The sequence below is a fragment of the Geodermatophilus sp. SYSU D00965 genome (assembly GCF_054050075.1).
The window spans coordinates 170,678-227,130 of the sequence record NZ_JBJGYQ010000001.1 but is presented as its reverse complement, the minus strand read 5'-3'; the positions used below and the strand labels follow the sequence as shown (position 1 = coordinate 227,130).

The following is a 56,453-nucleotide window of genomic DNA, read 5'->3' as shown; positions in this document are numbered from 1 at the left end:
GAGCACCTCGGCGAACAGCCGCAGCTGGTAGCAGGTGCGGGTCAGCTCGCCGTTCAGCCGGGTCGTGCCCAGCGCGGTCTCCCGGTCGGCCACGGCCACGACGTCGTCCCGCCGGGCCTCCAGCGCGTCGGCCAGCGCCCGCAGCAGCGCCGCGCGGCCGGCCCGGCCCAGCTCCTCCAGGGCGGGCGCGGCGGCCAGCGCGGCGGTGCAGAGGCGGTCGACCTCCGCGGTCGGGGTCTCCGGTGCGACGGCCTCGACGGCCTCACCGGTGCGCGGGTCGACGCTGACGACGTCGGTCATGGGTTCGTCCTCCAGGAGTTGCGGGGTCAGCGGGCCGTGGCGACGTGCACGCGGTCCACGGTCCAGGCGCGGGCCTGGTCGCTGAGGGTGACGCCGAGGCCGGGCCGGTCGGAGATGTACATCCGGCCGTCCCGGGTCTCCAGGCGCTCGTTGAACAACGGGTACAGCCAGTCGAAGTGCTCGACCCACGGCTCGCGCGGGTAGGCGGCGGCCAGGTGGACGTGGATCTCCATGGCGAAGTGCGGCGCCAGCTGCAGGTTCGCGACGTCGGCCAGGGTGGCGAGCTTGAGGAACTGGGTGATGCCGCCGATCCGCGGGGCGTCGGGCTGGAGGATGTCCACCGAGCCGTGCCGGATGAGCTCGGCGTGCTCGGCGACGCTGGTCAGCATCTCGCCGGTGGCGATCGCGGTGTCCAGCGTGCGGGCGAGCTGCGCGTGGCCCTCGGCGTCGTAGGCGTCCAGCGGCTCCTCGATCCAGACCAGGTCGAACTCCTCCAGCCGGCGGCTGACCCGCATGGCGGTGGGCCGGTCCCACTGCTGGTTGGCGTCGACCATGAACGGGACGCCGTCGCCGACGTGCTCGCGGACGGCGCGCACCCGGCGCAGGTCCTCGGCCGAGTCGGGCAGCCCGACCTTGATCTTGATGCCGCCGACGCCGGACTCCAGGGTGCGGGTGGCGTTGTCCTCGACCTGCTCGATGGACTCGTGCAGGAAGCCGCCCGAGGTGTTGTAGCAGCGCACCGAGTCGCGGTGGGCGCCGAGCAGCTTGGCCAGCGGCAGGCCGGCGCGCTTGGCCTTGAGGTCCCAGAGGGCGACGTCGATGGCGGCGATGGCCTGCGTCGAGGCGCCGCTGCGGCCCACCGACGCGCCGGCCCACACCAGCTTGGTCCACAGCCGGGCGATGTCGCTGGGGTCCTCGCCGATCAGGTCGGGGGCGATCTCGCGGGCGTGCGCGAACTGCGCCGGGCCGCCGGCCCGCTTGGAGTAGCTGAAGCCGACCCCCTCGTGCCCGCCCTCGGTGCGGATCTCGGCGAACAGGAAGGCGACCTCGGTCATCGGCCGCTGCCGGCCGGTGAACACCTTGGCGTCGCTGATCGGGTTCGGCAGCGGCAGGGTGACCGAGGAGAGGGTCACCGACTCGATCCGGTCGAGGACCGCCGGCGCGGTGGAGAGGAACGGGGCGGGCACGGTCGTCGTCATCGCGGTCTCCAGGGGGGTCAGCGGACCAGGCAGGGACGCTTCGGGTCGAACTGCCAGCCGGGCACGAGGTACTGCATGGCGACGGCGTCGTCCCGGGCACCGAGGCCGTGCTCGAGGTAGAGCTCGTGGGCGGCCTTGAGGGCGTCGGGGTCGAGCTCGACCCCCAGACCCGCTGCCGTGGGCACCTCGATGGCGCCGTCGCGGATCTGCAGCGGCTCGCGGGTGAGCGCCTGCCCGTCCTGCCAGATCCAGTGCGTGTCCAGGGCGGTGATCTCCCCCGGGGCGGCCGCCCCGACCTGGGTGAACATCGCCAGGGAGACGTCGAAGTGGTTGTTCGAGTGCGAGCCCCAGGTCAGGCCGAAGTCGGAGCAGAGCTGGGCGACCCGGACCGAGCCGCGCATCGTCCAGAAGTGCGGGTCGGCGAGCGGGATGTCGACCGCGTTGGACCGGACGGCGTGCGCCATCTGCCGCCAGTCGGTGGCGACCATGTTCGTCGCCGTCGGCAGGCCGGTGGCCCGGCGGAACTCGGCCATGACCTCCCGGCCGGAGAAGCCGCCCTCCGCGCCGACCGGGTCCTCGGCGTAGGCGAGCACGCCGTGCAGGTCGCGGCAGAGCTCGACGGCGTCGGCGAGCAGCCAGCCGCCGTTGGGGTCGAGGGTGACCCGCGCGTCGGGGAAGCGCTGCGCCAGCGCCCGGACGGCGGCGACCTCCTGCTCGCCGGCCAGCACGCCGCCCTTGAGCTTGAAGTCGCTGAACCCGTACCGGGCCTGCGCCGCCTCGGCCAGGGCGACGACCGCCTCCGGGGTGAGCGCGGGCTCGCGGCGCAGCCGCTCCCAGTCGTCGGCCGGGTCGCTCTCGGCGAGGTAGGGCAGGTCGGTGGCCCGCCGGTCGCCGACGTAGAACAGGTAGCCGAGCATCGGGACGCTGTCGCGCTGCTGGCCGTCGCCGAGCAGCTCGGCCACCGGGACGCCGAGGTGCTGGCCGAGCAGGTCCAGCAGCGCCGACTCCAGCGCGGTGACCGCGTGGATCGTCGTCCGCAGGTCGAAGGTCTGCAGCCCGCGGCCCCCGGCGTCCCGGTCGGCGAAGCTGGCCGACACCGCCCGCAGCAGCCGGCCGTACTGGGCCACGGGCCGGCCGACGAGCAGCTCGGCGGCGTCGGAGATGGTGCGGCGGATCGCCTCCCCGCCGGGCACCTCCCCCACGCCGGTCCGGCCCTCGCTGTCGGTGAGGACGGCGATGTTGCGGGTGAAGAAGGGGCCGTGCGCGCCGCTGAGGTTCAGCAGCATGCTGTCGTGCCCGGCGACGGGGACCACCTCGACGCGGGCGACGGTGGGCGTGCGGCTCATGCCGTCCTCCAGGGGGTGCGGGGTGGTCAGGAGACCTTGCCGACCAGCGCGGTCAGCTCGTCGAGCTCGGCCTCGGTCAGGTCGGTCAGCGGCGGGCGCACGCGTCCCCCGTCGCGCCCGACCGCGGTCAGGCCGGCCTTGACGATGGAGACGGCGTACCCCTTCCGCCGGTCGCGGATGTCGGCGTAGGGGATGACGAAGTCGTTGAGCATCCCGTAGACCGCCGCGCGGTCCTGGGCGCGCACGGCCGCGTAGAAGCGCAGCGCGAACTCCGGCAGGAAGTTGTAGAGCGCCGAGGAGTAGGTGCTCACGCCCAGCTGCAGCAGCGGGAGGGCGAAGGTCTCGGCGGTGGGCAGGCCGCCGACGTAGATCAGCCGGTCGCCGACCCGGGCGTAGGTGCGGGTCATCTGCTCGATGTCGCCGATGCCGTCCTTGAGCCCGATGAGGTTCGGGTTGCGGTCGGCGACCTCGGCGACGGTGACGTCCCGGAGGACGGCGTTGGCCCGGCTGTAGACGATGACCCCGAGGTCGGTGGCCCGGCACACCGCGCTGATGTGCTCGACCAGGCCGGCCTGGCTGGCCTCGGTCAGGTAGGGCGGGAACAGCAGGATGCCGTCGGCGCCGGCGTCCTGCGCGGCGCGGGCCTGGGCGACCGACTGGGCGGTGCCGCCGGTCGCGGGGGCGAGCACCGGCACGCGGCCGGCCACCTCGTCCACGGCGACGCGCACGACGCGGTCGATCTCCTCGTGGGTGAGCGAGAAGCCCTCGCCCGTGCCGCCGGCGGCGAACAGGCCGGCGACGTCGAAGCCCGACTGCCACGCCAGGTGCTCGCGGTAGCGCGCCTCGTCGAACTGCAGGTCGGCGTCGAAGTGGGTCACCGGGAAGGAGAGCAGGCCGGACTTCAACCGGGTGGCGAGCTCGGCGGGCGGCAGCAGGGTCACGGGGTCGTCCTCGGGTCCGACGGGTCCGGATCGTCCGCCAGAGGGCGGGTCCGGAGTGGTCGGCGCCACCGTAAGAACGGCCGACGATGCGTGTCCAAGATTGGTTTCGCATCGCCCGATGCCGCCAGAGCATCGTCAGGACGTCGGGAAGGCCCGCCCCAGCACGTCGAGCACCCGCCAGAGGGCGGGGTTGCGCGACTGCCGCATCCAGAGCAGGTGCAGCTCCACCGGCTCGGCGACCGGCGTCGCCAGCGGCACGAACTCGACGCCGTCGATGTGCAGCCGGGTGGCCGACTCCGGGACGAAGGCGACCCCGCGACTGGCGGCCACCAGCCACAGCATGGTCAGCACCTGGCTGACGGTGTGGACGACGTTCTCGTGCGCGACCGGCACTAGGCCCACGACGAGGTCGTAGAAGTAGCGCGCCTTGGTCGGCGAGTGCATGACCACCGGCTCGCCGGCGAGGTCGTCGGCGACCACGGGCCGGCCCAGCCCGGCCAGCCGGTGCCCGGCGGGGACGGCGACCAGCATCGCCTCGCGGTGCAGCAGCCGGGAGCCGAAGGTCTCGGCGTCGAAGGGCGGCCGGGCCAGGCCCAGGTCGACCTCCTCGTTGAGCAGCGCGCCGACCTGCTCGCGGGTGACCATCTCGGCGAGGTCGACGTCGACGTCGGGCAGCTCGCGGGCGACCTCGTTGAGCAGCCGGCCGAGCGTGCCGTAGGTGGAGGCGGCGGTGAAGCCGATCCGCACCAGGCCGCTGGAGCCGGAGGATACCCGCCGGGCCACCTCCGGCGCGGCGTCGGCGAGGGCCAGCAGCCGGCGGGCCTCCACCAGGAACACCTCACCGGCGGCGGTGAGGGCGACCCGGCGGTTGTCCCGCTCCAGCAGTTGCGCCCCGACGCTGCGCTCGAGCTTCTGGATCTGTCGGCTCAGCGGGGGTTGGGTCATCTTCAGCCGCTCGGCCGCCCGGCCGAAGTGCAGCTCGTCGGCGACGGCGACGAAGCCCCTCAGCTGCTCCAGCGTGTAGGCCATGCCCTGACGGTATCAATCGATGCACGAGTGAACTTGGACAGGCATTGAGCGGCCTGCCTACGCTCCGCCGCGACCGCTTCCGGGTGACCGTGCTCACAGCCGCGGTCCCCCGAGACAACCCCCTTCGCACAGGAGCGCGACATGACCAGCACCTCCCGGATCCGCCGCGGCCTGACCGCCGGGCTCGGTCTCGCGACCGCCCTCTCGCTGGCCGCCTGCGGCGGCAACCTGGGCGGCGGGGACAGCGCGGACGTCGCCGCGTCCTTCCCCGACGGCCCCATCACCCTGCTGGTCGGCCAGGACGCCGGCGGCAGCACCGACCTCATCGCCCGGGCCCTGGCCGACCAGGCGTCGGAGGAGCTCGGCGTCCCGATCACCGTCGAGAACCGGCCCGGCGCCAACGGCGCGGTGGCCGCGCAGGAGCTGGCCGGCGCCGAGGCCGACGGCCAGACGCTGATGACCTTCGTCGGCAGCCTCGCCTACATCACCCCGCTGGCGGTGAGCGAGGACGAGGCGGTCGACATCAACGACTACACCGTCGTCACGGGCATCTCCCAGGACGACTACGTGCTCGTCACCAGCCCGCAGACCGGCTTCACGACCGTCGACGACATCGTCAACGCCGGCCGGCCGATCACCTTCGGGACGACCGGCGTGGGCACCGGCAGCCAGCTGTCGCAGGAGCTGCTGTTCGCCCAGACCGGCATCGAGGCCACCGCCGTCCCGTTCGACGGCGGCTCGCCCACCCTGACCGCGGTGCTCGGCGGCCAGGTCGACGTCGGCTCGGTGCAGCTGGGCGAGGCCGCCGCGCAGATCGAGGCCGGCGAGCTGGTGCCGATCGTGACCTTCGCCGAGGAGCGCCCGCAGTACCTGCCGGACACCCCGACCGCGGTCGAGGCCGGCTACGACGTGCCGGTGCAGCAGTCGCGGGCCATCGCCGCGCCCCAGGGCACCCCGGAGGAGGTCGTCACACAGCTGGAGGAGGCCTTCCAGGCCGCCTTCGCCAGCGAGGAGTACCAGACCTTCAACGAGGAGCGGCTGCTCACCCCCAACGAGGTCGGCGGCGAGGAGCTGCAGCAGCAGTGGACCGAGAACCTGGAGAACTACCGGTCCCTGGTCGAGGAGTACGCCATCGACCTCGGCGGCGGGCAGTGACCTCGGCCCAGGGCAGCGGCCCGGTGGTCCCCGGCGGCGCTGCCGCCGCCGGGGGCCCGCCCTCCCCCGGGCAGCACGGACCCGAGCGCCATGGACACGGGCACCACGGGCACGAGCACCACGGGGTGGCCGAGACCGTGCACGAGCTCGAGGACGCGCTGCACGAGATCGAGGACGAGGACCGGCCGCCGCCGGCCGGCCCGGTCACCAACCTCGTCGTCGCGGCGGCGGTGGTGGCCCTCGGGGCCGCGACCGTCGCCGGCGCGCTGGGCCTGGACGTCGGCAGCGCGGCGACCCCGGCGGCGGGGATGTGGCCCCTGCTGATCGGCGGAGTGCTCGTCGTCCTCGGCCTGGCGCTGGTGCCCCTCGCCCGCCGCACGCACGACGCCGAGCGCTTCACCCGCGCCAGCTGGCTCGTCCTCGCCGGGCTCGCCTCGATGCTGGTCTTCGTCGCGCTCATCGGCGTCATCGGCTTCGAGATCCCGGCCGCACTGCTGGTGTTCGTGTGGCTGCGCTTCCTCGGACACGAGAGCTGGCGCCTGTCCGTCATCACGAGTCTGGCCGTCGTCGTCGGGTTCTACCTGCTCTTCGTCGCCGCCCTCTCGGTCCCGATCCCGCACCTGTTCTAGGAGGCAGCCGTGGACCTCTCCCCCGTGCTCGACGGCTTCTCCGTCGTCCTCGAGCCCACCAACCTGCTGTACTGCCTGCTCGGCGTCGTCATCGGCATGCTCATCGGCGTGCTGCCCGGCCTCGGCCCGGCGGCGACCATCGCCATCCTGCTGCCGCTGACCTTCGGCATCGAGCCGGTCACCGCGATCATCATGCTGGCCGGCATCTTCTACGGCGCCCAGTACGGCGGGACGATCACCTCGGTGCTGCTCCGGCTGCCCGGCGAGGCCTCGTCGGTGGTGACCGTCTTCGACGGCCACGCGCTCGCCCGGCAGGGCAAAGCCGGCACCGCGCTCGGCATCGCCGCGATCGGCTCGTTCGTCGGCGGGACGGTGTCCATCGTCGCGCTGTCGATCGTCGCGCCGGTGGTCGCCGGGTTCGCCCTCGACTTCGGCCCGCCGGAGTACACGGCCCTGGCGCTGCTGGGCATCCTGCTGGTCTCGACGGTCAGCGGCGGCGACCGGCTCAAGGCGGTCATCGCCGCCGCGGTCGGGCTGCTCCTGGCCACCGTCGGCCGCGACGGCTTCACCGGCGCCGAGCGGTTCACCTTCGGCAGCCTCGACCTGGCCGACGGCCTGGACTTCGTGCCGATCGCCATGGGCCTGTTCGGGCTCGGCGAGATCCTCTACAACCTCGAGGAGCGGCACCGCGCCGTCCAGGCGCCGGCGAGGGTCGCCAACGTCTGGCCCTCGCGGAAGGACCTGCGCCAGTCCTCCGGTGCGATCGGCCGCGGCTCGGTGCTCGGCTTCCTGCTCGGCATCCTGCCCGGCGGTGGCGCGACGCTGTCCTCGCTGGCCGCCTACGCGCTGGAGAAGCGGCGCTCGAAGACGCCGGAGCGGTTCGGGCAGGGCGCGGTCGAGGGGGTCGCGGCCCCGGAGACGGCGAACAACGCGGCCGCGACGTCCTCGTTCATCCCGCTGCTGACGCTGGGCATCCCCGCCAACGCGACCATGGCGGTCATCTTCGGCGCCCTGCTGATCCAGGGCGTGACGCCCGGCCCGCAGCTGGTGAGCGAGGACCCCGACCTCTTCTGGGGCGTGGTCAACTCCATGTACATCGGCAACATCCTGTTGCTGATCATGAGCATCCCGCTGGTCGGCGTCTTCGTGCGGATCCTGCGGGTGCGGGCCACGGTCCTGGCCCCGATCACCGTGCTCATCACGCTGGTCGGCGTCTACACGGTCCGCAACAACGTCTTCGACATCGTGCTGGTCATCGCCTTCGGCGCGATCGGCTACCTGATGAAGAAGCTCGGCTTCGACCCCGGCCCGCTGGTGCTCGCCTTCGTCCTCGGCTCGCTGCTGGAGGAGTCGCTGCGGCGGTCGCTGCTGATCTTCGAAGGCGACCCGACCGGCTTCTTCACCCGGCCGATCTCGGGGACGCTGTTCGTCCTCTTCCTGCTGGTGGCCCTCCTCCCCGCCGTCCAGGCCCTCCGCCACCGCCGGCGCGCCGCCGACACCACCGACACCAAGGAGCTCGTGTGACCGTCCTCGTCGGATTCCTGCCGACCGCCGAAGGCCAGGCCGCCTTCGCCGCCGGCCTGGCCGAGGCCCGGCGCCGCGGCGAGGACCTGATCGTCCTCAACTCCCCCCGCAGCGGCGCCCCGGTGAGCGCCGACGTCGCCCCGCCCGAGCTGGTGGCCGACCTGACCGACCGGGCGCGGGCGGCCGGGGTCGCGCTCGACCTCCGCCAGGCCGCGCACGCGGGCGACCTGTCCGACGAGGTGGTCCGGGTCGCCGACGAGGCGGACGCGTCGGTCATCGTGATCGGCCTGCGCCGCCGCTCCCCCGTCGGGAAGCTGCTCATGGGCAGCACCGAGCAGCGGATCCTGCTCGACGCCGACCGGCCGGTGCTCGCGGTGAAGCCCTCCTGACAGCCCCCGCTGCCGACGACCGGGCCCGCGGCCCCCCTCATCAGGGGGCCGCGGGCCCGGTGTCGTACGGGGTCCCACCCACGGCCCTGGGACAAGATGACGGGGTGTCCACGCCTGCCCGCCCGGTCGGGGCCCCCGGGTCGCGACCGTCCACGCTGTACCTGGTCAAGCAGCTGGAGCAGGCGGTGCGCGCCCGGCTGGACGAGGTCCTCCGCCCGGCGGCCATCACCCCGCTGCAGTACACCGCGCTGACCGTGCTGGAGCGGCACGCGGACCTGAGCACCGCGGAGCTGGCGCGGAACTCGTTCGTCACCGACCAGAGCGCCGCGGACATGGTCGCCGTCCTGGAGGACCGCGGCCTGCTGTCGCGGATCCCCGACCCGGTCGACCGGCGGCGCCGGGTCCTCCGGCTCACCGAGCGGGGGCAGGAACTGCTCGACCGGTTCCGGGACGACGTGACCCGCGTCGAGTCGCGGATGGTCGCGCCACTGACCCCGGCCCAGGCCGAGGACCTGCGCCGCTACGTCGCGCTCTGCCGGGCCGCCCTGGACACCCAGCCGTCCCGCTGAGGAGCTGCCGGCCCGGGTCACCGGCCGGCACCTCCCGGACGGGGCCTACCGGTCCCGGCGCCCGGGCTCGCCGAGCCCGCCGACGAGCCGGGAGGGCTCGAACCGCGTGAACCGCGCGGCCGTGCCGAGGTCGAGCGCGTCGGCCGCGGCGTTCAGCCGGGCCGGCGTCGCCACGTCGCCCCAGCGGCCGGTGTCGAGCCGCTGCTCGAGGGCGTGCAGCGCGGCCACCTGCTCGGCCGGCTGGAACTCGCAGTGCCCGGGGCCGTCGACGTAGGCCTGGCGCAGCAACCGGTCGTCGCCGGCCCGGCGCACCTGGTCGGCGTACCAGTCCTCGTGCTCCACCGGCACGAGCTCGTCGGCGACGGTGTGGATGGCCAGCTCCGGGACCCCCAGCTCGCCGGTGACCATCGAGGAACCGGCCAGGTCGGCCACCGCCTCGGGGTCGGCCTCGACGTCCGCGTCGCTGGTCAGCGTCGCCAGGTCGGCGTCCAGGTCGAGCCCGGCCTCCCGGTAGAGCGCCCGGACCTGGCGGGCGTGCGGGCTGCTGTCGAGCAGCACGCGGTAGTCGACGCCGACGTTGGCGGCGCTGTTGCCGCCGGCCACCAGCTCGATCTGCTGCCGGCCGGTCACGTACCGCTCGAGACCGCCGCCGGCGACCAGGGCGTCGAACTGCTGCTCCTGCTGGGCCGCGTGGTCGCGCGGGGCCGGCGGGGTCTGCGCGGTGGACCAGGTCGCCATGTTCAGGTACGCCGACGCCAGCGCGATCCGCGCACGGCCCTCCGGCGTCTGCTGCGCCGCGGTGACCGCCGCGATGAGGTCCGCCGCCGCCCGGGCCGCCTGCTCCGGGCTCTCGTACCGGACCAGCGGGATGTCCGCCTCGGGAGCCAGCAGGCGGGACAGGGTGTAGACCCCGTCGAGCTGGTAGTCGTTGAGGTTGAGCGCACCGGCGACCAGCCCGCACGTGGTCAGGACGCCGTCGATCTGCCCTCGCGGGTCCTCGGCCTGCCGGGCGCTCACCAGGCCGCCCATCGACCGGCCGAAGGCGATCGTGCGCTCCGGCTCGACCCCGAGCAGGTCCTCGAAGGCGTCCAGGGCGGCGAACTGGTCGTCGACGGCGGACTCCAGCGCCCACATCGACGGCCCCGAGTACGACGAGCCCACCAGGGCGTACCCCTGCGCCAGCAGCTCGTCGCGGGTCGCGTCGTCCGGGGCGTCCTCGGCCACCAGGGGCCCGAAGCCGTGGGCGAACAGGACGACGGTCCCGTTCCACTGCGCCGGCACGTGGGCCAGCCAGTGGGCTCCACTGTCCAGGTCGCCGCGGTACTCCCCGGGCGGCGCGTCCGGCTGCTGCGCCGGCGCGGCGTCGGCCGCCGTGACCGACGCCCCGCCACCGACGAGCGCGACGGTCCCTGCGACCACCGCCAGTCGGGTCCCCCACCCGTGCACGTGCACCCCCACTCCTGCCGGGCGACGCCCGGCACCGGTCGTGTGATGCAGGCCACTCTCGCAGGTCCACAGGATTCCTGCCCATCGGAGGACCCGCGGGCGGCTGGGGGGTCGGGCGGCGACCCCGGCCGCCAGGCCCTACGCTGCCCGACGACCGTCCTCCTGCCGCAGCGGAGAACCGACATGCACCCAGCACCGATCCCCCCGGACGAGGCCGTCGTCCTCGTCGTCGACGTCCAGAACGACTACTGCCACCCGGAGGGGACGCTCGGGCGGCGCGGGGTCGACTGCGCGTCGGCGCTCGCCGCCGTGGAGCGGATCGGCGCGCTGCTGCCGGCGGCCCGCGCCGCCGGCGTCCCCGTCCTGCACGTGCACACCCAGCACTCGCGGTGGACCGACACCCCGGGGTGGCGCCGCCGGGGGCAGGGCGGCACGACCATCGAGCCCGAGACCGACCCCATCGTCGCCGCGGGGACCTGGGGCGCCGAGCCGTACGGGGACCTGGTCGCCGACGGGGACTTCACCTTCGTCAAGCACCGGTACTCCGCGTTCGCCTTCACCCCGCTGGACCTGGTCCTGAGCGCGCTGGCCCGCCCGACGCTGGTGCTGGCCGGGCTCACCTCGGACGTGTGCGTCCGGGCGACCGGCGTCGACGCGGTTTCCCGGGGGCACCGGGCGGTGCTCGTGGGCGACGCGACGGCGACCGTGGGGGTGGTGCCCCAGGCCACCGCCTGCGCCGAGTTCGCCGCCACCATCGGGCCGGTCGTGACCAGTGCCGACCTGCTCTCGTCGTGGGCCGTTCCGGCGGGGTCGGCCGCCGGCGCTCCCTAGACTCGGGCCGCGGCGTCCGACCCGCCGCTCGACGTGCCCCTCGCCATCGGACCCCAGGAGAGCGGATGCCCGCACAGCCGGCCGAGCACGCCGTCCCGCACGACCTCGAGTTCGGTCTGTTCGACTGGATCGACGCGCACCCCGGGATGACGGCCGCCGAGGTCTACGACGCCCGGCTGCGGGTGCTCACCGAGGCCGACCGGAGCGGGTTCTCCACGTACCACATCGCCGAGCACCACGGCACGCCACTGGGGCTCGCGCCGTCCCCGTCGGTGTTCATCGCCGCGGCCGCCCGGGTGACCGGGCGCATCCGGCTGGCGCCGACCACCTTCATCGTCCCCCTGTACGACCCGCTCCGGTTGGTGCAGGAGATCTGCATGCTCGACCAGCTCAGCCACGGCCGGCTGGACGTCGGGGTGGGCAAAGGCTCCTCCCCCATCGAGGCGGCCATGTACGGCCTGACCCCGCCGGACACCGCCGAGCGCTTCGAGGAGCTGTTCCCGGCCATCGTCGAGGCGATGGAGACCGGCCGGTTCCGGCGTCCGGGGGCCGAGGGACCGGCCGGCGAGGAGGTCCCGCTGCACGTGCCCGTGTTCCAGCGCCCGCACCCGCCGCTGTGGTACCCGACGTCGAACGCCGCCTCGATCCCCCGGCTGGGCGACGAGGGCTACAACGTCCTGTTCGGGTTCGGCTTCGCCTCCCCGCCGCTGGAGGTGGTGCGCGAGCAGAGCCGGGTGTTCTTCACGCACTTCCGGGAGTCCGCGGAGCGCGGCGGGGTCCGCTACAGCCTCCCGGGCCGGACGCCGCGCTTCGGCATGCTGCGGCACGTCTTCGTCGCCCCGACCGACGAGGAGGCCGCAGCCATCGCCCGGCCGGCGTTCGACGCCCACTACGAGAGCTTCACGCACCTGTGGCGGCTGCACGGCAGCGAGCGCTTCACGGGCCCGGTCGACTTCGACCGCCTGGTGGCCGAGCGCAAGCTGTTCGTCGGGTCGCCCCAGACCGTTGCCGCCCAGGTCACCGAGGCGGTGACGGTCGGGGAGATCAACTACCTCGCCGGCGCCTTCGCGTGGGGCTCCCTCGACGTCGAGACGGTGCTCTCCTCGGTGCGGCTGTTCCGCGACGAGGTCGTCCCCGCCGTCCGGGCCCGGACCTCCGGCCGGTCCACGCCCGCGGCTGCGGCCCCCGCCTGAACGCACCTGCCGTCACCGCGACGCCGTCCAGCGATCTCCTCATCGTCGAGAGGCCCTCCATGCCCCGCTTGCGCCTGACCGTCGTCCTGTCCTGCTCGGTGCTGCTGCTCGCCGCCTGCGGCGGGGGTGGGGACGGCGAGGAGGCAGGCGCCGGGTCGAGCGACGCGCCCCGACCCGTGACCGTCGGCGTCGTCCCCATCGCCGACGTCGCCCCGCTCTACCTCGGCGTCGAGGAGGGCTTCTTCTCCGAGCGCGGGCTCGACGTCGAGGTCGTGACCGGCCAGGGCGGCGCGGCGCTGGTCCCCGCCGTGGTGAGCGGGGAGCAGGACTTCGCCTTCAGCAACACCCTGTCGCTGCTGGTGGCGCAGGAGGCGGGCCTGCCGATCCAGGTCGTCGCACCGGGGAACTCCTCAACCGGGGACCCCGCCGACGACTTCGGCTGCGTGCTCGTGCCGGCGGGCAGCCCGCTGCAGTCCGTCGCCGAGCTGGCCGGGAAGCGGGTCAGCACGAACACCCTGAACAACATCAACGTCGCGGTCATCCGCGACGTGGTGGACCGCGCCGGCGCCGACTCCTCGACGATCCAGTTCCTGGAGATCGCGCACCCCGACGTCCCGCAGGCGGTGGCGAGCGGTCAGGTCGACGCCGCGACGGCGGTGGAGCCGTTCAAGACGATCGCGCTCCAGCAGGGCGCGCGCTGCCTGTCGAACGTCTTCGCCGAGGCGCAGGAGGACCCGCTGCTCATCGGCGCCTACTTCACGACGTCGGAGACCGCGCAGACCGACCCCGAGCTGGTGGACGCCTTCGTGGCGGGACTGCAGGAGTCCTTCGCGTACGCCACCGAGAACCCCGACGCGGCCCGCGGGATCCTGGGCAGCTTCACCGAGCTCAGCCCGGACCTGGCCGGCGCCATCACGCTGGCCGGCTGGCCGGAGGAGCTCGAGCGGGGGTCCTTCGAGTACATGTCCGAGGTCGGGGTCCGCTACGGGATCCTGGAGGGACCGGCGGACCTCGACACCCTGCTCCCGCAGGACTGAGAGCGACGGAGGCGAACGTGCAGGGGAACGGGCACGGCAGCGTCGAGCCGGGGACGGTCGTCCTCGTCACCGGCGCCGCGCACGGCATCGGCGAGGCCGTGAGCCGGCACCTGGCCGCCGAGGGGGCGCTCGTCGTCGCAGCCGACGTCGTCGACGCGGGGTGGGACGCCGAGAGGGTCACCCACGTGCACGCCGACGTGAGCGACGAGGGCTCCTGGGAGCGGCTCGTGGCGACGACGCTGGACCGGCACGGCCGGGTCGACGCGCTGGTCAACAACGCGGCGATCTACCAGGGGCTCGGGGCCAAGCGCCCGTTCACCGAGATCGGCGTCGACGAGTGGGACCGGGTGATGGCGGTCAACACCCGCGGCGTGTGGCTGGGCATGCGGGCGGTCCACCCCGCCATGAAGGAGCAGGGCCACGGCCGGGTGGTCAACATCGCCTCGTCCACGGTGCACATGGGCGTGCCGTACTTCGCGCACTACACCGCCTCGAAGGGCGCGGTCATCGCGCTCACCCGCAGCGTGGCCCGCGAGGTCGGCGCCGACGGCATCACCGTCAACGCGATCGCCCCGGGCCTGGTCGAGACCGAGGCCACGCGCTCGCTCAACGACGACGACTACCTGGCGGTCGCGGCCGGGCGGCGGGCGGTCCCCCGTCGCATGGAGGCCGACGACCTCTGCCCGGCCATCTCCTTCCTGTGCTCGCGCAGCAGCGGGTTCATCACCGGCCAGACCCTGGTCGTGGACGGCGGCACGGTCTTCAGCTGACCTCGGCGCGGGTGCGCAGCGCCCGGTCGGCGAGCGTGACGGCGAGCAGCACGGCGCCGGTCGCGGTGAAGACCCAGCCCAGCGCGTGCAGGCCGGCGTCCCCCACCCCGGAGGCGTAGGCGACGCCGGTGGCGCTCGTGGCCAGCATGGCGCCGGTGTACTGCGCGGTGCGGGAGAGCCCGGTGGCCGCACCCACCTGCTCCGCGGGCGCCAGCCGGTAGACCATGACCTGGTTGGCGACGAACCCCATGCCGTTGGGCAGCCCGTAGACCGCGGCCACGCCGGCCAGGACCGCGATCGGGGTGGCCGGGGTCAGACCGGTCACCGCGATGCTCCCGGCCAGCAGGCCCGCGGCGGCGACGAGCAGCGGCCACAGCGGGCGCGCCCCGCGCGCCGCGGCCAGGGACACGACCGCGCCGACCGCGGACATGCCGAGGAGCACGAGGCCGGCCGCACTGGCCGACAGCCCCCGGCGCTCCTGCAGCCACGGCGTCAGCCCGAAGAGCACCCCGTAGACGACCAGGAACGTCAGGACCACCCGCAGGTACGTCGCGAGCAGCGGCAGGTTGCGGCCCAGCACCCGGACGTCGAGGAACGGGACCCGGGACCGCCGCTCGGCCACCACGAACAGCGCCACGCAGGCCACGAGCGCCGCGACGAGGTACCAGCGGGGGTGCGGCACGCCGGTGAGCACGAGGAGCAGCAGCGTCACCGCGCCGCTGAACAGCAGCACGCCGGGGAGATCCAGCAACCGCCAGGCGGCGACCTCCCGCTCCCGCGGGCGGGACCGCGGCAGGAGCCGCAGCGCCAGCGCCGTCACGAGCAGCCCGAGGGGCACGTTGACGGCGAACACCGCCCGCCACCCCACCGTGTCGACCAGCACGCCGCCCAGCGGGGGGCCGACCGCGAGGGTCACCAGGCCGGTGGTGTTGAGCAGTCCGAGGGCCCGCGCCGGGACGGCCACTCCTGCCCGGTCGGCCTGCTCGCGGACCATGGCGACGGCGGCCGGGTAGAGGGCGCCGGTGCCGAGCCCGACGACGGCACGGGCGGCCACGATCCACCCGAAGGTCGGCCCGAGGGCACCGACCAGGCCGGCGACGGCGACCAGCACCCCGCCGGCGAGGAACACCCGCCGCGGGCCGAACTGGTCGGCGAGCCGGCCGGCGACCGGCTGCCCGATGGCGCTGGCCAGGTACATGGCCGAGACCAGCCAGGCCGTCGCCGCGGCCCCGACCGCGAACTCCCGCCCGATCGGCGACAGGGCGGTCGCGATCATGGTGGAGTTGACCGGGTTCAGCACCGCCCCGACGCAGAGCGGGACCAGCAGCCGCGGCCCCAGGTCCGGTGGCCGCTCCACGGCGACGTCCCTGCTGCCCACCCCCGGCACCCCCGTTGCGTTCCCGTCCCGTCGACGCGTCCGGGGGGTCACGCTGCCACGTGCCGCACCGCGGGCTGCGCCGACCGGCCGGGCACCGCCCGGTCACGACTCCGCCGCCCTCCACCGGATCGCCCGCCGGTCGGCCGGGGTGGTGCCGCCCCAGATGCCGAACCGCTCGTCGGCGGCGAGGGCGTAGTCGAGGCAGGGCCCGGCCGCCGGGCACCGCCGGCAGGCCTCGAGCGCTCCGCGCGCGGCGGGAGCGTTCGCCTCGCGGGCCTCCGGCCACCACGCGGCCGGGTCGCCGGTCTCGCAGGCCACGGTGCGGGCCACGGCGAGCGACCGGATGAGCACGCGCCACTCGGCCGCCGCCCTCGGCGGCACCCCCCACAAGCCGTAGGGGGGAGCCTCGTCCTGACTCATCGCGCCATTGCGTCACGGGGGATATGGCGAGCGGTGGAGGCGCGCGCGACTTTCTCGCCGGGACGGCGTCGAGCCGGGTCCGGTTGCCGTGTCCGTGCCGCCGGGCTCACGCTGCGTACCCGTCGCCGGGACGACCGCGCCGGACCCCCGACCCGGCTGTCGCCGTGCCACGCTCTCCGGCGTGAGCTTCGATCTCTACCGATCCGACGGTGAGGTCATCCGCTACGGCGATGACGCTCGCTTCAGCTTCACCGCCACCGGGCACCTCGTCGTCTACGACGGCATCCACAAGGTCGTGTTCAGCCACCACAGCTGGGACCGGGTGGAGGAACCCGCGCCGTCCCCGGGGCGCTGACCCCGCGGCGGCACCGTCACTCGGCGAAGACGGCGCCGAGCGCGCCGGCCACGTCGCGGTGGTCGCGGACCAGCCGCACCCGGCCGCGGCCCAGCCGGGCGAGGTCGCGGCCCATCTCGACGTCCTGCTCGCCGGAGACGTCCAGCAGCACGTCGAGACGAGGGAGGCGGGCGGCGGTCAGCCGGGGGTCGGGGCCCGCGTTGTGCACGCAGTCGCTGAGCAGCAGCACCCGGGCGTCGCGGGCGGGCACGCCGGCCAGCTGCCGGGCCGCGGTCTCCAGCGCGAAGGTCACGTTGGTCAGCCCCTGCGCGGGCACCCGGAGGAGCAGGTCCAGGACGGCGAGCGGGGCGACCTGCTCCCCCAGCCGGACCAGGACCGCGGCGTCGGACCAGAAGGCGACGACGGCGAGCCGGTCGCGGGCCAGCTCGCCGGCGAGGGCCCCCACCGCGGCCGCCGCGGTGCGCACGCGCTCGCCCCGCATCGAGCCCGAGACGTCGACGACGAGCACCACCGAGCGGCGCTGGCGCACCCGCTCGCGGACGACGACGTCCCCCTCCTCGGGGAACGGCCGGCCGACCAGCGCCTCGAGCGTCCGCTCCAGGTCGAGGTCGTCGGAGCCCCCGCTCCACGGCAGGCTGACCAGCTCCCCCACGCCGCGGCGGGGGCGGCGGTCCCGCGGCGGGCGCGGCACGGACAGCCGCCGGGCGATGGCGCGAGCGCGGCGGCGGGTCTCCTCGTCGGCGGTGCCGTCGGTGGCCAGGTCCGCCAGCGGGATGAGCTCGGCCGGCTCGTCGGTCGTCCCCGGGGCGCTGCCGCCGGGGCGCCGGGCCGCCGGACCGCGCCGGCGGTCCCCGGAGGTCAGCGCCAGGCCGGCGCCGCCGGGCGCCGGCCGGTAGAGCGAGGGCGCCTCGGTCAGCTGCTTGGGCTTGCGGCGCAGCGGCCGGAGGCCCCGCGGCGCGCCCGTCGCGTCCCGGCGGCGGGTGACCGGGGAGTCGGCGTCGACCGTCCTTCAACCCGGCCGGGCCGCCGCGGGCGCGAGCACGAAGTGGTCGGTCCAGATCTCGCGGAGCACCGCCTCCGGCGTCGTCTCCACCGTCTCGTCGAGGAAGACCCGCCCGGACAGCGCCAGCAGCAGCGCGTCCAGGACGACGCCGGTGTACGCCTCGGGCAGCCCGCGCGGCGGCTCGACCGAGGGCTCGTCGGGCAGCGGGACCTCCCGCATCGCGGCCAGCTGGGCGGCGACGAGGGCCAGGTCGATCGCCCCGCGGACGCTGCTGCCCTGGCGGACGTCGTCCCGCTCCCGGGTGGCGCGGGTGAGCGCCACGGCGTCGGCAACCAGCCGGGGCGACTCCACGCCGGTGCGGCGGCCGACGATGCCGCGCTCGGCCTCGGCGTCCTGGTAGCCGATCGCCAGGCGCACCAGCCGGTCGTGCACCGAGGTGGACAGCCGGGTCGTGCCGATGGTGTCGTAGGGGTTCATCGAGGCCACGACCCGGAAGGTGGGCAGCGCCTGCACCGTGCCGACCCGGGGAACGGCGATCCGGCGCTCGGCCATCGCGGTGAGCAGCGTGTTGAGGGTGTCCTCGGGGGCGCGGTTGAACTCCTCGACGTAGAGAAACCCGCCTGAGCGCATGGCCTCGACCAGCGGGCCGGCGACGAAGTTGTCCGGCGTGTAGTCCTCGCGCAGCACCCGCGCCGGGTCGTGGTGGCCGACCAGCCGGGTCGGCGTCAGGTCGGCGTTGCCCTCGACGAAGACCAGGGGCACGCCCCACTCGGCGGTGATCGAGCGCAGCAGCGTCGACTTCGACGTCCCCGGCGGCCCCTCCAGCAGCACGTCGCGCCCGGCGGCGACCGCGGCCAGCAGCAGGTCGATCTCGCGGTCGCGGCCGACCAGGTGGCGGGCCACCCGCCGGCGGACCTCCCGGACGGAGGCCCCCGGCTCGGAGGTCACCCGGGAGCCGGTGACGACCGCGTCGTCGACGGGCCGGGGATCGGGGTCGGCGGACGGTCTCAGGGCGGACTCCTCGGTCGGGGAGGGCGCGGGCCGGCCGGGACCGCCGCCGGCGCGCGGACTCACTTGACGGTGAACCCGGCGTCGACGGGGAGGGTCACGCCGGTGATGTAGCGCGCCTCGTCGGAGACCAGGAACAGGATGGCGTTGGAGATGTCGACCGGGTCCACCCACGGCACCGGGAGCGCGTTGGTCGACTCGAAGACCGGCGCCGCCGTCTCCCGGCTGGGGTTCGGCTGCTCGGGGTCGAACAGCCCCCAGGTCTTCGGGTTCTGGATCATGACGGTGTCGACCCCGGTGGGGTGGACGGTGTTGACCCGGATCCGGTGCGCGGCGAACTCGTTGGCCAGCGTGCGCATGATGCCCACGACGCCGTGCTTGGCCGCCGTGTAGTGGATGGTGTTCGGGACGCCCTTCAGCCCGGCGGTGGAGCTGGTGATGACGATGGCGCCGCCGTTCCCGCCGTCGACCAGGTGCGGCAGGGCGACCTTGCAGGTGTTCCAGACGCCGGTCAGGTTGATGTCGATCATCTCGTGCCAGGCGTCGTCGGTGATGTCGAGCGCCGGCTGGATCTCGAACACGCCGGCGTTGGCCAGCACGGCGTCCAGCCGCCCGAGCTGGGCCACCCCGTCGTCCAGCGCCGCCTTCAGCGCCCCGGGGTCGCGGACGTCGGCTCTCGTGGCGACGATCCGGCGGTCCAGCGCCTCGACCTGTCGGACGGTCTCGGCCAGGTCGTCCTCGGTGGCCGGCGGGTACATCGCGATGCTCTCGACCGGCCCGCAGAGGTCCACGGCGATGATGTCGGCGCCCTCCTGGGCCAGCCGGACCGCGTGGCTCCTCCCCTGGCTGCGAGCTGCTCCGGTGATGAAGGCGACCTTGCCCTCGACCCGTCCCGGCACGGCGGTTCTCCCCTCGGTGTGGACGCACCGCGCGGTCGATGAGACCCGCGGACGACGGCGGCGGGGGTGGGCTGCTCGGGGTCGGGCGCGGCCGCCCCCCGCGTGCGACCTGCGTCACACCCGGACGGTAATGACACCGAGTGACAGAGACAAGGCGGCCCTCGGCCCGCCGGTCAGGCCGCCGTCGGCTCGGGCGGGAGCAGCAGGTCGAGCATGCCGGCCAGGACGCGCCCCAGGTCCTCGTCCGGGGCGCTCACCCAGTGCTCGTGCGCGGCGAGCGTGGCGGCGAGGACGGCGTGCCCGACGGCCAGCGGGAAGAGGGGGTCCGGGGACCCGAGGGTGCGGGCGTGGTCGACGGCGAGTTGCCGCCACTGGGCCCAGACCCGCACGGCGTGCGCCTGCACCGCCGGGACCGTGGTGAACAACTGCGCCCGGTGCAGCGCCCACTCCCGTTCCCCCGCCGGGAAGCTCAGGGCGTCGACCACCGCCCGCCGGACCACCGCGCGGTAGGGCTCACCGGGAGCCGCTCCGGCCAGGCCGCGCCGCAGCCGGTCGATCTCCCGGGGGGTCTCGACGAACAGCACGTCGGCCTTCGTCGGGAAGTAGCGGAAGAAGGTCCGGCGGCTGATCCGGGCCTCCGCGGCGATGTCGTCGACGCTGGTCTCGTCGAAGCCCCGGGCCACGAACAGCCGCTGGGCAACCGCCGCGAGCTCGTGGGCGCTCGTGACCGGCGGCCGCCCGCCCCGGTCGCCCGACGGCACGCTGCCCCGCGAAGTCACCCCCGCAGCCTGCCCGACCCGTCCCGGAATCGCCCCTTCCCCTTGTGGCACTGGGTGCCATAACGTGCGACGCACGTCACAGCCGGCCACCGGGCCGGCGAGCGAGAGAGGGGACCACACATGGGACGGGTCGAGGGCAAGGTCGTCTTCATCACCGGGGCCGCGCGCGGCCAGGGCCGCAGCCACGCGGTACGGCTCGCCCAGGAGGGCGCCGACATCATCGCCGTCGACGTCTGCAAGCAGGTCGAGACGGTGCCCTACCCCACCGCCACCCCCGACGACCTGGCCGAGACCGTCCGTCAGGTCGAGGCCCTCGACCGGCGGATCGTCGCGACCGAGGTCGACGTCCGCGACCTCGCCGGGCTCACGAAGGCGGTCGAGGACGGAGTCGCACAGCTCGGCCGGCTCGACATCGTGCTGGCCAACGCCGGCATCTCCACGCCCGCTCCCACGCTGGAGATGGACGAGGAGACGTGGGAGACCATGATCGACGTCAACCTCACCGGCGTGTGGAAGACCGTCCGGGCCGCCGTGCCGCACGTCATCGCCGGTGGCCGCGGCGGATCGGTCGTCATCACCAGCTCGCTGGCCGCCATCTACGCCAATCCCGGCACCGCCCACTACTCGGCGGCCAAGGCCGGGCTGGTGATGCTGGCGAAGGTGATGGCCAAGGAGCTGGCGCCGCACGGCATCCGGGTCAACACCGTCCACCCGACGACGGTGGCCACGGACATGATCCTCAACGAGCCGACCTACCGGCTCTTCCGGCCCGACCTGGAGGCGCCGACCCGGACGGACTTCGAGGAGGCGGCGCTCACGCTCAACGCACTGCCGGTGCCGGCGCTCGAGGCGGTCGACATCTCCAACGCCGTCCTCTACCTGGTCTCCGACGACGGCCGCTACGTCACCGGCACCACCCACGTGGTGGACGCCGGCGGCCAGCTCTGAACAAGGACCCCCACCCCCATCACCCGCACGCTCGCGGCAGGACCCTGCAGGGGGGCCGCCGCACCGAGGAGGACACCACCATGGGCATGCTCGACGGCAAGGTCGCACTGATCACCGGCGGCGCGCGCGGACAGGGTCGCGCCCACGCCACCACCTGCGCCCGGGAGGGCGCCGACGTCGTCCTGGTCGACATCGCCGACCAGCTCGAGACGGTCCCCTACGAGATGGCCACCAAGGCCGACCTCGACGAGACGGTGCGCCAGGTCGAGGCGCTGGACCGCCGCGCACTGGCAGTCACCGCCGACGTCCGCTCCCAGGAACAGGTGGACGAGGCCGTCCGGCGCGGACTGGCGGAGTTCGGCCAGATCGACATCCTGATCGCGAACGCCGGCATCTGGACGCAGGGCGCCTTCTGGGAGCTCTCCGACCAGGCGTGGGACGAGATGATCGGCGTCAACCTCACCGGCGTCTGGAAGTCGGCCAAGGCGGTCGCCCCGCACATGATCGAGCGCCAGACCGGGTCGATCGTGATCACGTCGTCCATCAACGGCCTCGAGCCCGGGATGAACTACGCGCACTACGTGGCGGCCAAGCACGCCGTCGTCGGGCTGATGAAGAACATCGCGCTGGAACTGGCCCCGCACGGCGTCCGCTGCAACTCGATCCACCCGGGTGCCATCAAGACGCCGATGACCGACCACCAGGGCGCCTGGGACATGTTCGCCGGCCACGAGGGCGGCACCGAGGCCGACATGATCGAGGGCGGCTACTCCTTCCACGCCCTCAAGGGCACGACCTTCATGGACCCGCAGGTCATCGCAGACACCGCGCTGTACCTGAACTCCGGCCTCGCGGCCAAGGTCACCGGCGTGACCATCCCCGTGGACGCCGGTCACATGATCCTGCCCGGGATCAACACCGCCCCCGTCCGCTGACGACCGCGCTCTCCCGCTCCGCCGAGCACCGCGGAGCGGGAGAGCGCGAACCGGACCCCAGATCGTCCGCTCGACTCGCTTGAGCTGTTCCAGAGAACCGGCAAGACTCCTCTCGTGCCGACGAGTTCGGACTTCGAGCGCATGCTGCGCGGGGCCTCCCTGCGGGTGACCAGGCCCCGGATGGCGGTGCTGGCCGCGGTGCACGCCCATCCGCACGCCGACACCGACACGCTCATCGGCCTCGCGCGGCAGAGCTCGGGCGAGGTCTCCCACCAGGCGGTCTACGACGTCCTGGGCGCGCTGACCGACGCGGGGCTGGTGCGGCGCATCCAGCCGATGGGCTCCGTGGCCCGCTACGAGGCCCGGGTCGGGGACAACCACCACCACCTGGTCTGCCGGTCGTGCGGCGCGATCGTCGACGTCGACTGCGCCGTCGGCGACAGCCCCTGCCTGACCGCCTCCGACGGGGCGGGCTACGAGATCGACGAGGCCGAGGTCATCTGGTGGGGCCGCTGCCCCGCCTGTGCTGCGGCTGCCGGGTGATCGGCGCCCCTCGACGCCCCGCCCGGTGGCGCACCTGATCGCGGTCGGAGAGACGCCCGCCGTCCCGCCGACCGGCAGTCCGAGGAGAACAGAGGACGAGGAGGGCCCGACGTGACCGAACCGAGCAACCGCACCACGAGCGTGAGCGAGAGCGAGAACCCGGGGATGCCCTCCCCCGAGCCGGCGGCACACCGGCCGAGGACCAACCGGGACTGGTGGCCCAACCAGCTGGACCTGTCGGTGCTGCACCACCACTCGTCCCGGTCCAACCCGCTCGACGCCGGCTTCGACTACAAGCAGGCCTTCCAGGGCCTCGACGTCGAGGCGCTCAAGAGCGACCTGGTGGCGCTGATGACCGACTCGCAGGACTGGTGGCCGGCCGACCACGGCCACTACGGCGGGCTGTTCATCCGGATGAGCTGGCACGCCGCCGGCACCTACCGGATCGAGGACGGCCGCGGCGGCGGCGGGCAGGGCGCGCAGCGCTTCGCCCCGCTCAACAGCTGGCCGGACAACGCCAACCTCGACAAGGCCCGCCGCCTGCTGTGGCCGATCAAGCAGAAGTACGGCCAGAAGCTCTCCTGGGCCGACCTGCTGGTCTTCGCCGGCAACGTCGCCCTGGAGTCGATGGGCTTCACGACCTTCGGCTTCGGCTTCGGCCGGCCCGACATCTGGGAGCCCGAGGAGGTCTTCTGGGGCCCGGAGGACACCTGGCTCGGCGACGAGCGCTACAGCGGTGAGCGGGAGCTCTCCGGACCGCTCGGCGCCGTGCAGATGGGCCTGATCTACGTCAACCCGGAGGGGCCCAACGGCAACCCCGACCCGCTGGCCGCCGCCCGGGACATCCGCGAGACCTTCGGCCGGATGGCGATGGACGACGAGGAGACCTTCGCGCTCATCGCCGGCGGGCACACGTTCGGCAAGACCCACGGCGCCGCCCCCGCCGAGGAGTACGTCGGCCCCGAGCCGGAGGGTGCGCCGCTGGAGGCCCAGGGCCTCGGGTGGGAGAACCGCTTCGGCAGCGGCAAGGGGCGGGACACCATCACCAGCGGGCTCGAGGTCACCTGGAGCCAGACCCCCACCCGCTGGAGCAACTGGTTCCTCGCGAACCTGTTCGGCTACGAGTGGGAGCTCACCGAGAGCCCGGCCGGCGCCAAGCAGTGGGTCGCCACGAACGTCGGCAACGTCATCCCGGACCCGGAGACGGGGAAGGAGACGCGCAGGCCGACGATGCTGACGACGGACCTCGCGCTGCGGTTCGACCCGGTCTACGAGCAGATCGGACGGCGGTTCCTGGAGAACCCCGACGAGTTCGCCGACGCCTTCGCGCGGGCCTGGTACAAGCTGCTGCACCGCGACATGGGACCGATCTCCCGGTACCTCGGCCCGTGGGTGCCCGAGCCGCAGCTGTGGCAGGACCCGGTCCCGGCCGTCGACCACGACCTGGTCGGCGAGGCGGAGATCGCCGACCTCAAGGCCAGGGTCCTCGACTCGGGCCTGTCGGTCTCCGACCTGGTCTCGGTCGCGTGGTCGTCGGCAGCGAGCTACCGCAGCACCGACATGCGGGGCGGGGCCAACGGGGCGCGGATCCGCCTGGAACCGCAGCGGAACTGGGAGGCCAACGACCCGGCCCTGCTGGCCCGGGTCCTGCCGGTCCTCGAGCGGGTCCAGCAGGAGTTCGACTCCGCGCAGAGCGGCAACACCCGGATCTCGCTGGCCGACCTGATCGTCCTGGCCGGCTCGGCGGCCGTGGAGAAGGCGGCGGCGGACGCCGGGGTCGCCGTCTCGGTGCCGTTCTCGCCGGGACGGACCGACGCCACGCAGGAGCAGACCGACGTGGACTCGTTCCGGGTGCTCGAGCGGACCGCCGACGGGTTCCGCAACTACGCGCGGCCCGGCGAGAAGCTGCCGCCGGAGGTCCGGTGGCTCGACCGCGCCTACATGCTGGACCTGACCGCGCCGGAGGCGACGGTCCTGACCGGCGGCCTGCGCGTGCTGGGCGCCAACCACGGTGGCAACCGGCACGGGGTCTTCACCGACCGGCCGGGGACGCTGACCAACGACTTCTTCGTCAACCTGCTCGACGTCTCCACGGAGTGGAAGCAGGGCGCGGAGGAGAACGTGTACGAGGGCCGCGACCGCGCCACCGGCGAGGTCCGGTGGACGGCGACGGCCGTCGACCTGGTCCTCGGGGCGCACTCGCAGCTGCGGGCCATCTCGGAGGTCTACGCGCAGAGCGACGCGCAGGAGAAGTTCGTGCGTGACTTCGTGACCGCGTGGGTCCGGGTCATGGACAACGACCGGTTCGACCTGCGCTGACCCCGGTGCCGGGGCCGGCCGCTCGTCGGCCGGCCCCGGCACCGGAGGCGCCTCACGCGAAGGCGGGGACCACCTGCTCGATGAAGAGCGCGAGGGACTTCCGCTTCTCCTCGTGGGGCAGGCTGTTGTCGCACCAGAAGCTGAACTCGTCGACGCCGAGCTCCTCGTAGTACCGGAGCCGCTCGATGACCTCCTCAGGGGTCCCGATCATCGCCGTCCGGTGCAGGGACTCCAGCTCGAACTCCGGCCGCCCGGCGAACTTCTCCTCGGGGCTGGGGTCGAGGAAGCCGTCGACCGGCGTGGTCTTGTTCCCGAACCAGGCGTCGAAGGTCCGGTAGAAGCGCGAGATCGCCTGGGCCGCCGGGCGCCAGCCGTCGGGCTCGTCGGCCGGGTGGACGTGCGTGTGGCGCAGCACCATCAGCTGCGGGCGGGGCACCTCCGGGTTGTTGGCCACGGCCTTCTCGAACTTCCGCGTCAGGTCGAGGACCTCCTCGTCGCCCTTCATCAGCGGGGTCACCATGACGTTGCACCCCGACTGGACGGCGAAGTTGTGCGAGTCGGGGTCGCGAGCGGCGACCCACATGGGCGGCATCGGCTGCTGCACCGGCTTGGGCACGCTCGTCGACGTGGGGAACTGCCAGATCTCCCCGTCGTGGGCGTAGTCGCCCTGCCACAGCTGCTGGACCGCCGGCACGAGCTCGCGCAGGTGCGCGCCCCCGCCGGACGCCGGGATGCCGCCGGCCATCCGGTCGAACTCGAACTGGTAGGCGCCCCGGGCCAGCCCGACCTCCATGCGGCCGTTGCTGATCACGTCGAGCAGCGCGCACTCGCCGGCGACCCGGATGGGGTTCCAGAACGGGGCGATGATCGTGCCCGCGCCCAGCCGGATGGTGGAGGTCCGCGCGGCCAGGTAGGCCAGCTGCGGCATCGGGCTCGGCGAGATCGTGTACTCCATCGAGTGGTGCTCGCCGATCCACACCGTGCTGAAGCCACCGGCCTCGGCCATGAGCGTGAGCTCGGTCAGGTCCTCGAACAGCTGCCGGTGACTGACCTGGTCGTCCCAGCGCTCCATGTGCACGAACAGAGAGAACTTCACGTCGACTCCTCGTCTCTGGTGGGGGGCGCGCTCCGGCGCCGGTGTGTCCGCGGGCTCACGGGGACGGCTGGGATCGCGCAGCCGCGTCCATCTCGCTGAGGGTCACGTCCCCGGTGGCCCAGTGGTCGCGCGGGACCTCGCGGACGATCACCCGGATGTGCTCCGACCGGGCGCCGACCGTCCTCGCCACGGCCTCGTGCACCTCGTGGATGAGGGCACGGACCTGGTCGGGGGTCCGGCCGGCGCCGAGCGTCACCTCGATCAGCGGCACGGTCAGCTCCGCATGATGAACGGGTCGGCCACCGGGTCCTCGCTGGTGTTGATCCAGACGCTCTTGAGCCGGGTGTACTCCCGGATCGTCTCGGTGCCGTGCTCGACGCCCACGCCGCTGTTCTTGAAGCCCTGGCGCGGCGACATCGGGGACATGGCCCGGTAGGTGTTGACCCAGATGGTCCCGGCCTCCAGGCGCGCCGCCAGCCGGTGCGCCCGCGACAGGTTCGACGTCCAGATGCCGGCCGCCAGCCCGTACTCGGTGTCGTTGGCCAGGCGGACCACGTCGTCCTCGGTCTCGAACGGCATGATCGCCGCCACCGGGCCGAAGATCTCCTCGCGGACCACCCGCATGGAGTTGTCCACGTCGACCAGCACGGTGGGCTCGTAGAAGTAGCCGCCGAGGCCGCCGTCGGTCGGCCGTCCCCCGGTCAGCACGCGGGCACCCTCGGTGCGGCCCAGGTCCACGTACCCGGCGACCTTGTCGCGCTGGTCGGCGAAGGCCAGCGGGCCGAGCTCGGTGGTGTCCTCGAGCGGGTCCCCGATCCGGATGCCGCGCGCCCGCTCGGTGACCCGCTCGAGCAGTTCGTCGTAGACCGCCTTGTGCGCGAACACCCGGCTGCCGGCGATGCAGGTCTGCCCGGCCGCGGCGAAGATGCCGGCCACGACCCCCATCGCCGCGTTCGAGACGTCTGCGTCCTCGAAGACGATGTTCGGCGACTTCCCGCCCAGTTCGAGGGTGGAGCCGATGAAGCGGGAGGCAGTGCTCGCGGCGATCCGCGCCCCGGTGCCGGTGCTCCCGGTGAACGAGATCTTGGCCAGGGCGCGGTGGTCGACGAGGGCCTGGCCGGCCTCCGGGCCGAAGCCGGTCACCACGTTGACCGTGCCCGGCGGGAACCCCGCCTCGACGACCAGCTCGGCGAGCCTGAGCACGGTGGCCGAGGTGTACTCCGACGGCTTGATCACCACGGTGTTCCCGGCGCACAGCGCGGGCGCCAGCTTGCTCGTCGTCAGCGTCAGCGGCGAGTTCCACGGGGTGATCGCGCCGACCACGCCCAGCGGCTCGCGGGTGGTGTAGTTCAGCACCCGCCGGTCGGAGGTCGGGATGACGTCGCCCTGGATCTTGTCGGCCAGCCCGGCGTAGTACCAGTAGTACTCCGGCAGGGTCGCCAGCTGCGCCCGCATCTCGCGCAGCAGCTTGCCGTTGTCCTCGGTCTCCATGCGGGCCAGCTCGTCGGCGTGCTCGCCGACCAGGTCGCCGAGGCGGCGCAGCAGGTGCCCCCGCCTGGTCTGGCTGAGGTCGCGCCACCGCGGGTCCTCGAACGCCGCCCGCGCCGACCGGACCGCGCGGTCCACGTCGGCCGCGTCCCCCCGGGCCGCGCGGTAGAGCGGCAGGCAGGTGGCGGGGTTGGTGCTCTCGAAGTACTCGCCGGAGGACGGCGCGACCCACTCGCCGCCGATGTGGTGCTCGTACTGCGGAAGGTCAGACATGAGCCCTCTCTCCGATGAAGGTGGTCAGACAGGTGACCAGGTCCTGCGGGCGCTCGACCGGGAGCATGTGCCGCGCGCCGGGGACGACCACGGCCCGGCAGTCCGGGATGGCCTCGGCCAGCCGGGAGGTCATCTCCGGGGTGGAGCCGGGGTCGCACTCCCCGGTGACCGCCAGCGCCGGGACGGCGATCCGCGGCAGCTCGGGGGCGATCTCGGCGTCGGCGGTGGCGAACACCCGGTAGCAGTTCAGGTAGGACGCGACGTCGTTGGCCAGCAGCGTCGCCTCGGTCCGGCGCACCGTCTCCGGGTCCACGCCGGTCCCGGCGTACCAGCGCTGCAGCGAGGCCGCGACGCTGGCCGGGAAGTCCGCGGCAGCCGTGGCCAGCCGGCCGAGGACGGCGGACCGCTCGGCCTCGGTGCGCCGGCACACCGAGCTCACCGAGGTGAGGGTCGCCACGAGGTCGGGCCGGTGGCGGGCCAGGTGCTGCGCGACCAGCGCCCCCAGGGAGAACCCGACCAGGTGCGCGCCGGGCGGCACCGACGCGGCGACGTCCTCGGCGAGGTCAGCGAGCGTGACGCCGTCCGGAGCCGGTCGCCGTCGGCCGTGCCCCGGCAGGTCCAGCGCCAGGACCTCGACGTCGTCCGGCAGCAGGGCCGTGACCGGCGCCCACATGGTGGAGTCGAGACCCACACCGTGCAGCAGGACCATCGTGGGCTTGGGCATGACCGGGGCTCACTGCTCGGTGGACAGGGCGGCCAGGCGCTGCTGCGGCCGCCCCTGCGCGGCGGCAGCCAAGGCGATCACCAGCTCGCCGGGGTGCGGCGCGTCGGCGATCCGGACCTCGACGGTCTGGTGGTGCGACCGGATGGTGGCGTCGGTGACGTGCTTGAGCGGGATGTCGAAGACGACGCCCGCGGGGCCGCGCTTCTCGACGGCCGGCAGCAGGGTGGTGGCGTCGGCCGCCTTGCGGAAGTGGTCCCCGAACTTGAGCGTGTGGATCAGGGCGGACCCGTGCTCGATCTCCCCGTCCAGCCCGACGACGGCGGCCTTGCCGTAGGCCTCGGCAGGGGCGCCGAGGGCCTCGAGCACCTGCGGCGCGAGCAGGGCACCCAGTGGAGAGGCGTTCTGCTCGATGCCGGGCTGGAGGTCCTCGACGAAGCCCTGGCCGGCCCAGGGGTTCTCGATCACGGCGGCGACGACGGCGACCCGCGCGGCGGGGGTGACCGGACGGCCACCCTCGGCGCAGACCTCCTCGACGACGGTCACGATCTTGCGCACCTTCATGTCAGCGGACTCCCAGCTTCTCGGCGGTGACGACGGGGTCGGTGGCGCGGTCCCCGATGCGGGCGTGCGGGCGGGGACCGGTGGAGGCGGCCGCGATGACGACGAGCTCGTCGGCTCGCGGGGCGTCGGGGACGCGGGCGGGAACGGTCTGGTAGTGGCTGCGGGTCGCCGCGTGGGTCTTGTGCCACATGGGCACGACCAGCGCCTCCCCCGCGTCGGCGCGAGTGTCGGCGAAGCAGATGATCGACTCGCCCTCGAGGAAGTCGCGCATCAGGTTGCCGAAGTACGGCGTGTGGATGAGCGCGCCGGCGTGCTCGATCTCCCCGGCGGTCCCGACCACGGCGGCCTTGCCGAACGCCTCGATCCGGTCGGCTCCGCCCAGGGCCCCGATCAGCCGGTCGGTCAGCGCCGCGGCGAGCACGGGGGCGATCGCGGCGACCTCGCGGGAGAGGTCGGTCTCCGGGCCGGTGCCCACCCACGGGTTGGCGAGGACGGCGGCGACCGTGGCGCGATCGGCCGGCCGGGCCGGCCCGCGGCCGTTCTCGGAAACGACGGTCTCGCGGTACAGCACGACCTTCCGGACACCGACCCGGACCAGGTCGCCCGTCCGGCCCTCGGCGGCCTCCGCGGGTGGGGCAGGAACGGAGGGGCGGGTACCGGGACCGGGGTGCTCGCGGTGCGGGCGGCCGATGGTGACGACCCCGCCGCTGACGGCTTCTTGCATGCCAGAGACGGTAGGACGCCGCTGTGGCATGGGTCAAGCGTGAACACGAATCCCAGTCGTGACAGAGCGGCAACGGCACCGACACGCGCCGTGCACACGATCGCTACACGGGCGTTGAACTGCGCTTATGCATAGGCGAAGGCGTTGGCGACGGTCACCGCACCCGTCGCGGCCGGCCACCGGCGACCCGACGTCCATCCGCACCATTGACATGCAAGATGTGACGGCTCTAACGTTCCGTGGCATACCAGGGACGGCTGACGAGGCGTCGTTCCCGCACCCAAGGAGCCCCATGTCCAGTCACCTCGGGGAGCGCGTGCCCCAGCACCTGTCCGCCCCCGCGCCGGAGCCGGACCTCTCCACGATGCCGGTCGACGCCCAACCCGACCCTGACGACCGCGGGCGGCTCGGTTCGGTCTTCTGGACCTCGGTGGCCATCTCCGCCGTGTTCGTCGCGTGGGGCGTGGTCTTCACCGACAACCTGGCCGCGGTGACGACGTCGTCCCTGAACTGGCTGACGTCGACCTTCGGGTGGACCTACCTGGTCGTGACGCTGGCGATCCTGGTGTTCCTGGTCTTCCTGGCCTTCAGCCCCGCCGGCGACATCCGGCTGGGCAAGGACGCCGACCGCCCCGAGTTCTCGACCCTGTCGTGGTTCGCGATGATCCTCAGCGCGGTCATGGGGATCGGGCTGATCTCCTACGGCGTCGCCGAGCCGATCTCGCACTTCGCCTCGCCACCGCACGGTCTCGCGGAGCCGGGCACGCCGCAGGCCGCCATCCGGGCGATGCAGTACTCCTACTTCGACTGGGGCCTGCAGGCGTGGGCCATCTTCGCGGTCTTCGGCCTCGCGATCGCCTACAGCACCTACCGCAAGGGCCGCCGGACGCTGGTCAGCCAGCTGTTCGTCCCGCTGCTCGGCGACCGGGTCAACGGCCCGATCGGCAAGGCGATCGACATCCTGGCCGTCTTCGCCACGCTGTTCGGCACGACCACGTCCCTCGGGCTGGGCGCGCTCCAGGTGAACAACGGCCTGGCCACCCTGTTCGGCGTCCCGGTCAACTCCGTGACCCAGGTCCTGATCATCGCGGCCGTCACCGCCGTCTTCACGCTCTCGGCCGTGACCGGCGTCGCCAAGGGCATCAAGTACCTCAGCCAGGGCAGCGCGGGGCTGGCCATCGCCCTGTTCGTCTTCATCCTCGTCGTGGGCCCGTCGGTCTTCGTCGCCAACCTCTACATCGAGTCCGTCGGCCAGTGGCTGTCCGACTTCTTCCGCATGAGCCTGCAGGGCACGGCCTTCGGCGGGCTGGAGTGGATGCAGTGGTGGACCTACTTCATGATGGCCTGGTGGGTCTCCTGGGGGGCCTTCGTCGGGGTGTTCCTCGCCCGGATCTCCCGCGGGCGCACCATCCGGGGCTTCATCACCGGCGTGCTCGTCGTGCCGAGCGTCGTGTTCTTCACCTGGTTCACCGTCTTCGGCGGCACCGCCATCCACGTCGACATGTTCGAGGGCGGGAACATCGCCGAGCAGACCTCGGCGGACATCAACAGCGCCTTCTTCGCGACGCTGGACCACTTCCCGCTCGCCACGGTCACCTCGGTCGTCGCGATCATCCTCGTGGTGATGTTCTTCGTCTCCGGGGCCGACGCGAACACCTACGTCCTCAGCATGATGACCTCGGGCGGGTCGCTGAACCCGCGGCGCTCGGTGCTCGTCCTCTGGGGCACCCTGACCGGCGTCACCGCGATCGTCCTGATGCTCTCCGGCGGCCTCACCGCCCTGCAGAACACGGTCATCGTGACCTCGGCGCCGTTCCTGGTGATCATCGCCGGCCTGGCGGTGGCCTTCTGGAAGGAGCTCACCGCCGACCGGCGCGCGGCCGCGGCGGCCATGGCAGCCGCACCGGGCGCCGTCCCGCACCCCCGCCCGGTCACCGGGCCGGCGGAGACCGCTCCGGAGCCCCGGGACGACGGGTCCGAGGACTGACCGGGCCCGCCACTCCCCCACGCAGGGCACACCCGAGAGGAGACGACCAGTGTCCGACCACGACACCCGCCGGAAGCTGATCGCGGACGCCTGGGCCGCCGCCTGGGACCACGGGGACGTCGACGCCCTGGACGCGGTGCTGCACCCCGGCTACCGCCGCCGCGCCTCCGCCGCCGACGAGGGGCTGGACCTCACCGCGTTCAAGGCGTCCATCACCGCCACCCGCGCGGCCTTCCCCGACCTGACCACCACGATCGACGAGATCCTCGTCGACGGGGACACCGCCGCGGTGCGCTGGCACAGCACCGGCCGGCACGACCGCCCGTTCCTCGGTGTGCCGCCGACGCACCGGCAGGTCGAGGTGAGCGGGGCGACCTTCGCCCACTTCGACGGCGACCGGGTCGTCGAGGAGTTCGTCACCTGGGACCCCCGCGCCCTGCTGTCCGCGCTGGGCATCATCAGCGTCGGGCAGGACTCCTGATGGGCGCCGCGACCACGCAAGGAGACCTCCCCATGACCGGCACCCCCACCGCCCTGGGCCCCGACCTGGTGAAGCAGGTGAACCGGCGCTTCGTGACCGGCGTCACCGTGGTGACCGTGATGGACGGCGACGCCCCGAAGGGCCTGGCCGTCAACGCGTTCGCCAGCATCTCGCTGGAGCCGCCGACGGTGATGGTCTGCGTCCAGCGCACCTCCTCGACGCACGACTGCCTGTTCCGCGCCGAGCACCTCGCGATCAACATCCTCTCGACCGACCAGCTCGACGTCGTGCAGCGCTTCGCCACCAAGTCGGCCGACAAGTTCGCCGGACTCGACTGGCGGCCGGGCCCCTTCGGCAGCCCGTTCCTCGACCGCAGCAGCGCGCAGATGGAGGTGCAGATCCGCGAGCGGCTGCAGGCCAGCACCCACACGGTGTTCATCTGCCGGGTGGTCGACGCCCAGGTCAGCGAACGTGACCCGATGGTGTACTCCGCGGGAGGGTTCTTCGACAGCGGAGCGCTGCGCCCGCTGGGATGACCGGACAGAACGCCTGAGGAAGGGACGTCATGACCCACGGGCTGAACGGGACCGGCTCCGGCCTGAGCAGGCAGGGCCGGGTCATCGCCGAGATGCGCCGGCGGATCATCAGCGGCGAGATCGCCGCCGACGTCAACCTCTCCGAGCTGACCCTCGCCGAGGAGTTCGGGGTCAGCCGCACGCCCGTCCGCGAGGCGCTCAAGCAGCTGCAGACGGAGGGGCTGGTCGAGATCCGTCCCCGCGTCGGGACGTTCGTGACCACGCCGTCCCGCCGTGAGATCACCGAGCTGTTCGAGATGAAGGAACTGCTCGAGGGGGCGGCGGCGCGGCTCCTGGCCCAGCGCGGCCGGGTGCCCGAGCTCGACCGCCTCGAGGAGAACCTGCGCGAGGCCGACGCCGCGGTCGCCCGGGACGACCGGGCCCGCTACGCCGAGCTGGTGCAGGAGTTCCACGACCTGCTCATCGTCGGCTCGGACAACACCAAGCTCGAGGCCCACTACCGGACCCTGATGAACCAGCTCGCCTACTCCCGCCTGGTCACCACCTCGCTGCGCCAGCCCGGCCGCCCCGCGCAGTCCGACCAGGAGCACCACCGGGTGGTCGAGCTGATCATCGCCAAGGACGGCGACAGCGCCGAGCGGGTGATGCGCGAGCACGTGCGCGCCAGCCGGCAGGCAGTGCTGGCCGGCCTGCCGACCCTGCGCTGAGCCGCCCGGCCCCCTGACGCCGGGGCCGAACCACCCCACCCGCCGGGTCCGCACCCGATCCGGCGGTCATCCCGACGCGCCCGCGATCCCCCGCGGCGCAGCACCTGGAGGACAGACATGACCGCCGTCCTGCCGCCCCGGTCTCCGCACCGGATGCCGAGGGTTCCCCACGTCCCCGGCGGCGCCGACCCGATCGAGCGGGTGCGCGCGGCGCTGTCCGACGTCGCCGCCGGGCGCCCGGTCGTCCTCGTCGACGACGCCGGCCGCGGCGACCTCGTCTTCGCCGCGGAGCTCGCCACCCCCGAGCTGCTGGCGTTCGTGGTCCGGCACACCGCGGGCTTCGTCTGCGTCGCCGTGCCCGAGGACGACGCCGACCGGCTCGACCTCCCCCTGATGGTCGCCGCCGACCGGGACCGCCCCGGCGCGGCGCAGTGCGTGGCGGTCGACGCCGCCGAGGGGACCACCACCGGCATCTCGGCCGCGGACCGCGCGGTCACCATCCGGCTGCTCGCCGCTCCCGACTCGGTGCCGTCGGACCTGGTGCGGCCCGGCCACGTCGTCCCCCTCCGGGTGGCCGCCGACGGCGTGCTCGGCTCCCGCGGACGCGCGGAGGCGGCAGCCGACCTGGCCGGCCTCGCGGGGCTGCGGCCCTCGGCCGGGCGCTGCGAGCTGGTCAGCACGACCGACCCCGGGGAGCTCGCCCGCGGCGCGGACCTCGAGCGCTTCGGGCGGGAGCACGGCCTGCGGCTGGTCTCGGTCGCCGACCTGGTCGCCTACCGCGCGCGCTTCGAGGGGCTGGTCGAGCGCGGCGTGTCCGCGACGATGCCGCTGGCCGCCGGCCGGTTCACCGCCGTCGGCTACCGCGGCCGCGCGGACGGGGCCGAGCACCTGGCGCTGGTGCACGGCGACGTCGGGGACGGCGCGGACGTGCTGGCGCACGTGCACCGCGAGTGCGTGGTCGGCGACGCCCTCGGCTCCGCCCTCTGTGGTTGCGGCGAGCACCTGCGGTCCGCCCTGGCCGCCGTCGCGGCGGAGGGCCGCGGCGTCGTGGTCTACCTCCGCGGCGGGCAGGACGTCGCCGGGCTGGACGTGGGTGACGCGATCCTGCGCGACCTGGGGATCAGCAGCACGCGGGCGACGAGCGGGAGCCTCGATCAGGGCTGCGTGGCGTTCACCGGGTGACCGGCCGGAGGGGTGCTCCCCTCCCCGCCACTCTCAACGTATAGCGCCCCCGGGGGCTTGCGGCAAGGCCCCGGTCGTGCCGCACACTCTCCGGCCGAGGCCGTGACCTGCGGAAACAGGCACGAGCCCGGATCGGAGCTGATGACGTGCCCCCGCTGACCACCAGCGCCTTCGACCTCCCCGACCACCTCACCGCCAAGGCCGACCCCGCCCTCGTCGCCGGCGACGAGGCGTTCTTCGCCGCCGTCGCCGACAGCCTCGCGCAGACGATCGCCGACCTGTCCCACCGCCTGGACGCCGAGCGCCGCGCCCCCGGCGGCACGGGGCAGGAGGCGCTGGACCGGGACCTGGAGGTCCACCGGCTGACCGCCCGGCTGCGCACCCTGCGCCGCTTCGGGCTGGACCTGTGCCTCGGCCGCATGGACTCCGCCGACGGCACCGAGCCGGTGTACGTCGGCCGGGTCGGCCTCACCGACAGCGCCGGCCGTCGGCTGCTCGTCGACTGGCGCTCGCCGGCGGCCGAGCCGTTCTTCGGCGCCACCCACGCCCGGCCGATGGGCCTGGCCGCCCGCCGCCGGTACCGGTGGACCCGCGGCCGGATCACCGACTACTGGGACGAGGTCTTCGCCGCGGACGGGTTCGCGGGGCACGCCGCCTCGCTCGACGACCAGTCCGCGTTCATCGCCAGCCTGGGCAGCAGCCGGTCGCCCCGCATGCGCGACGTGCTCGGGACCATCCAGGCCGACCAGGACGCGATCATCCGCGCGGGGTCGCAGCGCGCTCTCGTCGTCGACGGCGGCCCGGGGACGGGCAAGACCGTCGTCGCGCTGCACCGCTCCGCGTACCTGCTCTACGCCGACCCCCGCCTCGGCTCCTCCCGCGGCGGGGTGCTGTTCGTCGGCCCGCACCAGCCGTACCTGGCCTACGTGTCCGACGTCCTGCCCGGCCTCGGGGAGGAGGGCGTGCAGACCTGCACCCTGCGCGACCTCGTCCCCGAGGGCGCCGCGGCCGGGGCCGAGCGCGATCCGGAGGTGGCCCGGCTCAAGGCGGACGCGCGCATGGTCGACGCGGTGGAGGCGGCCGTCCGCTTCCACGAGGAGCCGCCCACGAGGGCGATGACCGTGACGACCCCGTGGTCCGACGTCCGGCTGGGCGCCGACGACTGGGCCGAGGCCTTCGACGCGCGCGACCCCGGCACCCCGCACAACGAGGCGCGCGACCAGGTGTGGGAGGCCCTGCTCGCGATCGTGGTGGACGCGCACGACGAGGACGACGTCCCGGCCGACCTGCTCCGCAAGACGCTGCTGCAGGACCGGGAGCTGGTCGCGGCGTTCCACCGCGCGTGGCCGCTGCTCGAGGCGACCGACGTCGTCGGCGACCTGTGGTCGGTGCCGGCGTACCTGCGCAGGTGCGCGCCGTGGCTGGGTCCCGACGACGTCCGGGCGCTGCAGCGCGCCGATGCCTCCGCGTGGACGGTGTCGGACCTGCCGCTGCTGGACGCCGCCCGGCAGCGGCTCGGCGACCCGGAGGCGTCCCGGCGCCGGCGCCGCCAGGAGGTCGTCGTCGCCGCCGAGCGCGAGCGCATGGCCGACGTCATCGACGAGCTGATCGCCGCCGACGACTCCGAGCTGCTGCTGATGACCAGCCTGCGCCACCAGGACCTCCGCGACGCCCTGGTCGACGAGGCCGCGCTGCCCGCCGCCGAGCCGGACCGGCTGGCCGGGCCGTTCGCGCACGTCGTCGTCGACGAGGCGCAGGAGCTGACCGACGCGGAGTGGCAGATGCTGCTGCTGCGCTGCCCGTCCCGCAGCTTCACCGTCGTCGGCGACCGCGCCCAGGCCCGGCACGGCTTCGCCGAGTCGTGGGAGGAGCGGCTCGCGCGGGTGGGGCTGGACCGGGTCGACGTGGCGTCGCTGACGATCAACTACCGGACGCCGGCGGAGGTGATGGCGGAGGCCGAGCCGGTCATCCGCGCCGTCCTCCCGGACGCGAACGTGCCGACCTCCATCCGCCACAGCGGCGTCCCCGTCCGGCACGGGTCCGCCTCGGAGCTCGGCTCGGTCCTCGACGCGTGGCTCGCCGAGCACGCCGAGGGGACGGCCTGTGTCATCGGCGACGCCACGTTCACGGCGACGTCCCGCGTCCGGTCGCTGACCCCGGCGCTGGCGAAGGGCCTGGAGTTCGACCTCGTCGTCCTCGTGGACCCGGAGGCGTTCGGCACCGGCATCGAGGGCGCCGTCGACCGCTACGTGGCGATGACCCGTGCGACCCAGCGCCTGGTCGTCCTCACGAGATCCTGAGGTCGACCCGACGTCAGCGGCTACCCCGGGGGGCCGGTCGGTCGTACCTTGGTCGCGCCGTCGCGGACGGCGCTCCGCCGGTCCGCGCGGCGTGCTCGCACGAGCTGAGAGGGGCGAGGGATGGCGACCAACCGGCCCGACCCGGGTGAGTTCCTCGAGCTGGCGCAGCGGATGCTGCGCGAGCTCTTCGGCGATCCGCGCGGCGACGACGAGCCGTGGGCCGAGGCCACGCGTCGTCCGCGCGAGCGCTCCGAGGTCCTCCAGGGCCACCGCGAGCCCAGCCCCGGGGAGCAGCGCGAGAACCTCACCTTCGCCCTCGCGACGCGCGCCGTCGAGGCACTCGAGGACCTCGCGCTCAACGTCGCGGCGATCCGTCAGCGCCTCGAGCGCACCGACCCCCCGCCGTCCGGAGTGCGGCCCGAGGACGCGGGACCCGGCCCGGACGGAACGTGACCTGGCGTACACCCGGCTCCCGACTGTCGGGAGGAATCGCCCCCACCTCGATGACGTCGACAGGATGAGCGCATGAGCGACCTCGTCGGCTTCCTCCTGGCCCGCATCGCCGAGGAGGAGCGCGCCGCGGACGACCTCGGCCGGCTGTCGGCCAAGGCGACCGGCACCGCGGACGCGGCCGACCTCGACGCCGGCGTGCGGGAGGGCATCGGCGCGGTGTTCGCCGCGGCGCAGGCCGACCCCGCCCGGGTGCGGACCGCCGTCGAGGTCAAGCGCCGGCTGGTCGAGCTCTGCTCGCCGCGGGCCACGGACACCGTGCCGGGCTCTCCGCACCGCGGCTCCGAGGACGGCCGGGTGGACCTGCAGGTGCTCCGCCTGCTGGCGTCGCTCTACGCCGGACACGCGGACTACCGCGAGGAGTGGCGGCCGTGACGGCCGGCGTCGCCCTCCGGTGGCCCCACCGTGGACTTCGTGCACTCCGACTTCTCGTTCGCCGGAGGACCCGATCCGGAGACCGGCGGGTACGGCGTGCCGTCGCGCCCTGACGTCCGGCGGACGGCGAACTCCAACCTGCCCGTGGGGCGGCCCGTCACGCACGGGGTCTACCGCGACGCCTTCGACCCGTCCCGGCTCGTGCTGCCGTTCACGACGCGCGCGGTGGAGGCGGAGTAGCGGCACCGACCCCGACCCCGGCGCCGGCCTCCCAACCGCATCGATCGGGGACAGAGCGGGCCGCACCGGCACGCCACGTCCACCTCGGGCGCTCCACGGGCCAGGATCCCTGGATCTGACGACACTCGCGCCTGCCACGTCGGCTGTCAGGCGGGCACCTCGGCGGCGAGGGACTCCTCCAAGGAGGCTCTCGCCGCGGTCAGGGCCTCCACGTACCCGGGGACGTCCTGACGGCGGAACCGCACGCTGGGCACCGCCGTGGTGAGCGCCGCGACCGTCCTCCCCGACGGCGCGTGCACGCTGACGCCCAGCCCGTGCACGCCTCGCTCGGTCTCCTCGACGGCGGTGCCGTAGCCGAGGCGGCGGACCGTGGCCAGGTTGCGCTTCAGGGCGTTCACGGTCCTGAACCGGGCCGTGGGCCAGGGGGTCAGCCCGCCCCGGTAGAGCTGCTCGACGTCGGGGTTGCTCATCTCGGCCAGGATGGCCTTGCCGCCGGCCGAGCAGTAGGCCGGCATCTCCGCACCGAGCAGCATCCCGACTCGCAGGGTCCGCTCGACGTCCTCGATCCCGTCGATGTAGAGGACGTTGTTCCCGCGGAGCACCATGACCTGGACCGTCTCGCCCAGCCGCTCGTGCAGGTCCTGCAGCACTGGATAGGCCAGCCGCCGTAGCAGACCGGCGCTGACCTGCGCCGCCTGCGGCACGAAGACCGGACCGGCCAGGTACCGGCGCTCCCGGTCCTGCGCGGCGAACCCCCGCGCGGTCAGGGCGCTGAGCAGCCGATGGGCGGTCGAGGGCGCGGTCCCGAGCAGTTCGGCGGCCTCGTGGACGGAGAACTCGCGCCCGTCACGCAGCAACAGCGCCAGGTGCAGCGCTCGGTCCACGGACTGGAGCGGAGCTGCGTCGCGACCCTCGGGCATGGGGAGAGGGTGACACACCATTCCGCCAAGAGGAATGGAATGCCTTTCACGGCCGTCTCCTGTGGTGCCGCGTCCTGGCGCCCGCCGCCCGGCGCGGAGGTCTGGACGCCGGGGAACCGCATCGTCGCTCCACCGGAAGCGCACTCGCATGCCCCACACCTGTTCCGAGAAGCGGAATGTCGCGCCGGTTCGTTGCTTCGATCGAGGCCGCTCCGTACGTTCCTCGACATGGTGAACCGCGTCACACCGGACGCCCGCGTCCTGCGTACGCACGCGGTCTGAGAGGAGCTCCCCATGGACCTCGATCTCGAGGAACTAGCAGCCGTCATCGAGCTGCTCGACAAGACGGACTTCACCGACTTCCGCTACGAGAAGGGCGACCTGCGCATCGCGGTTCGGCGCGGCGGTGCCCCGCTCGACGCACCGGCTCCCGCGGCTGCCGCGGCTGCGGCCCGGGCGGCCGAGCAGGTCACCTCCGCCCCGGCCGCCGTGGCGCCGACCGTGCCCGTCACCAGGCCCACGGCCCCTGCGGCACCGGCGGCGGGCGACGGAACCGCGGACGACGGCACCGTCCTCATCCGGGCGGGCATGCTCGGCGTCTTCTACCGCAGCCCCAAGCCCGGCGATCCGCCGTTCGTCGAGGTCGGCGACAAGGTCGAGGCCGACGCCGTGGTCGCCATCGTCGAGGTCATGAAGCTGATGAACTCGCTGACCGCTGGTGTGGCGGGCGAGATCACCGCCATCCACGCGGAGAACGGGCAGCTCGTGGAGTTCGACCAGCCGCTGTTCTCCGTGCGGCCGATCCCGTGACCGACCGCGTCTTCGTCGCCAACCGCGGGGAGATCGCCGTCCGTGTGATCGACGCGTGCGCCCGACTCGGGCTCCAGACCGTGCTCGGCGTCTCCACTGCGGACCGGGAGACCCTCGGTGCCCGCCACGCCGACCGAGTCGTGGTCCTGGGTGGTCCTCGTCCGGGTGACAGCTACCTGGCCGAGCAGGCGGTGGTGCAGGCCGCCCTCTCCACCGGCTGCACCGCCGTCCACCCCGGCTACGGCTTCCTCTCCGAGCGGCCCTCCTTCGCCCGGCTGTGCGCGGACAACGGCCTCACGTTCGTCGGGCCGGACCCCTCGGCCCTGGAGGCCCTCGGGGACAAGCTGCGCGCCCGTGAGCTCGCCGCCTCCCTGGGGGTGCCGGTGTCCGCCGGCGGCACGGCCACCGACCTGACCGAGGTCGCCGCGCTGGCCGACCGGATCGGCTATCCAGTGCTCATCAAGGCCGCACACGGCGGCGGGGGCCGCGGCATGAAGCTGGTGGAGGCCCCCGCCGGGCTGGCGGAGGCATGGGCGGTGGCCTCGTCGGAGGCGCAGGCGGCGTTCGGTGACGGCACCGTCTTCCTGGAGCGCTACGTCCGCGACGCCAAACACGTCGAGGTCCAGGTCCTCGGCGACGGGCACGGCAACCGCATCCACGTGGGCGAGCGGGAGTGCTCGGTGCAGTACCGGTACCAGAAGGTCGTCGAGGAGGCGCCGTGCGTGGCGCTGCCGGACGACGTCCGCGCGGTCCTGCACGCCGGCGCCCTGCGCCTGGCCGATGCTCTGGACTACCGCAGCCTCGGGACGATCGAGTTCCTCTACGACGTCGAGCGCCGCGAGGTCAGCTTCCTCGAGGTCAACCCCCGCCTCCAGGTCGAGCACCCGGTCACGGAAGCCGTCACCGGGATCGACCTGGTCCGCGAGCAGCTGCTCGTGGCCCTCGGCGAGCGCCTGTCCCTGACGCAGGACGACGTCCGGGTCACCGGCCACGCGATCGAGGCCCGGATCACCGCTCAGGACCCGGCCCACGGGCTGCGCCCCTCCCCCGGCCCGGTGAAGCGCTGGCGCCCGCCGGCCGCAGGCGGCCTGCGGCTGGACAGCCACGTCTACGAGGGATACCCGTTCCCGCCGTTCTACGACGCCCTCATGGGCAAGCTGATCGCCCACGGCGACGACCGTCCCCGGGCCCTGGCCCGGCTGCGCGCCGGTCTGGCCGCCTTCGAGGTCGCCGGCCTGCCGACCTCCCTCGACCTGCTCGACCGCATCGTGCACGAGCCGGCCTTCGAGTCCGGCGCGGTCACCACCCACTGGCTCACCGACCTGCTGGAGGAGGCCGCATGAGCGACATCCGCCTCGTCGACGTCACCCTGCGCGACGGGAACCAGAGCATCTGGAGCGCCACCGGGGTGACCACCCGGATGGTCGAGGGCGTCGCCGGGCACCTCGACCGGGTCGGCTACCGGGCCGTCGAACTCATGACGAGCACGATGTTCGCCACCGCCGTCCGGTTCCACCGGGAGGACCCGTGGGAACGGGTCCGGGCAGCCCGGGACCGGATGCCGCACACCCGGCTGGGGTTCCTGACCACCGGCAAGCGGTTCGTGACCTTCTACCGGACACCGGAGGCGGTCTTCCAGCTCGCCTTCGAGCTGCTCGTGCGCAACGGCGTGACCCGGATGTGGGTCGTCGACCCGATGCACGACATGGACGGCGCCAAGCGCATGGCGGGCATGGCCAAGCGGGCGGGGTTCGAGCAGGTCGTGGCCGGGATCTGCTACTCGACCAGCCCGGTCCACTCCGACGCCTACTTCGCCGACCGGATCGCCGAACTGGACGGCTGCCCCGACGTGGACAGCGTCTACCTCAAGGACCCCGCCGGTCTGCTCACCCCGGACCGCGTGCGCACGCTGGTCCCCGCCCTGCAGTCCCGGCTGTCCACCCTGCGCTTCGACGAGATCCACTCGCACTGCAACACCGGGCTGTCCCCGCTCACCGTGCTCGAGGCCGCAGACCAGGGGATGACCACCATCCACTGCGCCCTCCCCCCGCTGGCCAACGGCAGCTCGCACCCCGCCGCGGAGCGGCTGGTCGCCAACCTCCGGGCCCGCGGCCACGAGGTCGACGTCGACACCGAGGCGATGGCCGAGGCGTCGGCGTACCTCCAGCGGCAGGCGCGCATCAAGCGGCTGCCCGTCGGGGTGCCGACCGAGTACGACGAGGACTACTACCGGCACAACATCCCCGGTGGCGTGCTCTCGACTCTGGCCCGTCAGCTCGGCGAGCTCCGCCGCCCCGAGCTGTTGCCCGCGGTGAAGGAGGAGGCGGTGCGGGTCCGCGAGGACCTCGGCTGGCCGATCGTCGTCACGCCCTTCGCCCAGTACATCGTCACGCAGGCCACGCTCAACGTGATGGCCGGCCAGCGGTACGCGCAGGTCGCCGACGAGATCGTGGACCTGCTGCGCGGGGACTTCGGCCCGCTGCCCGGTCCCGTCGACCAGGACCTGATGGACCGCGCCATGGCCACCAAGCGGGCCCAGCAGCCGCTGCCGGGAGAGGACGGCGTGACCCTCGCCGAGCTGCGGTCCCGGTTCGGCGAGCACCTCCCCGACGAGGAGCTGCTGCTGCGCGCGGTGATGCCGGCCGAGCAGGTGGACGCGATGGTCGCCGCCCGCGGCCACTCGACCCGCGACGTCGTGGGCCGCGTCCTGTCGATGCTGGACGAGCGACCCGGCGTGACCTCCTTCGCCGTGGAGAAGGCCGGCACCCGGATCTCGGTCGAGCGAGGAGCGGCGTCATGACCGACCCGGCCCCCCTGCTGTCTGCCCGCGGCTGGGTGTTCGACGTCGACGGCTGCCTGGTCCGAACGGCCCGCGCCGGCGGTGCGGGCGGGACGCCCTTCCCCGGGGCGGTGGAGCTCGTCGCCGCGCTCAAGGCGGCCGGCCGGCGGGTGCTGTTGTGCACCAACGCGTCGGGGCAGCCGCCGGCGCGGTACGCGGCGCACCTGCGGTCCCTCGGCTTCGACGTCGCCGACGAGGAGTTCCTGACCGCCGGCAGCGCCGCCGCCGACCACGTCGCGGCGCACCACCCCGGGGCGCGGGTCCTGGCACTGGGCAGCGAGGGGCTCACCGTGCCCCTGTCCGACGCCGGCATCGCCCTCGCCGACCCGGGCTCCGGCCCGGCCGACGTGGTCGTCGTCGGCGCCGCCGAGGGCTACACGGCCGCCCAGCTGAACGCGGCCTGCCTCGCCGTCGACGCCGGCGCCCCGCTGTACGTGACGGTGATGACCCCGTGGTTCCACGGAGGCGTGGGGAAGTCCGTCGCCGCGTCCAGCGCCATCGCCGCGGCGATCAGCTGGGTCACCGGCGTCGTCCCGGAGGTGACGGGGAAGCCCTCGGCCGCCCTGGCCGAGCGCTTGCTGGCCCGCTTCGGCGACACCGCCGACCTGATGGTCGTCGGCGACCACGCCGCGGAGATCGAGCTGGCCCGGGCCATGGGCGCCCGTGGCGTGCTCGTCCTCAGCGGCGCCACCACCGCGGATGGGGCCGAGGCGCTACCGCCCGACACCGCGCCCGACCTCGTCTTCCCCGACATCGGCACCGTGCACGACCTCGTCCGTCCCCACCTCACCCCGGCAGTAGGAGCTCCGCGATGACGCAGGACCACCCCCGCTTCCCCTACTTCTCCGAGGCGCCGACTCCGGCCGGCGCCGAGGGGTGGCAGAGCCTCTACCCCTACTTCCTGGTCCCCTCGGAGGAGACGCGGGAGGAGGAGGACTCCCGACTGTGGTTCGCCGACACCATGCACTGGTCGCGCGGTGCCCTGCCCTTCGACAGCATCGGCGCGGAGGCCGTCTACCTGGGTGCCGGACAGAACAGCACCCGCATCTTCGTGCTGCCGGCCTCCCTCGGGCTGGACGTGCGCATGCAGAAGGGCTACGTCTACATCTCCCCCATCCCGGTCACCGACCCCGAGGAGATCGGCCGGCGGGCAGCGCTGTTCCAGGAACGCGCGGGCCACTACTACGCGAACTGGGACGAGCTGTACGCGCGGTGGAAGGACAAGGTCGCCGAGGTCGTCGACCGCATGAAGGCCATCTCCTTCCCGCCCCTGGGCGAGCTGGACCCGATCGAGGTCGTCACCGAGGGCCGCGGCCGGTCCACGTCGTGGGACGTGATCGCCAACTACCACCAGCTCGTCGACGACTTCTTCCTCGTCTGGCAGTACCACTTCGAGTTCCTGAACCTCGGCTACGGCGGCTACATCGTCTTCTTCCAGTTCTGCAAGCAGGCGTTCCCGGAGATCGCCGAGCAGTCGATCGCGCGCATGGTGGCCGGCGTCGACGTGCTGGCCTTCCGTCCCGACGACGAGCTGCGCAGGCTGGCCGCCCTCGCCATCGACCTGCAGGTCGACGACGTGATCACCCGCGGCGACTCCGCCGACGCCGTGTTCGCCACGCTGGACGGCTCCGAGAGCGGCCGGACCTGGCTCAAGGCCTACGACGGGGCCAAGGACCCGTGGTTCAACTACTTCGCCGAGTACGGGTTCACCCACGACCAGGAGACCTGGCTGAGCAACCCCGAGATCCCGCTGAGCGGCATCGCCCGCTACGCGACCAAGCTGCGCGCCGGCGAGGACATCTCCCGCCCGATCGAGCGGCTGCGGCAGGAGCGCGACGAGATCGTCGAGGAGTACCGCAGCCTGCTCACCGAGGAGGAGGCCGCCCAGTTCGACGAGCTGCTGGGCCTGGCGCGCAGGGTGTTCCCCTACATCGAGGAACACAACATCTACGTCGAGCACTGGACCCACGCCGTGTTCTGGCAGAAGACGTGGGAGCTCGCCGACTTCCTGCTCGCCGCAGGCTTCACCGAGCAGCGCGACGACCTCTTCTACCTCAACCGCTTCGAGGTCGACCAGGTCTTGTTCGACGTCGTCGAGTCCTGGGCGATCGGGGTGCCGGCGCGTGGCAAGCGGAGGTGGGCCGCCGAGATCGCCCGCCGGCGCCAGATCATGGCCGCTCTGTTCGCCGAGCCGGCCGCGCCCGCGTACGGCCCGGCTCCCGAGCAGGTGACCGACCCCTTCGCGATCATGAACTACGGCGTCACCACCGAGCGCATCCAGGCCTGGCTCGGCCAGGGCACCACCTCCTCCGACGCGATCAGCGGCATCCCGGGGTCGCCCGGTGTCGTCGAGGGGCCGGTCCGGGTGCTCCGGTCGGAGAAGGACCTCGGCGACCTGCAGCCGGGCGAGGTGCTGGTCTGCCCGATCACCGCGCCGTCGTGGGCGTCGGCGTTCTCGGTCGCGGCCGGGGTGGTCACCGACATCGGCGGGATGATGAGCCACGCCGCGATCGTCTGCCGCGAGTACGGCCTGCCGGCCGTCGTGGGCACCGGGTTCGCGACGACGTCGCTGCGGACCGGCCAGCGGGTGCGCGTCGACGGGGACGCCGGCGTGGTCACGACGCTCGGGACGGGTGATGCGTGATGTACACGGCACGATTCGACGAGCAGCTCTGCCACGACGTCAGCGCGGTCGGCGGCAAGGCGCTGGGCCTGGCCGAGATGACGGCGGCCGGCCTGCCGGTGGCACCCGGGTTCACCGTGTGCACCGCGGCCTACCGCGCCTACCTGGAGGGGTCGAGACTGCGGGCGGCCATCGAGTCCGCCCTCACCGGGATCACCCCCGGGCACCCCGACGCGGCGCTGACCGCCGAGCGGACGATCGCCGTCGCCCTCGCCTCGGCGCAGATCCCGTCGGAGGTGGCGACCGCGGTCACCGGGGAGTACGAGGCGCTGTGCGCGCGGGTCGGCGTCCCCGACCTCAGCGTCGCGGTGCGGTCCAGCGCGACCGCGGAGGACTCGGCCGGAGCCAGCTTCGCCGGCGAGTTCGAGACCTACGTCGACATCAGCGGCGCCGACGACGTGCTCGCGCACGTGCGCCGCTGCTGGGACAGCGTCTTCACCGGCCGCGCGCTGGCCTACGCGCTGGACAAGGGGCTGTCGCCGCTGGACATCGAGATGGCCGTCGTGGTGCAGAAGACCGTCCGGGCCCGCGCCGCGGGGGTGATGTTCACGCTCAGCCCGGTCACCGGCGACCGCTCGCGGATCGTGCTGGAGGCCAGCTGGGGGCTCGGCCTCTCGGTGGTCGGGGGTGAGGTGACGCCTGACCGCTACACCGTCGACAAGATCCGGCTGAGCGTGTGCGAGCGGGTGCCCGGCGACAAGCGTCTGGAGTACCGCCGCGGCGACGCCCCGGTCCCCGTGCCGGAGGATCGCTGGTCGCAGCTGTGCCTCTCCGACGAGCAGGTCATCGGGCTCGCCCGGCTGGGCAAGTCGCTCGAGCGGTTGCAGAAGTGCCCGCAGGACATCGAGTTCGCCGTGGACGACGACCTGCCTCCCGGCGCCGAGGTCGTCCTGCTGCAGTGCCGGCCGGAGACCATCTGGTCGGCGAGGGCTCGCAAGCCGGCCTTCGACCCGACCGCCGGGGTGCTGTCGATGGTGACCGCCAGCGTGAGCGGCAGGACCGAGCGCCGCGAGACCCCGACCGACGGGGGCCACCGGCATGGCTGACGCGTACTTCGACCCCGAGGTCGAGACCCGGCCGTGGGGCGAGGTCGTCGAGCGGCAGCGGGAGCGGCTGCCCGGCTACCTCGACCGGCTCGCCGCGGGCGTGCCCTTCTTCCGGGACCGGCTGGCCGGCCTGGACGTCGGGCGCGGGGGGGGGCGGGCGGGCGGGGGGGGGGGTGGGGTGCCCACCAACCAGGAACACCGGGGCGGGCCAGCCGCCCCCCCCCCCCCCCCCCCCCCCCCCCCCCCCCCCCCCCCCCGGCGGTCTGGGCGGACGTTCCGTTCACCACCAAGGAGGACCTGCGGGGCGCGCAAGCCGACGCCGACCCCGAACAACCCCTCGGGTCGCTGCAGGCGGTGGCCATGGACGACGTCGTCCAGGTGCTCGCCTCCTCCGGGACGACGGGCACGCCGGTCTTCTTCGGGCTCACGGAGGCCGACCGGCAGGCCTGGCTGCACAGCATCGCCACGATGTTCTTCACCGCGGGCATCCGGAGGACCAGCCGGGTCGCGCTGACCACCGGCATGCCGCTGGTCGCGGGCGGCATGCCCTACGCCGACGCCGTCCGGCACATCGGCGCGACGCTGGTGTGGGTCGGCGGCCAGACGCCGGCGCGGATGGCCACGATCCTCGACCGGCTCGGGGTCGACACGTTCATCGGCACCGCCTCCTACGCGACGTTCGCCGCGCAGCGCTTCGGCGAGGCGCTCGGCCGATCCGCCGCTGACACCGCCATGCGCACGGTCATCGCCGGCGGTGAGCCTGGCCTCGGCGAGCCGACGATCCGCGCCCGGCTGGCCCGCGAGTGGGGAGTCACGCGGATCAGCGAGATCATGGGGCTCGGCGACGTGCTGCCCGGCCTGTGGGCCGAGTGCCCCGAAGGCGGCGGCATGCACTTCACCGGGGCGCGCCACGTCTTCGTCGAGCTCATCGACCCTGTGGACGGCTCCCCCGTCCCGTGGGCGGCGGGGGCCGACGGCGAGGCCGTGTACACCCCGTTCACCCGGGAGGCCACGCCCGTCGTCCGGTTCCGTTCCCGGGACCACCTGCACGTCGAGGCGACCACCTGCCCGTGCGGCCGCACGTCCCCACGGGTCCGCTGCGTCGGCCGGACCGACGACATGCTCATCTACAAGGCGATGAACGTGTTCCCGAGCGCCATCCGCGAGGTGGTGCTCGAGGAGTGCGCCGGCGAGGTCGCCGGGCCGATGCGGATCCGCAAGGCGCACGCCACCCAGGTGCGGTTCGACGACCCGCTGCCGCTGGAGGTGGAGCTGGCCCGCCCGGTCGGGAACGAGGCCGACGCCCTGCGCCGGCGCATCGAGGAGTCGGTGCGGGAACGGCTGCGCGTCCGCGTGGCCGTCGAGCTGCTCGACCGCGGCTCCATCCCGGTCGGCGAGTACAAGAACTCCCTGACCTACACGGCCGAGAGGACCACCAGCCCGTGAGCCACACCATCGACCTCGACGTGGTGACGGCGATCGACGTGCACGTGCACGTCGAGGCCGACACCCACGGCCACTACGCCCTGGACGACGAGCTGCGTGCCGCAGCCTCGAAGTACTTCAAGGGCGATCCCTACCACCCGACGGTGCCGCAGATCGCCGACGACTACCGCGCCCAGAACATGGCCGCGGTGGTCTTCACCGTGGACACCGAGCTGGCCACCGGCCAGCCGGCGCTGTCCAACGAGGAGATCGCCGAGGCCGCCGCGCAGCACCCCGACGTGCTGATCCCGTTCGGCTCGATCGACCCCGCGCGCGGGCAGTCCGGCGTCCGGGCGGCCCGCAGGCTCGTCGAGGACCACGGCGTCCGGGGGTTCAAGTTCCACCCGTCGATCCAGGCCTTCGAGCCCAACGACCGCCGCGTCTACCCGCTCTACGAGGAGCTGCAGGACCTCGGCGTGCCGGCGCTGTTCCACACCGGCCAGACCGGCATTGGCTCCGGACTGCCCGGCGGGCGCGGCATCAAGCTGCGCTACTCCGACCCGATGCTGCTCGACGACGTCGCCGCCGACTTCCCCGGCCTGACGATCATCATGGCCCACCCCTCGGTGCCCTGGCAGGACGCCGCGATCTCCGTCGCCCAGCACAAGGCCAACGTCTACATCGACCTGTCGGGCTGGTCGCCGAAGTACTTCCCCCCGCAGCTGGTCCGCGCCGCCAACACCCTGCTCAAGACCAAGGTGCTGTTCGGCTCGGACTACCCCCTGCTGCGCCCCGAGCGGTGGATCAAGGACTTCGCGGCGCTGGAGATCCGCGACGAGGTCCGCCCGCTCATCATGAAGGAGAACGCCATCAAGGCTCTCGGCCTGCGCTGACGTCGATCGCCGCGACACGCACTCGGGCCGTTCCGGATCTCTCCGGAACGGCCCCTCGCACGCCAGCCGGGCCCACCGGAGGTGGACCCGGGAGTTCATCGGTCATCTGTCGGTCGCGCTCTTCTCGGCACAGCGGCGAGCACCCGGCCTGACCAGGCGATTCTCCTGGTCACGAAGGCGAGAAGAGGATCAGCGACCTGCGGTCCCTGCGTGGCTCATCGTCGACACGCGTCTGACCTGCGGTGTTGCTCCCCCGATTGGACTCGAACCAATAACCCTGCGATTAACAGTCGCATGCTCTGCCAATTGAGCTACGGGGGATCGGCGGGTCGGACCCGCGCGCAGGGACCACAGTACCCGACGTCCTCCGGGGGCCCGCGGAGGGGCCTTCGCGTCGCGCGTCACACGGGAACCCGGTTACGGTGATCATCCGCTTCCCTGAGCAGTAGGAGGTCCCCGTGGCGAAGCTGTCCTTCCTCGCCGGCTTCGGTGCCGGGTACGTGCTCGGCGCCAAGGCCGGGCGAGAGCGCTACGAGCAGATCCGCAAGGCGTGGGAGAACGCCAAGGACAACCCCCAGCTGCAGGGCGTGGCCGGGATGGCCCAGGCCCGCGCCGACGCGGTGGTCAACTCGGTGAAGGCCCGCATGGGCCGCGACACCTCGACCGAGCGCCCGACCGGGACGACCGCGCCCGGTCCGGTGCCGCCGCCCCGGGTCTGACGACCGGTCAGCCCACCTGGTCGGCGGCGACCGCCTCGGCCAGCTTCTCCCGCGCGACCTCCCGGGCGACCGGGTCGTTGCGGTCGGCGTCGTCGTCGAACACGACCGTCCACTCGCGCGCCGCCTGACCCGGCACCCGCCGCGCTACCAGCACGACTCCGCCGCCGGTGGGCAGCGGCGCGCGCCGGCTGGCGACCACCGTCTGGTCCACCCGCCGCCGGACGACGGCCGGCAGGTCGCCCGCCTCGCGCAGCGCGTGCCGCTCCACCGGCAGCCGCGCCTGCACCCCGGGCTCCACCTCGGTCAGCGCGGTCACCTCGAACCGGCCGCCGCCGTCGCCGGTCGCCGTCCACCGGGCCGAGGCCACCTCGTGCCACGGCAGGACGGCGACGTCACCGGCCTCGGTCAGGGACAGGTCCGCCGGGACGCGGCGCAGGCCGCGGGAGGTCGCCACCAGCCAGCCCTCGTCGCGGACCAGCCCGCCCCAGGCCAACACCCGCTCGTCGGGGTCGGCCGAGGCCAGCGCCACCGCGCGGACGAGCTCCGGCGGCCGGACGAACCGGCGCCGCACCCGGTCGAGCGCGCTCACGGCGTCTCCTCGCTCGCGTTCGCCGACGACGCTCGCCGCGCTGCCACGTCCACCGGTGAGCTCGCGAGCTCGCTCACTGTGCCAGCCCGCCCATCGCCCGCTGGCGCAGCGAGATCGCCTGCTGCTCGAGCGCCATCAGCTGCCCGAACGCCCGCATGTACTCGTCGCCGGCCTCGACCGGGTTCATCCGCTGCAGCCGGCCCTTGAGCGCGGCCACCTGGCGGACGGTGTGCATCTCCTCCAGCCGGGCCAGCACCGCGTTCACGTAGCCGGCGTCGGCCTCCCCCACCGACCGCATCGGCTCGACGGCGAGCGCGGTCAGCTGCGCTCGGGCGGTCTCGCTGGTGCAGTGCGCGGCGATCTCGTCCAGCCACGCCGGCCCGGTCACCCGGGTCGCCGCCGCTCCCCCGGCGGCGGCGACCGCGGCGGCCACCGCGGCGTGGTCGGGGTCGGTGTAGGCCTCCACCGGGATGGCGTCGAACGACGGCCCGGCGAGCTCGGGGGTCTGCAGGGCGGCCTTCACCGCCTCGCGCTCGACGGCGACCGCGATGTCGTCCGGCGACCGCTGCGGCGTCCGGGGACCCCGCGGCCGCTGCGGCGTGGCGCCGTCCCCGGTCAGCCGGCGCACCCGCTCGAGCACCTCGGCCTCGTCGGTGTTGCCGATCATCCCGGCCAGCTGGCGGGCGTAGGCCGGGCGCAGCGCGTGGTCCTTGATCTGCGCGACGAGCGGCACGGTCTTCTCCAGCGCGGCGACCCGCCCCTCGACGGTGTCGAGGTCGTAGCCGGCCAGCGTCGTCTTCAGCACGAAGGCGATCAGCGGCGTCCGGCGCGCCACGAGGTCGCGGACGGCGGCGTCGCCGTGCGCCTGCCGCAGCTCGCACGGGTCCCGGCCGTCGGGCTCCACCGCGACGTAGGTCTGCCCGACGAAGCGCTGGTCCTCGGCGAAGGTCTTCATCGCCGCGTTCTGCCCGGCCGCGTCGCCGTCGAAGGTGTAGACGACCTCGCCGCGGAACTCGTCCTGGTCCATGAGCAGCCGGCGCAGCACGCTGATGTGCTCCGGCCCGAACGCCGTGCCGCAGGAGGCCACCGCCGTCGTCACGCCGGCCAGGTGGCAGGCCATGACGTCGGTGTAGCCCTCGACGACGACCGCCTGGTGCCGGCGGGCGATGTCCCGCTTGGCCCGGTCGATGCCGTAGAGGACGGTGCTCTTCTTGTAGAGCGGCGTCTCCGGGGTGTTGAGGTACTTCGGGCCCGGGTCGTCGTCCATCAGCTTGCGGGCGCCGAAGCCGATGACGTCGCCGGTGATGTCGCGGATCGGCCAGACCAGCCGGCGGTGGAACCGGTCGATCAGCGACCCGCGGGAGGACTCCTTGGCCAGCCCGGCGGTGACCAGCTCCTGCTGGGTGTAGCCCTTGCCGCGCAGGTGCCGGGTGAGGGTGTCCCAGCCGCCGGGGGCGTAGCCGCAGCCGTAGTCGACCGCCACCTGCCGGTCGAAGCCGCGGTCGGCGAGGAACTGCCGGGCCGGCGCGGCCTCGGGCGTGCCCAGCTGCTCGGCGTAGAACGCGGCCGCCGCGGTGTTGGCCGCGACCAGCCGGGCGCGCTGCCCGGCCTGCTCGCGGGGCGGCGCGCCGGTGGGCCGGCCGCCGTCGTCCTCGTAGTGCAGCTCGACGTTGGCCCGCCCGGCGAGCAGCTCGACCGCCTCGCCGAACGACAGGTGGTCGATCTGCTGGATGAAGGAGATGACGTCGCCACCGGCCCCGCACCCGAAGCAGTGCCACAGGTTCCTCGACGGCGTCACGTGGAAGGACGGCGACTTCTCGTCGTGGAACGGGCACAGCCCCTTGAGGCTGCCGCCACCCGCGCGCTTGAGCTGCAGGTGCTCGCCGACGATCTCGTCGATCTTGCTGCGCTCCCGGATCAGCGCGATGTCCGCGGCCCGGATGCGTCCCCGGCCGGCCATCAGCTGCCTCCTGCCGCCGCCGCGCCACCGGCGATCGCGGCCGTCGCCGCCGCCTGGTCGCGGCGGGTCATCACCAGCGCCAGCCACAGCAGGAAGACCTGGTGGTCCAGGGACAGCGACGCGTCGGCGGTCAGCGTCGGCCGCGGCGACCAGCCGCCGGTCGTGCCGGTCTCGGCGACCACGCGGCCGCCGGAGAGGTAGCGGTGCCCGCCCTTCCAGCGGGACACGACCTCGGAGACGATCGGCGTCCCCTCCAGGTCGCCCTCCCAGGTGCCCTTCCAGAACGACGTCTGCCGGGCCCGGAGCCGGACGGCGTCCTCCGGGTCGGCCGCCCACCGGCCGGGGAGCTCCCTCTTGCGCTTCGCGAGCACCCACTCGCGGTCGCCGACGACGGCCGTGGCCGCCTCCTTCCAGTTCGAGGCCCGCAGCGTGGCGACGACGACGCCGTCGCGCAGCACGGGCAGGACGCCCTTCTCGGTGCCGGCCGAGCCGGCCTTGCCCAGTTCGAGCACGGCTCCTCCCCCGCTCAGCCGATCCCGGGCGCGCCGGCGACGCTCTCGCCGGTCGCGCGGTAGAGCAGGTAGGCCGCCGTCTCCCGGAGGATGTAGCGGAACTGCGTGGTACGGGTCTGCACGGCCGGCCCCTGCCGGGTCGGCGAGCTCTCCGCCTCGATGCCGGCGTCCTCGGCCATCCGCTCGGCGCGCATGGCGTGCCACGGGTCGGTCACCAGGACCGCCGAGCTCCAGCCGTGCTCGTCGAACGCCGTGCCCACCGCCCGCATGCTCTCCAGCGTGTCCACGCCCTCCTGCACCGGGAGCAGCGCGTCGCGCGGGACGCCCTCGCCGGCCAGGTAGTCGGCGCCGGCCTCGGCCTCGGTGAACTGGTCACCGGCCGCCTTGCCGCCGACGGTCACGATCACCGGCGCGACGCCGTCCTCGTACAGCTGCAGGGCGTGCTCCAGCCGGGCCTCGAAGATCGACGACGGGACGCCGTTGTACTGGGCCGAGCCGAGCACCACGATCGCGTTCGACGCCGGCCGGGCGTCCTGCCGCGCGGTGTACCAGATCGCCGTCGCGGTGGAGACGACGAGCAGGAAGAAGGCGAGCACGAGGGCGCCGACCACCCGGCCGATCAGGCTCCCTGCGCGCACCCCCACGCGTCATGGGTACCACGCGGGGCTGTCCGGATGAGGCGGATGGGGATGGTGTGCCGGACCACCGCTCCGCACTGCCGGCGTTTCTCGCGCAGTGCCGCCACTGCAGCGCCGGCAACCCGCGAGGAACGCCGGCAACCCGCCTTCAGGAGCCGACGTGCTCCGCCCCCAGGGCGGCGCGGCCGGCCTCGAGCCGGGCCACCGGCACCCGGAACGGCGAGCAGGACACGTAGTCCAGCCCGACCTGGTGGAAGAAGTGCACCGAGTCCGGGTCGCCGCCGTGCTCGCCGCAGATGCCGAGCTTGAGGTCCGGACGGCCGGCGCGGCCCCGCTCGACGGCGATCTCCACCAGCCGGCCCACGCCCGGCCGGTCGATCGACTCGAACGGCGAGACGCCGAAGATCCCCTTGTCCAGGTAGGCGTGGAAGAACGCCGCCTCGACGTCGTCCCGCGAGAACCCCCAGGTCATCTGGGTGAGGTCGTTGGTGCCGAAGGAGAAGAACTCCGCCGACTTCGCGATCTCCTCCGCGGTCAGCGCCGCGCGAGGCACCTCGATCATCGTGCCGATCAGCGGGCGGAGGTCGACCCCGTGCTCCGCGCAGACCTCGGCGACCACCCGCTCGGTCTCCTCGCGGATCGCCTCCAGCTCCTGCACCGCGCCGACCAGCGGGATCATGATCTCCGGGCGCGGGTCGCCGCCGGCCTGCACGCGCTCGCAGGCCGCCACGACGATCGCCCGTACTTGCATGGCGAACAGCCCCGGCACGACCAGCCCCAGGCGCACGCCGCGCAGGCCCAGCATCGGGTTCTCCTCGTGCATCCGCCGCACCGCGGCCAGCAGCCGCAGCTGGCCCTCGTCGTGGTGCCCCTCGGCCTCGGCCACCGCCACCCGCACGGAGAGGTCGGTGAGGTCGGGGAGGAACTCGTGCAGCGGCGGGTCGAGCAACCGGATGGTCACCGGCAGGCCGTCCATCGCCTCGAGGATCTCGACGAAGTCGCCCTTCTGCAGCGGCTCCAGCGCGTCGAGGGCCGCCTGCCGGTCGTCGTCCCCCTCGGCGAGGATCAGCTTCTCCACCAGCTGCCGCCGGTCGCCGAGGAACATGTGCTCGGTGCGGCACAGGCCGATGCCGTGCGCGCCGAAGCGCCGCGCCCGCGCGGAGTCCTCCGGGGTGTCGGCGTTGGTCCGCACGTCCATCCGCCGGCGCGAGTCGGCGTGCGCGAGCACCCGGTGCACGGCCCGCACCAGGTCGTCGGCCTCGGCCGACGCCGGGTCGATCTCGCCCTCGAAGTACCGGACGACGGACGACGGCTCGACCGGCACCTCGCCGAGCCACACCCGGCCGGTCGACCCGTCGATCGAGATGACGTCGCCCTCGTCGACGACGGTGCCGTCGGGTGCGGTGAACCGCCGGGCCTTGGTGTCGACCTGCAGCTCCTCGGCGCCGCAGACGCAGGTCTTGCCCATCCCCCGCGCGACGACGGCGGCGTGCGAGGTCTTGCCGCCGCGGCTGGTGAGCACGCCCTGGGCGGCGATCATCCCGGACAGGTCGTCGGGGTTGGTCTCCCGCCGGACCAGCACCACCGCCTCGCCGCGGCCGGCCCACTCGACGGCGGTCTCGGAGGAGAAGACGGCCCTGCCGACCGCGGCGCCGGGCGAGGCGTTCATGCCCTGGGTGAGCTGCTGCGCGTCCCCGCCGGAGACGAAGCGCGGGAACATCAGCTGCGCGAGCTGGTCGCCGGTGACCCGGCGGACCGCCTCGTCCATGTCGATGAGGCCCTCGTCGACCAGCTGGGTCGCGATGCGGAACGCCGCGGCCGCCGTCCGCTTGCCGACGCGGGTCTGCAGCATCCAGAGCTTGTTGCGCTCGATGGTGAACTCGATGTCGCACAGGTCGCGGTAGTGCGCCTCGAGCGTGGCCATGACGTCGAGCAGCTCCCGGTAGGCCCCCTCGTCGATCCGCTCCAGCTCGGTCAGCGGCACGGTGTTGCGGATGCCGGCCACGACGTCCTCGCCCTGGGCGTTCTGCAGGTAGTCGCCGTAGACGCCCTGCTCCCCGCTGCCGGGGTCGCGGGTGAAGGCGACGCCGGTGCCGGAGTCCATGCCCAGGTTGCCGAAGACCATGGCGACGACGTTGACCGCGGTGCCGGCGTCCCCGGGGATGCGCTCGCGGCGGCGGTAGAGGATCGCCCGCTCGGCGTTCCAGGAGTCGAAGACGGCGGTGATGGCCAGGTCCAGCTGCTCGCGCGGGTCCTGCGGGAAGTCCCGGCCGGCGTGCTCGCGGACGATCGCCTCGTACCGGCGGACGACGTCCTGCAGGTGCCCGGCGTCGAGGTCGAGGTCGAGGTCGGTGCCCTGCGCGCGCTTGACCTCGTCGAGGGCCTCGTCGAAGTGCTCGCCGTCGATGCCCAGCACCGTCTTGCCGAACATCTGGATCAGCCGGCGGTAGGAGTCCCAGGCGAAGCGCTCGCTGCCCGACTGGGCGGCCAACCCGCGGACCGACTCGTCGTTGAGGCCCACGTTGAGGACGGTCTCCATCATCCCCGGCATCGACGCCGCCGCTCCCGAGCGGACCGAGACCAGCAGCGGGTCGGCCGGGTCGCCGAGGGTCTTGCCCATCGCCTTCTCCAGCGCCGTCAGGTGCTCGGTCACCTGGTCGGCGAGCTCCGGCGGGGTGCTGCCGTGCTGCAGGTAGTGGCGGCAGGCGTCAGTGGTGATGGTGAACCCGGGCGGCACGGGCAGCCCCAGGTTGGTCATCTCGGCGAGGTTGGCGCCCTTGCCGCCGAGCAGGTCCTTCTGGTCCTTGCTGCCTTGGCTGAAGTCGTAGACCCAGGTCGCCTGCCCGGTTCCGCCCACCGCGCACCTCCGCGCTCGTCCGTCGGCCGCTCCTCCGCCCGGAGCAGACGTCTCATACGTCTTCCGCAGGGGTGATCGTGTCCGATGCCGGAGAGGCACGCCAGACCCGACGGGCGGCGGCCCCCTCAGCGCGAGGGGCCGGGAGCGGTGCGAGCGTCAGCCGGCGGAGGTGCCGCAGACGCGGGCGCCGTCCTCGCTGACGACGGTCAGCGTCGAGGTGCTGCCGTCGGCCCACTGCACGTCGACCCGCTGCACCGGCTCGCCGTCCTGCTCGCCCTCGGTCGTGCCGGCGACCTCGCCGCGCCCGCCGGCCGCGTAGACGCCGGGGACCGCGTCGGGGGCGAGTCGGGCGCGCTCGACGTCGCAGAGCAGCCCGTAGGCGGTCTCGAGGTCGTCCGCGGCGAGGGCGTCCAGGAAGACGCCGGTGACCTGG

Annotated in this window: 57 protein-coding genes and 1 tRNA gene (2 of these 58 running past the window's edge); 32 read left to right on the top strand and 26 right to left on the bottom strand. The window is 73.6% G+C overall.

Translation table 11 applies throughout. The annotated features are described in order from the left end of the window. From ACI789_RS01115 to ACI789_RS01095, 5 genes are all read right to left on the bottom strand, one after another. On the bottom strand, nt 1-300 hold the start of the coding sequence (locus ACI789_RS01115; protein ID WP_457006299.1) for an aldehyde dehydrogenase (NADP(+)). It extends 1,215 nt beyond the left edge of the window; the window shows 300 of its 1,515 coding nt (coding positions 1-300); the start codon lies at nt 298-300; its stop codon lies beyond the left edge, outside the window. 26 nt (nt 301-326) lie between these two features. After that, nucleotides 327-1,499, bottom strand: a complete 1,173-nt coding sequence (locus ACI789_RS01110) for an L-talarate/galactarate dehydratase (RefSeq protein ID WP_457006298.1) — start codon at nt 1,497-1,499, stop codon at nt 327-329. Nucleotides 1,500-1,516: 17 nt separating this feature from the next. Beyond that, nucleotides 1,517-2,845, bottom strand: coding sequence for an enolase C-terminal domain-like protein (locus tag ACI789_RS01105; protein WP_457006297.1), 1,329 nt, complete (start codon nt 2,843-2,845; stop codon nt 1,517-1,519). A 26-nt stretch (nt 2,846-2,871) separates the two neighbouring features. Then, nucleotides 2,872-3,786 (bottom strand): 5-dehydro-4-deoxyglucarate dehydratase, encoded by a 915-nt coding sequence (gene kdgD, locus ACI789_RS01100; RefSeq protein WP_457006296.1) that lies wholly within the window; start codon nt 3,784-3,786, stop codon nt 2,872-2,874. Nucleotides 3,787-3,921: 135 nt separating this feature from the next. Beyond that, entirely contained in the window at nt 3,922-4,815 is an 894-nt protein-coding gene (locus tag ACI789_RS01095; RefSeq protein ID WP_457006295.1) for a LysR substrate-binding domain-containing protein, read from the bottom strand. A 141-nt stretch (nt 4,816-4,956) separates the two neighbouring features. Here ACI789_RS01095 and ACI789_RS01090 point away from each other — a divergent pair, with 141 nt between their 5' ends. The 5 genes from ACI789_RS01090 to ACI789_RS01070 all read left to right on the top strand — a co-directional run bounded on the left by ACI789_RS01090 (nt 4,957) and on the right by ACI789_RS01070 (nt 9,081). Further along, nucleotides 4,957-5,970 (top strand): tripartite tricarboxylate transporter substrate binding protein, encoded by a 1,014-nt coding sequence (locus ACI789_RS01090; protein ID WP_457006294.1) that lies wholly within the window; start codon nt 4,957-4,959, stop codon nt 5,968-5,970. Nucleotides 5,971-6,095: 125 nt separating this feature from the next. Next, a complete protein-coding gene (locus ACI789_RS01085; RefSeq protein WP_457006293.1) occupies nt 6,096-6,599 on the top strand; it encodes a tripartite tricarboxylate transporter TctB family protein in 504 nt (167 codons plus the stop codon). A 9-nt stretch (nt 6,600-6,608) separates the two neighbouring features. Further along, nucleotides 6,609-8,123 carry a tripartite tricarboxylate transporter permease gene (locus ACI789_RS01080; RefSeq protein WP_457006292.1) on the top strand — a complete coding sequence of 505 codons (1,515 nt, stop codon included), beginning with the start codon at nt 6,609-6,611 and terminating at the stop codon, nt 8,121-8,123. Next, on the top strand, nt 8,120-8,512 hold the full coding sequence (locus ACI789_RS01075; protein WP_457006291.1) for a universal stress protein: 393 nt from the start codon (nt 8,120-8,122) through the stop codon (nt 8,510-8,512). Before ACI789_RS01080 ends, ACI789_RS01075 begins: the two co-directional genes overlap by 4 nt. A gap of 104 nt (nt 8,513-8,616) precedes the next feature. Next, a complete protein-coding gene (locus ACI789_RS01070; protein WP_457006290.1) occupies nt 8,617-9,081 on the top strand; it encodes a MarR family winged helix-turn-helix transcriptional regulator in 465 nt (154 codons plus the stop codon). Between the two features lie 45 nt (nt 9,082-9,126). Here ACI789_RS01070 and ACI789_RS01065 read toward each other — a convergent pair whose 3' ends face one another. Further along, nucleotides 9,127-10,533, bottom strand: a complete 1,407-nt coding sequence (locus tag ACI789_RS01065) for a hypothetical protein (protein WP_457006289.1) — start codon at nt 10,531-10,533, stop codon at nt 9,127-9,129. 177 nt (nt 10,534-10,710) lie between these two features. On the opposite strand from ACI789_RS01065, the gene ACI789_RS01060 reads away from it, so the two are divergent. From ACI789_RS01060 to ACI789_RS01045, 4 genes are all read left to right on the top strand, one after another. After that, complete coding sequence (locus tag ACI789_RS01060; protein ID WP_457006288.1) at nt 10,711-11,358, top strand: cysteine hydrolase family protein; 648 nt, start codon at nt 10,711-10,713, stop codon at nt 11,356-11,358. A 65-nt stretch (nt 11,359-11,423) separates the two neighbouring features. Then, complete coding sequence (locus ACI789_RS01055; RefSeq protein ID WP_457006287.1) at nt 11,424-12,551, top strand: LLM class flavin-dependent oxidoreductase; 1,128 nt, start codon at nt 11,424-11,426, stop codon at nt 12,549-12,551. 59 nt (nt 12,552-12,610) lie between these two features. Beyond that, complete coding sequence (locus ACI789_RS01050) at nt 12,611-13,588, top strand: ABC transporter substrate-binding protein (RefSeq protein ID WP_457006286.1); 978 nt, start codon at nt 12,611-12,613, stop codon at nt 13,586-13,588. A 17-nt stretch (nt 13,589-13,605) separates the two neighbouring features. After that, a complete protein-coding gene (locus tag ACI789_RS01045) occupies nt 13,606-14,358 on the top strand; it encodes an SDR family NAD(P)-dependent oxidoreductase (RefSeq protein ID WP_457006285.1) in 753 nt (250 codons plus the stop codon). Here ACI789_RS01045 and ACI789_RS01040 read toward each other — a convergent pair. Together ACI789_RS01040 and ACI789_RS01035 are read right to left on the bottom strand one after the other, a co-directional pair. Next, nucleotides 14,351-15,736, bottom strand: coding sequence for an MFS transporter (locus tag ACI789_RS01040; RefSeq protein WP_457006284.1), 1,386 nt, complete (start codon nt 15,734-15,736; stop codon nt 14,351-14,353). The genes ACI789_RS01045 and ACI789_RS01040 overlap by 8 nt on opposite strands. A 102-nt stretch (nt 15,737-15,838) precedes the next feature. Further along, nucleotides 15,839-16,156, bottom strand: a complete 318-nt coding sequence (locus ACI789_RS01035; protein WP_457006283.1) for a WhiB family transcriptional regulator — start codon at nt 16,154-16,156, stop codon at nt 15,839-15,841. A gap of 181 nt (nt 16,157-16,337) precedes the next feature. Here ACI789_RS01035 and ACI789_RS01030 point away from each other — a divergent pair, with 181 nt between their 5' ends. Then, a complete protein-coding gene (locus tag ACI789_RS01030) occupies nt 16,338-16,511 on the top strand; it encodes a hypothetical protein (RefSeq protein ID WP_457006282.1) in 174 nt (57 codons plus the stop codon). A 16-nt stretch (nt 16,512-16,527) separates the two neighbouring features. Here ACI789_RS01030 and ACI789_RS01025 read toward each other — a convergent pair whose 3' ends face one another. The 4 genes from ACI789_RS01025 to ACI789_RS01010 all read right to left on the bottom strand — a co-directional run bounded on the left by ACI789_RS01025 (nt 16,528) and on the right by ACI789_RS01010 (nt 20,200). Beyond that, nucleotides 16,528-17,202, bottom strand: coding sequence for a vWA domain-containing protein (locus ACI789_RS01025; RefSeq protein ID WP_457006281.1), 675 nt, complete (start codon nt 17,200-17,202; stop codon nt 16,528-16,530). A 318-nt stretch (nt 17,203-17,520) separates the two neighbouring features. Beyond that, nucleotides 17,521-18,462, bottom strand: a complete 942-nt coding sequence (locus ACI789_RS01020) for an AAA family ATPase (protein WP_457006280.1) — start codon at nt 18,460-18,462, stop codon at nt 17,521-17,523. Nucleotides 18,463-18,584: 122 nt separating this feature from the next. Beyond that, nucleotides 18,585-19,421 carry a mycofactocin-coupled SDR family oxidoreductase gene (locus ACI789_RS01015; RefSeq protein ID WP_457006279.1) on the bottom strand — a complete coding sequence of 279 codons (837 nt, stop codon included), beginning with the start codon at nt 19,419-19,421 and terminating at the stop codon, nt 18,585-18,587. A 173-nt stretch (nt 19,422-19,594) separates the two neighbouring features. Beyond that, a complete protein-coding gene (locus ACI789_RS01010) occupies nt 19,595-20,200 on the bottom strand; it encodes an acyl-CoA-like ligand-binding transcription factor (protein WP_457006278.1) in 606 nt (201 codons plus the stop codon). A 120-nt stretch (nt 20,201-20,320) separates the two neighbouring features. Here ACI789_RS01010 and ACI789_RS01005 point away from each other — a divergent pair, with 120 nt between their 5' ends. The 4 genes from ACI789_RS01005 to katG all read left to right on the top strand — a co-directional run bounded on the left by ACI789_RS01005 (nt 20,321) and on the right by katG (nt 24,945). Next, nucleotides 20,321-21,148, top strand: coding sequence for a mycofactocin-coupled SDR family oxidoreductase (locus ACI789_RS01005; RefSeq protein ID WP_457006277.1), 828 nt, complete (start codon nt 20,321-20,323; stop codon nt 21,146-21,148). A gap of 80 nt (nt 21,149-21,228) precedes the next feature. Next, entirely contained in the window at nt 21,229-22,083 is an 855-nt protein-coding gene (locus ACI789_RS01000) for a mycofactocin-coupled SDR family oxidoreductase (RefSeq protein WP_457006276.1), read from the top strand. Between the two features lie 114 nt (nt 22,084-22,197). Beyond that, nucleotides 22,198-22,626, top strand: coding sequence for a Fur family transcriptional regulator (locus tag ACI789_RS00995; protein ID WP_457006275.1), 429 nt, complete (start codon nt 22,198-22,200; stop codon nt 22,624-22,626). A gap of 111 nt (nt 22,627-22,737) precedes the next feature. Next, nucleotides 22,738-24,945: a catalase/peroxidase HPI gene (gene katG / locus ACI789_RS00990; protein WP_457006274.1), complete on the top strand. Its 2,208-nt coding sequence runs from the start codon at nt 22,738-22,740 to the stop codon at nt 24,943-24,945. A gap of 52 nt (nt 24,946-24,997) precedes the next feature. Here katG and ACI789_RS00985 read toward each other — a convergent pair whose 3' ends face one another. From ACI789_RS00985 to ACI789_RS00960, 6 genes are read right to left on the bottom strand one after another with little or no spacing between them, the layout of a single operon-like run. After that, nucleotides 24,998-26,041, bottom strand: a complete 1,044-nt coding sequence (locus tag ACI789_RS00985; protein ID WP_457006273.1) for an LLM class flavin-dependent oxidoreductase — start codon at nt 26,039-26,041, stop codon at nt 24,998-25,000. A 55-nt stretch (nt 26,042-26,096) separates the two neighbouring features. Further along, a complete protein-coding gene (locus ACI789_RS00980; protein WP_457006272.1) occupies nt 26,097-26,312 on the bottom strand; it encodes a 2-hydroxymuconate tautomerase in 216 nt (71 codons plus the stop codon). A 2-nt stretch (nt 26,313-26,314) separates the two neighbouring features. Next, nucleotides 26,315-27,802, bottom strand: coding sequence for an aldehyde dehydrogenase (locus ACI789_RS00975; RefSeq protein WP_457006271.1), 1,488 nt, complete (start codon nt 27,800-27,802; stop codon nt 26,315-26,317). After that, nucleotides 27,795-28,526, bottom strand: coding sequence for an alpha/beta fold hydrolase (locus tag ACI789_RS00970; RefSeq protein ID WP_457006270.1), 732 nt, complete (start codon nt 28,524-28,526; stop codon nt 27,795-27,797). Before ACI789_RS00970 ends, ACI789_RS00975 begins: the two co-directional genes overlap by 8 nt. Nucleotides 28,527-28,535: 9 nt before the next feature. After that, nucleotides 28,536-29,087, bottom strand: a complete 552-nt coding sequence (locus ACI789_RS00965) for an amino acid synthesis family protein (protein WP_457006269.1) — start codon at nt 29,085-29,087, stop codon at nt 28,536-28,538. Between the two features lies 1 nt (nt 29,088). Next, nucleotides 29,089-29,811: an amino acid synthesis family protein gene (locus ACI789_RS00960; RefSeq protein ID WP_457006268.1), complete on the bottom strand. Its 723-nt coding sequence runs from the start codon at nt 29,809-29,811 to the stop codon at nt 29,089-29,091. Between the two features lie 292 nt (nt 29,812-30,103). On the opposite strand from ACI789_RS00960, the gene ACI789_RS00955 reads away from it, so the two are divergent. From ACI789_RS00955 to ACI789_RS00915, 9 genes are all read left to right on the top strand, one after another. Then, nucleotides 30,104-31,798, top strand: coding sequence for a BCCT family transporter (locus ACI789_RS00955; protein ID WP_457006267.1), 1,695 nt, complete (start codon nt 30,104-30,106; stop codon nt 31,796-31,798). Nucleotides 31,799-31,847: 49 nt separating this feature from the next. Then, nucleotides 31,848-32,279 carry an ester cyclase gene (locus tag ACI789_RS00950; RefSeq protein ID WP_457006266.1) on the top strand — a complete coding sequence of 144 codons (432 nt, stop codon included), beginning with the start codon at nt 31,848-31,850 and terminating at the stop codon, nt 32,277-32,279. A gap of 32 nt (nt 32,280-32,311) precedes the next feature. Further along, on the top strand, nt 32,312-32,815 hold the full coding sequence (locus tag ACI789_RS00945; protein WP_457006265.1) for a flavin reductase family protein: 504 nt from the start codon (nt 32,312-32,314) through the stop codon (nt 32,813-32,815). Between the two features lie 29 nt (nt 32,816-32,844). Continuing rightward, nucleotides 32,845-33,522, top strand: a complete 678-nt coding sequence (locus ACI789_RS00940) for a GntR family transcriptional regulator (protein ID WP_457006264.1) — start codon at nt 32,845-32,847, stop codon at nt 33,520-33,522. Nucleotides 33,523-33,639: 117 nt separating this feature from the next. Further along, a complete protein-coding gene (locus tag ACI789_RS00935; protein WP_457006263.1) occupies nt 33,640-34,704 on the top strand; it encodes a 3,4-dihydroxy-2-butanone-4-phosphate synthase in 1,065 nt (354 codons plus the stop codon). A gap of 146 nt (nt 34,705-34,850) precedes the next feature. Continuing rightward, nucleotides 34,851-37,004: an RNA polymerase recycling motor ATPase HelR gene (gene helR / locus ACI789_RS00930; protein ID WP_457006262.1), complete on the top strand. Its 2,154-nt coding sequence runs from the start codon at nt 34,851-34,853 to the stop codon at nt 37,002-37,004. Between the two features lie 120 nt (nt 37,005-37,124). Then, nucleotides 37,125-37,457, top strand: a complete 333-nt coding sequence (locus tag ACI789_RS00925; RefSeq protein WP_457006261.1) for a hypothetical protein — start codon at nt 37,125-37,127, stop codon at nt 37,455-37,457. A 72-nt stretch (nt 37,458-37,529) separates the two neighbouring features. Further along, nucleotides 37,530-37,889, top strand: coding sequence for a DUF6221 family protein (locus ACI789_RS00920; protein ID WP_457006260.1), 360 nt, complete (start codon nt 37,530-37,532; stop codon nt 37,887-37,889). A gap of 39 nt (nt 37,890-37,928) precedes the next feature. Then, nucleotides 37,929-38,129 (top strand): hypothetical protein, encoded by a 201-nt coding sequence (locus ACI789_RS00915; protein ID WP_457006259.1) that lies wholly within the window; start codon nt 37,929-37,931, stop codon nt 38,127-38,129. A gap of 146 nt (nt 38,130-38,275) precedes the next feature. Here the strand turns inward: ACI789_RS00915 and ACI789_RS00910 are convergent, their stop codons facing one another. Next, nucleotides 38,276-39,013: an IclR family transcriptional regulator gene (locus tag ACI789_RS00910; RefSeq protein ID WP_457006258.1), complete on the bottom strand. Its 738-nt coding sequence runs from the start codon at nt 39,011-39,013 to the stop codon at nt 38,276-38,278. A 330-nt stretch (nt 39,014-39,343) separates the two neighbouring features. Here ACI789_RS00910 and accB point away from each other — a divergent pair, with 330 nt between their 5' ends. From accB to ACI789_RS00870, 8 genes are all read left to right on the top strand, one after another. After that, nucleotides 39,344-39,859 (top strand): acetyl-CoA carboxylase biotin carboxyl carrier protein, encoded by a 516-nt coding sequence (gene accB / locus ACI789_RS00905; RefSeq protein ID WP_457006257.1) that lies wholly within the window; start codon nt 39,344-39,346, stop codon nt 39,857-39,859. After that, on the top strand, nt 39,856-41,202 hold the full coding sequence (locus ACI789_RS00900; RefSeq protein ID WP_457006256.1) for an acetyl-CoA carboxylase biotin carboxylase subunit: 1,347 nt from the start codon (nt 39,856-39,858) through the stop codon (nt 41,200-41,202). The genes accB and ACI789_RS00900 overlap by 4 nt, the downstream gene beginning before the upstream one ends. Beyond that, nucleotides 41,199-42,659, top strand: coding sequence for a biotin carboxyl carrier protein (locus ACI789_RS00895; protein WP_457006255.1), 1,461 nt, complete (start codon nt 41,199-41,201; stop codon nt 42,657-42,659). The genes ACI789_RS00900 and ACI789_RS00895 overlap by 4 nt, the downstream gene beginning before the upstream one ends. Continuing rightward, entirely contained in the window at nt 42,656-43,513 is an 858-nt protein-coding gene (locus tag ACI789_RS00890) for an HAD-IIA family hydrolase (protein ID WP_457006254.1), read from the top strand. The genes ACI789_RS00895 and ACI789_RS00890 overlap by 4 nt, the downstream gene beginning before the upstream one ends. Then, nucleotides 43,510-45,342, top strand: coding sequence for a PEP-utilizing enzyme (locus ACI789_RS00885; protein ID WP_457006253.1), 1,833 nt, complete (start codon nt 43,510-43,512; stop codon nt 45,340-45,342). Before ACI789_RS00890 ends, ACI789_RS00885 begins: the two co-directional genes overlap by 4 nt. Continuing rightward, nucleotides 45,342-46,427 (top strand): PEP/pyruvate-binding domain-containing protein, encoded by a 1,086-nt coding sequence (locus ACI789_RS00880; protein ID WP_457006252.1) that lies wholly within the window; start codon nt 45,342-45,344, stop codon nt 46,425-46,427. Before ACI789_RS00885 ends, ACI789_RS00880 begins: the two co-directional genes overlap by 1 nt. A gap of 360 nt (nt 46,428-46,787) precedes the next feature. Beyond that, complete coding sequence (locus ACI789_RS00875) at nt 46,788-47,873, top strand: phenylacetate--CoA ligase family protein (RefSeq protein WP_457006251.1); 1,086 nt, start codon at nt 46,788-46,790, stop codon at nt 47,871-47,873. Between the two features lie 8 nt (nt 47,874-47,881). After that, on the top strand, nt 47,882-48,745 hold the full coding sequence (locus ACI789_RS00870; RefSeq protein WP_457006405.1) for an amidohydrolase family protein: 864 nt from the start codon (nt 47,882-47,884) through the stop codon (nt 48,743-48,745). A gap of 248 nt (nt 48,746-48,993) precedes the next feature. Here ACI789_RS00870 and ACI789_RS00865 read toward each other — a convergent pair. After that, nucleotides 48,994-49,066, bottom strand: a tRNA-Asn gene (locus ACI789_RS00865). A 137-nt stretch (nt 49,067-49,203) separates the two neighbouring features. On the opposite strand from ACI789_RS00865, the gene ACI789_RS00860 reads away from it, so the two are divergent. Then, nucleotides 49,204-49,464 (top strand): hypothetical protein, encoded by a 261-nt coding sequence (locus tag ACI789_RS00860; protein WP_456919114.1) that lies wholly within the window; start codon nt 49,204-49,206, stop codon nt 49,462-49,464. A 7-nt stretch (nt 49,465-49,471) separates the two neighbouring features. Here ACI789_RS00860 and ACI789_RS00855 read toward each other — a convergent pair whose 3' ends face one another. The 6 genes from ACI789_RS00855 to ACI789_RS00830 all read right to left on the bottom strand — a co-directional run. Beyond that, nucleotides 49,472-50,053: a hypothetical protein gene (locus ACI789_RS00855; RefSeq protein ID WP_457006250.1), complete on the bottom strand. Its 582-nt coding sequence runs from the start codon at nt 50,051-50,053 to the stop codon at nt 49,472-49,474. Between the two features lie 73 nt (nt 50,054-50,126). Continuing rightward, nucleotides 50,127-52,013 (bottom strand): DNA primase, encoded by a 1,887-nt coding sequence (gene dnaG, locus ACI789_RS00850; RefSeq protein WP_457006249.1) that lies wholly within the window; start codon nt 52,011-52,013, stop codon nt 50,127-50,129. After that, nucleotides 52,013-52,525, bottom strand: a complete 513-nt coding sequence (locus tag ACI789_RS00845; protein WP_457006248.1) for a hypothetical protein — start codon at nt 52,523-52,525, stop codon at nt 52,013-52,015. Before ACI789_RS00845 ends, dnaG begins: the two co-directional genes overlap by 1 nt. 14 nt (nt 52,526-52,539) lie before the next feature. Next, entirely contained in the window at nt 52,540-53,169 is a 630-nt protein-coding gene (locus tag ACI789_RS00840) for a YdcF family protein (protein WP_457006247.1), read from the bottom strand. A 142-nt stretch (nt 53,170-53,311) separates the two neighbouring features. After that, nucleotides 53,312-56,020 carry a pyruvate, phosphate dikinase gene (gene ppdK, locus ACI789_RS00835; protein WP_457006246.1) on the bottom strand — a complete coding sequence of 903 codons (2,709 nt, stop codon included), beginning with the start codon at nt 56,018-56,020 and terminating at the stop codon, nt 53,312-53,314. Between the two features lie 156 nt (nt 56,021-56,176). Next, a protein-coding gene (locus ACI789_RS00830; RefSeq protein ID WP_457006245.1) for a hypothetical protein crosses the window boundary here: on the bottom strand, nt 56,177-56,453 show its 3' portion. Its footprint extends 179 nt past the window's final position; only the last 277 of its 456 coding nucleotides appear in the window; the start codon falls outside the window, past its right edge — the gene reads right to left on this strand; its stop codon occupies nt 56,177-56,179.

Excerpts from the sequence above, each read along its gene's own strand:
- ACI789_RS00975 (WP_457006271.1), bottom strand. The coding sequence starts at position 27,802 with ATGTCTGACCTTCCGCAGTACGAGCACCACATCGGCGGCGAGTGGGTC.
- ACI789_RS00970 (WP_457006270.1), bottom strand. The coding sequence starts at position 28,526 with ATGCCCAAGCCCACGATGGTCCTGCTGCACGGTGTGGGTCTCGACTCC.
- ACI789_RS00960 (WP_457006268.1), bottom strand. The coding sequence starts at position 29,811 with ATGCAAGAAGCCGTCAGCGGCGGGGTCGTCACCATCGGCCGCCCGCAC.
- ACI789_RS00955 (WP_457006267.1), top strand. The coding sequence starts at position 30,104 with ATGTCCAGTCACCTCGGGGAGCGCGTGCCCCAGCACCTGTCCGCCCCC.
- ACI789_RS00925 (WP_457006261.1), top strand. The coding sequence starts at position 37,125 with ATGGCGACCAACCGGCCCGACCCGGGTGAGTTCCTCGAGCTGGCGCAG.
- dnaG (WP_457006249.1), bottom strand. The coding sequence starts at position 52,013 with ATGGCCGGCCGGGGACGCATCCGGGCCGCGGACATCGCGCTGATCCGG.
- ACI789_RS00940 (WP_457006264.1), top strand. The coding sequence starts at position 32,845 with ATGACCCACGGGCTGAACGGGACCGGCTCCGGCCTGAGCAGGCAGGGC.
- ACI789_RS00945 (WP_457006265.1), top strand. The coding sequence starts at position 32,312 with ATGACCGGCACCCCCACCGCCCTGGGCCCCGACCTGGTGAAGCAGGTG.
- accB (WP_457006257.1), top strand. The coding sequence starts at position 39,344 with ATGGACCTCGATCTCGAGGAACTAGCAGCCGTCATCGAGCTGCTCGAC.
- ACI789_RS01005 (WP_457006277.1), top strand. The coding sequence starts at position 20,321 with ATGGGACGGGTCGAGGGCAAGGTCGTCTTCATCACCGGGGCCGCGCGC.
- ACI789_RS01095 (WP_457006295.1), bottom strand. The coding sequence starts at position 4,815 with ATGGCCTACACGCTGGAGCAGCTGAGGGGCTTCGTCGCCGTCGCCGAC.
- ACI789_RS00875 (WP_457006251.1), top strand. The coding sequence starts at position 46,788 with ATGGACGACGTCGTCCAGGTGCTCGCCTCCTCCGGGACGACGGGCACG.
- ACI789_RS01000 (WP_457006276.1), top strand. The coding sequence starts at position 21,229 with ATGGGCATGCTCGACGGCAAGGTCGCACTGATCACCGGCGGCGCGCGC.
- ACI789_RS01105 (WP_457006297.1), bottom strand. The coding sequence starts at position 2,845 with ATGAGCCGCACGCCCACCGTCGCCCGCGTCGAGGTGGTCCCCGTCGCC.
- ACI789_RS01035 (WP_457006283.1), bottom strand. The coding sequence starts at position 16,156 with ATGAGTCAGGACGAGGCTCCCCCCTACGGCTTGTGGGGGGTGCCGCCG.
- ACI789_RS00920 (WP_457006260.1), top strand. The coding sequence starts at position 37,530 with ATGAGCGACCTCGTCGGCTTCCTCCTGGCCCGCATCGCCGAGGAGGAG.
- ACI789_RS00890 (WP_457006254.1), top strand. The coding sequence starts at position 42,656 with ATGACCGACCCGGCCCCCCTGCTGTCTGCCCGCGGCTGGGTGTTCGAC.
- ACI789_RS00885 (WP_457006253.1), top strand. The coding sequence starts at position 43,510 with ATGACGCAGGACCACCCCCGCTTCCCCTACTTCTCCGAGGCGCCGACT.
- ACI789_RS01090 (WP_457006294.1), top strand. The coding sequence starts at position 4,957 with ATGACCAGCACCTCCCGGATCCGCCGCGGCCTGACCGCCGGGCTCGGT.
- ACI789_RS00965 (WP_457006269.1), bottom strand. The coding sequence starts at position 29,087 with ATGAAGGTGCGCAAGATCGTGACCGTCGTCGAGGAGGTCTGCGCCGAG.
- ACI789_RS01110 (WP_457006298.1), bottom strand. The coding sequence starts at position 1,499 with ATGACGACGACCGTGCCCGCCCCGTTCCTCTCCACCGCGCCGGCGGTC.
- ACI789_RS01060 (WP_457006288.1), top strand. The coding sequence starts at position 10,711 with ATGCACCCAGCACCGATCCCCCCGGACGAGGCCGTCGTCCTCGTCGTC.
- ACI789_RS01050 (WP_457006286.1), top strand. The coding sequence starts at position 12,611 with ATGCCCCGCTTGCGCCTGACCGTCGTCCTGTCCTGCTCGGTGCTGCTG.
- ACI789_RS00935 (WP_457006263.1), top strand. The coding sequence starts at position 33,640 with ATGACCGCCGTCCTGCCGCCCCGGTCTCCGCACCGGATGCCGAGGGTT.
- ACI789_RS01055 (WP_457006287.1), top strand. The coding sequence starts at position 11,424 with ATGCCCGCACAGCCGGCCGAGCACGCCGTCCCGCACGACCTCGAGTTC.
- ACI789_RS00880 (WP_457006252.1), top strand. The coding sequence starts at position 45,342 with ATGTACACGGCACGATTCGACGAGCAGCTCTGCCACGACGTCAGCGCG.
- ACI789_RS00895 (WP_457006255.1), top strand. The coding sequence starts at position 41,199 with ATGAGCGACATCCGCCTCGTCGACGTCACCCTGCGCGACGGGAACCAG.